Source organism: Coprococcus sp. AM97-35, from assembly GCF_027697525.1.
GTDB lineage: Bacteria > Bacillota > Clostridia > Lachnospirales > Lachnospiraceae > Allocoprococcus > Allocoprococcus comes.
Genome location: NZ_JAQESL010000017.1, coordinates 1 through 51,109 on the forward strand (window position 1 = coordinate 1; position 51,109 = coordinate 51,109).

At 42.9% G+C, this 51,109-nt stretch carries 42 protein-coding genes, 1 tRNA gene and 1 pseudogene; 3 read left to right on the top strand and 41 right to left on the bottom strand.

Annotated elements, in window-relative coordinates; all coding sequences use genetic code 11:
* Window positions 1-281: 281 nt before the first annotated feature.
* Window positions 282-354: transfer RNA gene (locus PG840_RS11610), tRNA-Gly, on the top strand.
* Between the two features lie 191 nt (window positions 355-545).
* Here PG840_RS11610 and PG840_RS11615 read toward each other — a convergent pair.
* From PG840_RS11615 to rfbA, 18 genes are all read right to left on the bottom strand, one after another.
* Window positions 546-1,715 (bottom strand): M20 metallopeptidase family protein, encoded by a 1,170-nt coding sequence (locus tag PG840_RS11615; protein ID WP_270476134.1) that lies wholly within the window; start codon window positions 1,713-1,715, stop codon window positions 546-548.
* A gap of 139 nt (window positions 1,716-1,854) precedes the next feature.
* Window positions 1,855-3,654 carry an aspartate--tRNA ligase gene (gene aspS, locus PG840_RS11620; RefSeq protein ID WP_270613663.1) on the bottom strand — a complete coding sequence of 600 codons (1,800 nt, stop codon included), beginning with the start codon at window positions 3,652-3,654 and terminating at the stop codon, window positions 1,855-1,857.
* A gap of 30 nt (window positions 3,655-3,684) precedes the next feature.
* On the bottom strand, window positions 3,685-4,956 hold the full coding sequence (gene hisS / locus PG840_RS11625; protein WP_195250590.1) for a histidine--tRNA ligase: 1,272 nt from the start codon (window positions 4,954-4,956) through the stop codon (window positions 3,685-3,687).
* The gene (gene hemZ / locus PG840_RS11630) at window positions 4,941-6,440 is read right to left on the bottom strand and encodes a coproporphyrinogen dehydrogenase HemZ (protein WP_270613664.1); all 1,500 of its coding nucleotides are present in this window, start codon (window positions 6,438-6,440) and stop codon (window positions 4,941-4,943) included. Before hemZ ends, hisS begins: the two co-directional genes overlap by 16 nt.
* 12 nt (window positions 6,441-6,452) lie before the next feature.
* The gene (locus PG840_RS11635; protein WP_008369645.1) at window positions 6,453-7,076 is read right to left on the bottom strand and encodes an MBL fold metallo-hydrolase; all 624 of its coding nucleotides are present in this window, start codon (window positions 7,074-7,076) and stop codon (window positions 6,453-6,455) included.
* 6 nt (window positions 7,077-7,082) lie between these two features.
* Window positions 7,083-9,407, bottom strand: coding sequence for a RelA/SpoT family protein (locus tag PG840_RS11640; RefSeq protein WP_181988839.1), 2,325 nt, complete (start codon window positions 9,405-9,407; stop codon window positions 7,083-7,085).
* 19 nt (window positions 9,408-9,426) lie between these two features.
* Complete coding sequence (locus PG840_RS11645; RefSeq protein WP_022221132.1) at window positions 9,427-9,951, bottom strand: adenine phosphoribosyltransferase; 525 nt, start codon at window positions 9,949-9,951, stop codon at window positions 9,427-9,429.
* Window positions 9,952-10,022: 71 nt separating this feature from the next.
* Entirely contained in the window at window positions 10,023-11,783 is a 1,761-nt protein-coding gene (recJ, locus tag PG840_RS11650) for a single-stranded-DNA-specific exonuclease RecJ (RefSeq protein WP_270613665.1), read from the bottom strand.
* 79 nt (window positions 11,784-11,862) lie between these two features.
* Window positions 11,863-14,028: a protein translocase subunit SecD gene (secD, locus tag PG840_RS11655; RefSeq protein WP_117558970.1), complete on the bottom strand. Its 2,166-nt coding sequence runs from the start codon at window positions 14,026-14,028 to the stop codon at window positions 11,863-11,865.
* 15 nt (window positions 14,029-14,043) lie between these two features.
* Window positions 14,044-15,441, bottom strand: coding sequence for a thioether cross-link-forming SCIFF peptide maturase (gene scfB, locus PG840_RS11660; RefSeq protein ID WP_117558972.1), 1,398 nt, complete (start codon window positions 15,439-15,441; stop codon window positions 14,044-14,046).
* A 115-nt stretch (window positions 15,442-15,556) separates the two neighbouring features.
* Complete coding sequence (scfA, locus tag PG840_RS11665) at window positions 15,557-15,700, bottom strand: six-cysteine ranthipeptide SCIFF (RefSeq protein WP_008369659.1); 144 nt, start codon at window positions 15,698-15,700, stop codon at window positions 15,557-15,559.
* A gap of 260 nt (window positions 15,701-15,960) precedes the next feature.
* Window positions 15,961-16,332: a TIGR04086 family membrane protein gene (locus PG840_RS11670; protein ID WP_270205701.1), complete on the bottom strand. Its 372-nt coding sequence runs from the start codon at window positions 16,330-16,332 to the stop codon at window positions 15,961-15,963.
* Between the two features lie 52 nt (window positions 16,333-16,384).
* Window positions 16,385-16,933, bottom strand: coding sequence for a stage V sporulation protein T (spoVT, locus tag PG840_RS11675; RefSeq protein WP_022220492.1), 549 nt, complete (start codon window positions 16,931-16,933; stop codon window positions 16,385-16,387).
* Window positions 16,934-17,037: 104 nt separating this feature from the next.
* A complete protein-coding gene (locus PG840_RS11680) occupies window positions 17,038-18,060 on the bottom strand; it encodes an aminoglycoside phosphotransferase family protein (protein ID WP_022220493.1) in 1,023 nt (340 codons plus the stop codon).
* A gap of 1 nt (window position 18,061) precedes the next feature.
* Complete coding sequence (gene rfbC, locus PG840_RS11685; protein WP_044998736.1) at window positions 18,062-18,607, bottom strand: dTDP-4-dehydrorhamnose 3,5-epimerase; 546 nt, start codon at window positions 18,605-18,607, stop codon at window positions 18,062-18,064.
* A gap of 7 nt (window positions 18,608-18,614) precedes the next feature.
* The gene (rfbD, locus tag PG840_RS11690; RefSeq protein WP_022220495.1) at window positions 18,615-19,538 is read right to left on the bottom strand and encodes a dTDP-4-dehydrorhamnose reductase; all 924 of its coding nucleotides are present in this window, start codon (window positions 19,536-19,538) and stop codon (window positions 18,615-18,617) included.
* A complete protein-coding gene (rfbB, locus tag PG840_RS11695; protein ID WP_008369702.1) occupies window positions 19,532-20,530 on the bottom strand; it encodes a dTDP-glucose 4,6-dehydratase in 999 nt (332 codons plus the stop codon). Before rfbB ends, rfbD begins: the two co-directional genes overlap by 7 nt.
* A gap of 16 nt (window positions 20,531-20,546) precedes the next feature.
* The gene (gene rfbA / locus PG840_RS11700; protein ID WP_022220496.1) at window positions 20,547-21,443 is read right to left on the bottom strand and encodes a glucose-1-phosphate thymidylyltransferase RfbA; all 897 of its coding nucleotides are present in this window, start codon (window positions 21,441-21,443) and stop codon (window positions 20,547-20,549) included.
* Between the two features lie 191 nt (window positions 21,444-21,634).
* Between rfbA and PG840_RS11705 the strand changes: the two genes are divergently transcribed.
* Window positions 21,635-23,959, top strand: a complete 2,325-nt coding sequence (locus PG840_RS11705; RefSeq protein WP_270613666.1) for a rhodanese-like domain-containing protein — start codon at window positions 21,635-21,637, stop codon at window positions 23,957-23,959.
* 115 nt (window positions 23,960-24,074) lie between these two features.
* Here the strand turns inward: PG840_RS11705 and PG840_RS11710 are convergent, their stop codons facing one another.
* The 23 genes and pseudogenes from PG840_RS11710 to PG840_RS11820 form a co-directional block, all read right to left on the bottom strand.
* On the bottom strand, window positions 24,075-24,983 hold the full coding sequence (locus PG840_RS11710) for a rhodanese-like domain-containing protein (RefSeq protein WP_270205703.1): 909 nt from the start codon (window positions 24,981-24,983) through the stop codon (window positions 24,075-24,077).
* Between the two features lie 110 nt (window positions 24,984-25,093).
* Window positions 25,094-26,455, bottom strand: a complete 1,362-nt coding sequence (locus tag PG840_RS11715; RefSeq protein ID WP_330663258.1) for a glycosyltransferase — start codon at window positions 26,453-26,455, stop codon at window positions 25,094-25,096.
* The gene (locus PG840_RS11720; RefSeq protein WP_055156750.1) at window positions 26,428-27,357 is read right to left on the bottom strand and encodes a rhodanese-like domain-containing protein; all 930 of its coding nucleotides are present in this window, start codon (window positions 27,355-27,357) and stop codon (window positions 26,428-26,430) included. The genes PG840_RS11715 and PG840_RS11720 overlap by 28 nt, the downstream gene beginning before the upstream one ends.
* A 14-nt stretch (window positions 27,358-27,371) precedes the next feature.
* The gene (locus PG840_RS11725; RefSeq protein WP_270205705.1) at window positions 27,372-28,661 is read right to left on the bottom strand and encodes an LCP family protein; all 1,290 of its coding nucleotides are present in this window, start codon (window positions 28,659-28,661) and stop codon (window positions 27,372-27,374) included.
* Window positions 28,654-29,589 carry a glycosyltransferase family 2 protein gene (locus tag PG840_RS11730; protein WP_022220925.1) on the bottom strand — a complete coding sequence of 312 codons (936 nt, stop codon included), beginning with the start codon at window positions 29,587-29,589 and terminating at the stop codon, window positions 28,654-28,656. Before PG840_RS11730 ends, PG840_RS11725 begins: the two co-directional genes overlap by 8 nt.
* Entirely contained in the window at window positions 29,586-30,914 is a 1,329-nt protein-coding gene (locus tag PG840_RS11735) for an undecaprenyl-phosphate glucose phosphotransferase (RefSeq protein WP_270205706.1), read from the bottom strand. The genes PG840_RS11730 and PG840_RS11735 overlap by 4 nt, the downstream gene beginning before the upstream one ends.
* A 39-nt stretch (window positions 30,915-30,953) precedes the next feature.
* Window positions 30,954-32,747, bottom strand: coding sequence for a glycosyltransferase family 2 protein (locus PG840_RS11740; protein ID WP_195368008.1), 1,794 nt, complete (start codon window positions 32,745-32,747; stop codon window positions 30,954-30,956).
* Window positions 32,748-32,750: 3 nt separating this feature from the next.
* Entirely contained in the window at window positions 32,751-35,207 is a 2,457-nt protein-coding gene (locus tag PG840_RS11745; RefSeq protein ID WP_055247769.1) for a glycosyltransferase family 2 protein, read from the bottom strand.
* Window positions 35,208-35,231: 24 nt separating this feature from the next.
* Window positions 35,232-35,813, bottom strand: coding sequence for a hypothetical protein (locus PG840_RS11750; RefSeq protein ID WP_270205707.1), 582 nt, complete (start codon window positions 35,811-35,813; stop codon window positions 35,232-35,234).
* A gap of 9 nt (window positions 35,814-35,822) precedes the next feature.
* Complete coding sequence (locus PG840_RS11755) at window positions 35,823-36,560, bottom strand: ABC transporter ATP-binding protein (protein WP_270205708.1); 738 nt, start codon at window positions 36,558-36,560, stop codon at window positions 35,823-35,825.
* Window positions 36,561-36,568: 8 nt separating this feature from the next.
* Window positions 36,569-37,345: an ABC transporter permease gene (locus tag PG840_RS11760; RefSeq protein WP_270205709.1), complete on the bottom strand. Its 777-nt coding sequence runs from the start codon at window positions 37,343-37,345 to the stop codon at window positions 36,569-36,571.
* Window positions 37,346-37,484: 139 nt separating this feature from the next.
* A pseudogene (locus tag PG840_RS11765) lies at window positions 37,485-38,162 on the bottom strand (TIGR04283 family arsenosugar biosynthesis glycosyltransferase); the annotation flags it as partial.
* A gap of 5 nt (window positions 38,163-38,167) precedes the next feature.
* Window positions 38,168-39,055 carry a nucleoside hydrolase gene (locus tag PG840_RS11770; RefSeq protein WP_195501922.1) on the bottom strand — a complete coding sequence of 296 codons (888 nt, stop codon included), beginning with the start codon at window positions 39,053-39,055 and terminating at the stop codon, window positions 38,168-38,170.
* Between the two features lie 15 nt (window positions 39,056-39,070).
* Window positions 39,071-40,096 (bottom strand): ABC transporter ATP-binding protein, encoded by a 1,026-nt coding sequence (locus PG840_RS11775; RefSeq protein ID WP_195488115.1) that lies wholly within the window; start codon window positions 40,094-40,096, stop codon window positions 39,071-39,073.
* Between the two features lie 13 nt (window positions 40,097-40,109).
* Window positions 40,110-40,919, bottom strand: a complete 810-nt coding sequence (locus tag PG840_RS11780) for an ABC transporter permease (RefSeq protein ID WP_177999131.1) — start codon at window positions 40,917-40,919, stop codon at window positions 40,110-40,112.
* 13 nt (window positions 40,920-40,932) lie between these two features.
* The gene (locus PG840_RS11785; RefSeq protein ID WP_117834328.1) at window positions 40,933-41,796 is read right to left on the bottom strand and encodes an ABC transporter permease; all 864 of its coding nucleotides are present in this window, start codon (window positions 41,794-41,796) and stop codon (window positions 40,933-40,935) included.
* 1 nt (window position 41,797) lies between these two features.
* Window positions 41,798-43,057 carry an ABC transporter substrate-binding protein gene (locus PG840_RS11790; protein WP_117555899.1) on the bottom strand — a complete coding sequence of 420 codons (1,260 nt, stop codon included), beginning with the start codon at window positions 43,055-43,057 and terminating at the stop codon, window positions 41,798-41,800.
* A 105-nt stretch (window positions 43,058-43,162) separates the two neighbouring features.
* Window positions 43,163-44,044: a LysR family transcriptional regulator gene (locus tag PG840_RS11795; RefSeq protein ID WP_117555897.1), complete on the bottom strand. Its 882-nt coding sequence runs from the start codon at window positions 44,042-44,044 to the stop codon at window positions 43,163-43,165.
* 18 nt (window positions 44,045-44,062) lie between these two features.
* Window positions 44,063-45,040: a (Fe-S)-binding protein gene (locus tag PG840_RS11800; protein WP_022221076.1), complete on the bottom strand. Its 978-nt coding sequence runs from the start codon at window positions 45,038-45,040 to the stop codon at window positions 44,063-44,065.
* A complete protein-coding gene (locus tag PG840_RS11805; protein ID WP_022221077.1) occupies window positions 45,033-45,716 on the bottom strand; it encodes a TIGR04282 family arsenosugar biosynthesis glycosyltransferase in 684 nt (227 codons plus the stop codon). The genes PG840_RS11800 and PG840_RS11805 overlap by 8 nt, the downstream gene beginning before the upstream one ends.
* Entirely contained in the window at window positions 45,717-46,151 is a 435-nt protein-coding gene (locus PG840_RS11810; RefSeq protein WP_117555895.1) for a C-GCAxxG-C-C family protein, read from the bottom strand.
* A gap of 197 nt (window positions 46,152-46,348) precedes the next feature.
* Window positions 46,349-48,328 (bottom strand): sodium-translocating pyrophosphatase, encoded by a 1,980-nt coding sequence (locus PG840_RS11815; RefSeq protein ID WP_173826252.1) that lies wholly within the window; start codon window positions 48,326-48,328, stop codon window positions 46,349-46,351.
* 167 nt (window positions 48,329-48,495) lie between these two features.
* Window positions 48,496-49,353, bottom strand: coding sequence for an aldo/keto reductase (locus tag PG840_RS11820; protein WP_173826253.1), 858 nt, complete (start codon window positions 49,351-49,353; stop codon window positions 48,496-48,498).
* Between the two features lie 308 nt (window positions 49,354-49,661).
* Between PG840_RS11820 and PG840_RS11825 the strand changes: the two genes are divergently transcribed.
* Window positions 49,662-50,789, top strand: coding sequence for a glycerate kinase family protein (locus PG840_RS11825; protein WP_118198993.1), 1,128 nt, complete (start codon window positions 49,662-49,664; stop codon window positions 50,787-50,789).
* The last annotated feature ends 320 nt before the right edge of the window (window positions 50,790-51,109 follow it).

Below are 51,109 nucleotides of genomic sequence, written 5' to 3' on the forward strand. Positions count from 1 at the left end.
TACCAACTGTACTACTATCGCATTCATTATTTGTTGTTCATCAGAACAATAAATACTATACAATATATCTATCAATTGGTCAAGTATATTTTCAATTTTATATGTCGGACTTTTCTACTTTTCTTCGCCTATTATTCTGTTAAAATCATTTTTTGTCTGATTAACAGAAAACTTATTGAATCTCCGCAAAAAGTAGAACAGAATTTCTTCATTTTTTCGTTGACAATTCCTTCTTTGTACGGTATAGTAGATATTGTTCTGATGAACACAATTTAATAGATGCGATAGTAGTACAGTTGGTAGTACGCCACCTTGCCAAGGTGGAGGTCGCGGGTTCGAGTCCCGTCTGTCGCTCTTTGTGAGACTTATGATTTTCATAAGTCTCTTTTTTCATTCATGTAAATTTCTGATTAAACTTTTAATTAAATCAAAAGGCCCCATTTGTCAGAGTTGTGCCAGATACACGAAAAGGGATCCGCTTTCACTTTTTTTGTAAAAGCCTGATCCCTTCTTTTTATTTATTCTAACCTTATAGATCTACTCTTCTATTTTGCCAGCCAGTCCATTGCAATCTTCGCATACATGGCTGCGCCAAGCGGTAATGCTTTTTCATTAAACAGAATCTTTGGATTATGCTGTCCTTTCCATTTACTCTGATCTTCCACTCCGGCTCCGACTACAAAATAACTTGCCGGTATTTTTGCCGAAATCACGGCAAAGTCTTCGGATCCCATGACATGAAATCCACCGTTAATCGTTGTTCCCGGATTCTCAAGAGACTCAACACTTTTAATATACTCTGCATTCAGTTCTTCATTGCAAGTTACACTCGGAACATTGCTGAGTTCTTCGATTTCACATGTAGTACGATAAGCTGCTGCAACAGCCGGAACAATTTCATTGATTCTCCGAATCAGCATCGTCCTTACTTTTTCATTAAATGTCCTTAGTGTTCCCTGAAGCACGCAACGCTCCGGAATTACATTTGCTGCATTACCAGCTGTAAACTGTCCAATCGTAAGTGCTGCCTCTGCTGATGGTGGACATTCCCTGGCGATCAGTGCCTGAAGAGCATGATAAACTTCTACACCAGCGTTGATCGGGTCAATACAGCCCTCCGGTGCAGAACCATGTCCGCCCCGTCCTGTAAGGGTGATTTTAAAGCCATATACAGATGCCATGGCTTCCACACCATATCCAATCGTTCCACATGGAATTGCCGCAAATACATGCGCTGCAAAGGCAGCATCTACATGCGGATTCTCCAGGACTCCTGCTTCCACTGCTGCTTTCGCTCCGCGGAAGGTCTCCTCACCTGGCTGGAACAATAATTTGACCACGCCCGGCAGTTCTTCTTCATGCGCCTTTAAAATTTTTGCCGCTCCAAGAAGGATCGTAGCGTGCAGATCATGTCCGCATCCATGCATACAGCCATTCTTTGATGCAAATTCAAGTCCCGTTTCCTCTTCTACCGGAAGCGCATCCATATCACTTCTCAGAAGAAAACATTTATCCCCTTTTCCAATCTGAGCGATAATCACTGAAACCTCAGGAAATACCTTGTATTCTACATTCATCTCATCCAGACGTTTACCGATATATTCCACAGTCTTTGGAAGCTCCAGATCCGTCTCAGGAATTTGATGAAGATCTCTTCTCCATTTTATAAGTAGATCATTCATTTCCTGCGCTTCTTCTAAAATTTTATGTGCCATATATCCCATCCTCCTTTTATTTCAACTACCGTTATTATAGAATTTCGCTATAAAAAAAGAAATGAACATTTCTTCACTTTGACAGCCAATTCTGTTTTATGTGAAAAAATGTTCATTTTTAAAAATTGAATTATAAAATTTATTCAGCGTCCGCTGTCTGCTCTTCCAGCTCCAGTCCAAGCTCTTCCAGCTGCTTCGGATCGACTCTCTCCGGTGCTTCTGTCATCAGGTCAGATGCATCTTTTACCTTCGGGAACGCGATCACGTCACGGATGCTGTCCTGTTTTGCCATCAGCATAACCAGACGGTCAAGACCGTAAGCAAGTCCTGCGTGTGGCGGCACACCGTATTTAAATGCATTCAGAAGGAATCCAAACTGCTCCTGTGCCTGTTCCGGTGTGAATCCAAGTACTTCAAACATTTTACTCTGGATCTCCTGGTTGAAGATACGGACACTTCCGCCTCCGATCTCGTTACCATTCAGAACGATGTCATATGCTTTTGCACGGACTCTTCCCGGATCACTGTCGATGTACTGAAGGTCTTCTTCCATCGGCATGGTAAACGGATGATGCATTGCTGTGAAACGGTTCTGTTCATCACTCCACTCAAGAAGCGGGAATTCTGTGATCCACAGGAATTTGTATTCATTCTTATCAAGGAGTTCCATCTGGCGTGCCAGTTCCAGTCTGAGTGCACCAAGAACATCCCATACAACTTTATTCTTATCTGCCGCAAAGAGAAGTAGGTCTCCATTCTCTCCAGCCATCGCTTTAATCAGCGCTGCTGTCTCTTCTTCCGTCATGAATTTTGAGAAAGAAGATTTGACAGTTCCGTCTTCATGAATTGCAATATAAGCAAGTCCCTTTGCTCCATAACCTTTTGCAAAATCAACCAGCTTGTCGATCTTCTTTCTGGCCATGCCACCCTGGCCCTTTGCGTTGATACCACGGACAGTTCCGCCTGCTTCAATCGCATTCTTAAATACAACAAATTCGCTGTCTTTGACAGTCTCTGTCACATTAACCAGCTCCATGCCGAAACGGATATCCGGTTTATCAGAACCGAATCTGTCCATTGCTTCCTGCCAGGTCATTCTCTGAATCGGGAGCTGTACATCGATATCCAGTACCTCTTTGAACAGATGTGCAAGCAATCTCTCATTGATATCAATGACATCATCAACATCTACAAAAGAAAGTTCCATATCCATCTGTGTAAATTCCGGCTGACGGTCTGCACGAAGGTCTTCATCACGGAAACATTTTACGATCTGGAAATATCGGTCATATCCGGAGCACATCAGCAGCTGTTTGAAGATCTGCGGTGACTGCGGAAGTGCATAGAAGCTTCCCGGATGAATACGGCTCGGTACCAGGTAATCTCTTGCACCTTCCGGTGTACTCTTGATCAGGAACGGTGTCTCGATCTCAAGGAATCCTTCTTTTGCCATGAACTGACGTGCGAGGGTAGCCACACGGCTTCTCATCATCAGGTTTCTCTGGATGTCCGGTCTTCTAAGATCGAGGAAACGGTATTTCAGACGTACTTCCTCTTTTGTCTTGGAATTCTCTTCGATCGGGAACGGAGGTGTCTCAGATTCAGATAAAATTCTGAGTTCTTCCGGTTTGATCTCAATCGCACCTGTTGCAAGATTTTCATTAACTGCACCGGAACGTTTTTCAACAGTTCCCACGATTGCTACAACAAACTCACTTCTAAGCTTTGCTGCCTTCTCAAGAAGCGCTTTATCTGTACTTCCCTCTTCAAAAACAACCTGGATCAGTCCGGAACGGTCACGTACATCTACAAAAACCAGTCCACCTTTATTTCTGTTCTTCTGTACCCATCCCATGATGGTTACTTTTTCACCGATGTTTGCCTCTGAAAGCTCTGCACACCGATGTGTTCTTTTCAGTCCTGTCATTGACTCTGCCATTCTAATTTATCCTCCTGCGTTTCTCTTTCCTTATAAATCCATAACGGAATCTTTGTAGCAGTCTGTGATATCTTCATATCCTTCTGCGATCAACTGATCCTTCTGGAATTTCTTGTTCTTCTTCATATTGACCACCAGAACCTGTTTCCCGGCTGCGCGGTCAGCTTTTGCCATCTCAAGTACTTTGAGGATGCCTTCCTTGTGCATATTCTTTTCAAGAAGATATGCTTTTTTCTGGCGCTTGGAAGGAATCTCATATCCATTTTCCAGAAGCAGCATGACAATACGCTCAAATCCGATTGAGAATCCACATGCCGGTGTGTCCTGCCCTGTGAATTTACCGATCATCTTATCGTAACGTCCGCCACCCGCAACTGAGCCACCGAATTCATCCATTGTTACTTCAAAAATGGTTCCTGTATAGTAAGACTGTCCACGTACCAGCGTCGGATCAAATTTCACTTTGAATTCTGCCTCTTTTGCACTTTCTACGCTGGAGATGATCGTTTCCATGCTGTCGGCTGTCTTTTCGTCAAGGAATCCTGCCAGCTTTTCCTTGCAGAAACGGATTCCGTCAACATCCGGGCTGATCTCATCAAAGAGTCCAAGATAAGTATCTACATTTTCTTTTGTATAACCCATCTCAACCAGTTCTTCGCCTACGCCTTCTTTGCCGATCTTATCCATCTTATCAAGGATGATAAATACTTCATCGAAATCTTCTTCCTTAAATCCACTAAATGCAGCCATCGCCTTTAAGATATTACGGTCATTGATACATACCGTAAAATTGTGGAAATCCATCTTTCCAAGCATGGTCGTAGTTGCAAGGATCAGTTCGATCTCTGCAAGATTACCCGGCTCACCTAAAATATCGATATCGCACTGCATGAACTGACGGAAACGTCCTCTCTGCGGGCGGTCTGCTCTCCATACATTGCCAATCTGAAGTGCCTTAAACGGTGACGGCAGTTCATTTGCATGATTTGCATAGTATCTTGCAAGCGGAACTGTCAGGTCATAACGAAGTCCTCCGTCTACCAGATCGATCTCTTCTTTTGCCTCAGCAATTTTCAGTTTTTCCCCTCTCTTCAGAATCTTAAAAATCAGTTTTTCATTGTCGCCACCCTGTTTGCTGCACAGGTTCTCAATGTGTTCTACACACGGTGTCTCTATGGAAGTAAATCCAAATGTCTTATAGGTATCCTTGATCATCTGGATCACATAATCTCTGATTTCCATTTCTTTCGGGAGCATGTCTTTCATGCCGGTAACCGGTTTTTTCTTTAATGCCATAACCATTCTCCTTTTCGCTCTATCATCTCATCGATACGAGAAATATATTCTCCCACATCTCTGACATTTTCTATTCTTATCAGATTCGTCATCCGCCCGTTTTTACTTCCGGGTGCCGGAATCTCATACGGAAGCACCACCTTAGTCGATGCGCCTGCACCGGCAGCAACGATGGACTGCTTTTCCTCCATAATCAGTATATTGTAAATTCCCGCTTTGTCAACCTTTGCGTAACCTACATTTTCAAAATTTCCTGCAATATTCTTCTGTCTGTAGAGATAATACGGATAAAGTCCCATTTCACCGGCCGCCTTACGTGCCATATCGATCATCTCTTCCAGCTCTCTTGCCATCTGTTTATAATTTTGTTTTTCTGTGCTTGCAGCCCGTTCGCGTGTCAGTCTCGAACCATGTTTCATTGCAAGTGCATGGACCGTCAAACTATCCGGTGCAAGCTCTTTGATCTGACGAAGAGTATCTTCCATCTCCTCCGGATGTTCTCCCGGAAGACCTGCGATCAGATCCATATTGATATTGTCGAATCCCAGTTCTCTTGCCAGATGGAAAATGCGGACTACATCTTCCACTGTGTGACGTCTTCCGATCACATCCAGTGTCTTCTGCTGCATGGTCTGTGGATTGATGGAAATTCTGCCAACTCCATGCTTTCGGATCACTCGCAGCTTGTCCTCAGTAATGCTGTCCGGTCTTCCGGCTTCGATCGTATATTCTTTCAGATGTTCAAAGGAAAAATGTTCTTCCAGGAAACTCAAAACCCGGTCCATCTGCTGTGCACTCAGGGTTGTCGGTGTACCGCCTCCCATATAAATCGCATTAAGATGCTTTTCTTTTGAAACCTCTGCAATAAATGCAAGCTCTTTTAAAAGTGCATCTACATATTCATCCATCCGATTCTGCCATTTTGCAACCGGATAAGAAGTAAAGGAGCAGTAACTGCAGGTTGTCGGGCAGAACGGAATTCCGATATAAAGGCTGTATCCATTTTCATAATCCAGCTTGTCAAGCTGGGCTTTTTCCCGCTTTGCAATCTCGATACCAAGCATTGCTTTTTTCTCGCTTACCACATAGGTATCATGCATATACCGGATGATTTCTTCCTCAGAAGAACCTTCTTCCAGTCTTTCCATGATCATCTTTGTGGGGCGGACACCTGTCATATTCCCCCATGCATGTTCTTCTCCGGTCTTTTTGACCAGGGTCTGATATAATTTTTTATTGATATAACGCTTTTGTTCTCTTTTTTCACTGATGTCTGCGATTTCAGCCTCCCTGCAATGAAAAAAGGTCCACCGGACCTTTTTATCACATGCCTGCTCTTCCAGATCTGGTTCCTCTTCTGCGGTCATCTCGATCAGAAGTTCCTGTTCTGGATCTACCTTCTGGCTGATTTCAGCATCAGGAAGAAATGACTTTACGATATGATACATGTCGTAGGTGAAACGTTCATTCTTACAGCTGATCCGAATCATTTCTCTGCTCCTCTATACATACGGGTTGTTCACTTTTTCGTTGCCAATCGTTGTTGCGCCCATATGTCCCGGGAATACCTTTGTTTCATCCGGAAGCAGGAACAGTTTTTCCTTGATCGAACGAATCAGTGCAGAAGTGCTGCTGGTTGCAAAATCACTTCTTCCGACTGAACAACAGAACAATGTATCTCCACTGAAAAGTACTCCCTCTTTTTCTACATAGTAGCATACGCCGCCCTGGGTATGTCCCGGTGTATGGATCACCCGGAAATCTTCTCCGATCAGATGAAGCACATCTCCATCATGGATCACGTCTCCACCCGGGTAGCTGTAGCCATTTGTATATACCGTTGACTCATTCATAGACGGTGTGTGAAGAAGCTCCAGATCAGATTCTTCTACGTAAACCGGCATTTCTCCATACCGGTCGATCACTTTATCGATTCCCATGATATGATCAAAATGCGCATGAGTCAGAAGAATTGCCTTAATTACAAGCTCTTCCTCTTCGATATAACCGATCATCGCTTTTGACAAGTTTGCCGGATCAACGATCACGGTCTCTTTTGTTTCTTCATTGGTAACAATGTAACAATTGGTACTGATAATTCCTGTTACAAATTTTTCGATTTTCATTTCTTTTTACCCCACTGCTCGTTCTATATCCAGCACACCGACGATCTGCCGGAGCTTTCCGATCACTTTTCCAAGCTCCTCTCTTCCCCGGACAATAAATCCGGCTTCGATTGTTGCCGTTCCCTGTTTGCTGGTTCTTACATTCATAGACTTCACATCAATATTCATCTCCGTGAACACCTTGGACATATCCATCAAAAGTCCCTGCCTATCATTTGCATACATCTTGATCTCAGCCAGATAGCTTCCGGTGTCTGTACCTTCCTCCGGTTTTTCCCATTCTGCCGGGATCAGACGCGCTCTTTCCGTTTCTGACAGATGAATGATATTGACACAGTCCGTCCGATGGATCGACATTCCACGTCCACGGGTGATAAAACCAACGATCTCATCTCCCGGCACCGGATTGCAGCATCTGGAAAAGCGCACTGCCATATCGTCGATTCCCTTGACCACGATACCACTCTTGGATCGGGTGATATGCACCTTGTTCTTTGCCGCTTCCGCAACCTTTTCCAGAACACTTTCGTCAGTCAGTTCTTTTCGGTGATCCTTACTGTATTCTTCCGCAAGACGGTTGACGATCTGACCTTCCTTCAATCCGCCATGTCCAAGTGCTGCAAGGATCGAATCCCAGTCCTTAAAGCCGTACTTTTCCTGCACGATCTGCATATATTTCGGTTTCATCAGATCCGAGAGTACAAATCCTTTTGCCTTACAGTATGCGGCGAGCATTTCCTTACCACGTACAATATTTTCTTCTTTGAATTCTTTCTTAAACCACTGGTTGATCTTGTTCTTCGCCTGGGTACTCTTGACGATACTCAGCCAGTCACGGCTCGGTCCTTTGGAGTTCTGCGAAGTCAGGATCTCGATTCGGTCCCCGTTCTGGATCTTATAATCGATATTGACCAGCTTGCCATTGACTCTGGCACCTACCATCTTGTTGCCGACCGCAGTATGGATCGCATAGGCAAAGTCAACCGGCGTAGAACCGTTCGGCAGGTTCTTGACATCTCCGTTCGGTGTAAAGCAGTATACATCCTCTGCAAATAGATCCAGGTCTCCTTTCAGAAGATTCAGAAATTCCCGGTTGTCTGACATGTCTCGCTGCCATTCCAGGATCTGACGAAGCCAGCTCAGTTTCTCTTCTTCCTTCGCTTCAACGCTCTTCTTTCCATCTTCAGACTCTTTATATTTCCAGTGTGCCGCAATACCGTATTCAGCAGTTTTATGCATCTCTTTTGTACGGATCTGGATCTCAAACGGCTGACCGATCGAACTCATCAGAGTCGTATGCAGAGACTGGTACATATTTGCCTTCGGCATTGCGATATAATCTTTAAAACGTCCCGGTACCGGTGTATACATCTCATGGATAACTCCAAGCGCCGCATAACAGTCTTTTACAGAATCTACGATAATACGGACTGCAAACAGATCATAGATCTGATCCACCGTCTTATCCTGGTTCACCATCTTCTTATAAATGCTGAAGAAATGCTTCACACGTCCGTTCACTTCTGCATCAATGTTCGCATTCTTCATATGCGTGGAAACCTCATCCACAATCTGCTGGACAAATTCTTCCCTTTCCGTTTTTCTTGCATTGATCTGCTTTACTAGATCGTTAAAAACCTCCGGCTGGGAATATTTGAGTGCCAGATCATCAAGCTCTGTCTTGATCTTGGAAATACCAAGCCGTTGTGCGATCGGAGCATAGATATCCATGGTTTCTTTTGCTTTTTCCAACTGCTTCTCCGGTCGCATATACTGCAGGGTACGCATATTGTGCAGACGGTCGGCAAGCTTGATGATGATAACACGGATATCTTTTGCCATCGCAAGGAACATCTTACGAAGATTCTCAGCCTGGACCTCCAACTTATCCGCTGAATAGGAAAGCTGTCCCAGCTTTGTGACACCGTCTACCAGAAGCGCCACCTCATCTCCGAATTCCTGACGGATTTCTTCGTCCGTCATCACCGTGTCTTCTACCACATCATGAAGGATGCCGGCAACGATCGTCTCTTTGTCCATCTCCAGTTGTGCCAGAATGATTCCTACCCACAGAGGATGGATAATATACTCTTCTCCGGATTTCCGTGTCTGCCCTTTATGCGCATCTCTTGCAATATGATATGCTTTTTCGATCATAGAGACGTCCGCCGAAGGATGGTACTTTCTGACTCGCTCGATCAGACTTTTATAGAGCAGTTCCGGATTCTGATAATCTTCCACATCCTTTACCGCATGACCATCTACGATCTCCAGTTTTTTATGTGTTGGTTCGATCAGCATCTCCTGCTGGATTCCGATATCGTCTGCCATAGCCTTCCCTTCTTTCTCATTAGTTTCCCGGATACTGGATTACGGAATCTACTTTGTATCCTTTCAGTTTTTCCCGTCCTTTTAATCCCATCAGTTCGATCAGGCAGAGAACTTCTACAACCTCACCGCCAAGTCCTTCGATCAGTTTGATCATTGCTTCTGCCGTACCGCCTGTTGCCATCAGGTCATCTACAATCACAACCTTGTCTCCCGGTTTGATCGAACGCTTGTGGATCTCGATCTCTGCACTTCCATATTCCAGATCATACTTGATCGATGCTGTCTCGCAAGGAAGCTTTCCTTTTTTACGGATCGGCACAAATGCTTTTTGCAGATTATATGCAATCGGCATTCCAAAAATAAATCCTCTGGACTCCGGTCCGATCACGATGTTGAAATCCATGCCTTCAAGCTTATCCTGCAGTTCCCGAATGGAAAGCTGAAGCCCTTCCGGATCTTCAAGAATGCTGGTTACATCTCTGAAAATAATTCCTTTTTCCGGATAATCCGGAATGCTGACAACATATTCTTCAAGTTTTTTCATCTTTCTTCTCCACCTTACCTACAAATATATGCAATATTTATTAGTATAGCATAAAATTGCTGTTTTTCAAATTATTTATAATTTTGGATCACAATCTGTGGCGTACGGACTCCCTGATACTCATTGATATCAGGATAATAGGTAAATGCCATAACAATTCCATGCCCATGTCCGTGCAGTAGACACTCACAGGCAATATCTCCAAATTTTTCACGCACATATTCCACAAAGGTATTCACATCTCCAAAATACATGGCATCCATCCTTGTACCGTGAAGATCCTTCACCTGCAACTTCAGCACATTTTTATTCTTGCCAAGGATTCTCGCACTTTCCACCTGTACCTGTCTTTCTGCAAAGACCGGACGTGCATTTCCTTTGCCAAATGGTTCCAGAACCGCAAGCTCTCCGATAAATTTTTCATTGACACATTCAAACGGGAGCTGCATATCTATGGCAATCTTTTCATTCAGATCCTCTGGTGTGATCCCGGATTTTTCGTTAATCTCCTTACGGAACTGTTCCAGATTCTCCTCCGGCATGGAGAGACCTGCCGCCATCTTATGCCCGCCAAATTTTGACAACAGATGCTTTACCCGGTTCAGTCCTTCATACATGTGCCAGGTCTCGATCGATCTTCCTGAGCCCTTTAAACCTTCCGCGCCCTTCGTCAGCACAAAGACCGGACGGTAATATTTTTCCCGGATCCTTCCTGCCACAATCCCGGTAAGGCTTTCATGACATTCCGGCAGGTAGACCACCAGCACGTCTGCATCCTTAAGTTCACTGTTCTCCACCTGGATAAACGCCTCTTCTACCGCCTGCGCCGTCATATCCTTCCGGCTGTCATTGAGTGCTTTCAGATCACCTGCCAGCAGATCCGCCTCCGCCACTTTCTTTGCCTCCAGAAGCTCCAGGGCACGCTTTGCTGTATCCAGTCTTCCACTGGCATTCATACACGGGCCGATCACAAATCCAATGTGATACGGAGACAGCTTATCTACATTCACACCAGTACATTCCATCAGCGCCTTCAGTCCCAGATTCTCCGTCCGTTTCAGCATATCCAGTCCCTGTTTAACAAAAATACGGTTTTCGTCCACCAGATCCATAACATCACCGATCGTTGCGATTGCCACATTTTCCATCAGATAATCTGCATCTTCCGCATCTTTTCCCATGGCTTCCATCAGAGCCTCCACCAGCTTGTAAGCAACCGCAGCCCCGCACAGCCCTTTGAACGGATAAGTACAGTCCTCCTGCTTCGGATCCACAACCGCATCTGCCTCCGGCAAAATATATCTTCGTTCCCCGCCAATTTCCGTATACGGGACCTCATGATGATCCGTCACCACAACCGTCATTCCCATACTTTTTGCATAGGCGATCTCCTCTGCCGCCGCAATCCCGTTATCACAGGTAATGATCGTATCCACGTCGGCCTCCAGCGCCCGGTCGATCAGGTTCCGGTTTAGACCATACCCGTCCTTCATACGATCCGGAATGTCACTGTCCACATCAGCTCCGAGCATCCGGAATCCCTCCAGAAGAATATAGGTCGACTGGATTCCATCAATATCATAGTCTCCAATGATCCTGATTTTTGCATTTTCTTTTATCTTTTCTCCAAGAACCGCTACTGCCTTGTCCATATCCTTCATCAGCATTCCATCGTACAGATCGGCGATCGTACCGTTTAAATATTTCTCGATCGCATCATCCCCGATCACATCCCGGTTTCTTATCAGGGAAGCCACTCGCGGACTGATATGGAATTTCTCACTGATATGCTGAAAATCCGCTCCTTTTCTCAGAAGTACCCAGTTCTCCATTTTCTCTTTTCCTTTCTTTGGTAGTCAGATAATACAAAGATGCCGGAGGATTCTCCTCCGACACCTCATTTTCTGTCAGTTATTTCTTTTTCGCTGCTTTTTTGCCGCCGATTTTTGTTTTCATTACATACCATAATGCACCGGTGATACATACAGATGAATATCCGCCACCTGCAATACCAACCATAAGAGGTGCTGCAAATTCTTTAATAGAGCTTACACCCATGATATAAAGAACCGCTACCATGACAAATGTAGTAAATGTTGTGTAAATACTTCTTGTCAGTGTATAAGTGATACTTCTGTTTACAAGCGCTTTCAGATCATCGTTTCTCTTCATGACCCGAAGCTCTTCACGGATACGGTCGAAAATAACGATCGTCGCATTGATAGAATATCCAAGGATTGTCAGCATACATGCGATAAATGTATTACCGACAGATGTTCTTGCAAGTGCATAGAATGTAAGCACAAATAACAAATCGTGTAAAAGAGCAAGAACCGCACTTGATGCGAAACGTACATCTTTGAACCGGAACCAGATATAGATCAGCATACAGATCGCTGAAATGATAACTGCAATGATCGCATCCTGTCTCATCTCGGAGCTTACCGTAGAACTGATATTTTCTGCTGTAATTGTCGATGTGTCTACACCAAATTTATCAGCAAGCGCATTGTTAAGTGCTTCTCTTTCGTCAAGATTCAGCGTCTGTGTCTTGATGATGATCTGATTGCTGTCTTTTACCTTCTGTGCCTGTACATTGTGATCTCCGGTCACATCTTCTACAACCGGAACGATCTTTGAATCAATCTCTTTGATCGAGTAATCTTTATCAAATGTTACGGTTGTAGCCGTACCGCCCTTGAATTCCAGGCTGTAGTTCAGCGCACCTTCACCTTTTCCCGACTGGACTCCCATTGTTACAAAACCTGCTGCGATCACAGCAATTGATATTGCAAAGAAAATGGCTTTCTTTCCGAGGAAGTCGATAACTTTTCTTTCTTTTTTGAATTTCTTCGCATAAAATTTCACATCACGAAGACCAATCGCATACAGAGAGAAAATGATGATCCTGGTAATAACAAGTGCCGTAAACATTGACACAACAATACCAAGTGCCAATGTCTGTGCAAATCCTTTTACAGAACCTGAACCCTTGAACCAGAGAATAGCTGCAGCGATCAGAGTTGTTACGTTACCGTCAACGATCGCAGACAGTGCTTTGTGGAAACCATTCTTCAGGGAAGTCTTAACACTGATACCTGTTGTCACTTCTTCACGCACACGGGCGAAAATGATAACGTTGGCATCGACTGCCATACCGATTCCAAGGATGATACCTGCAATTCCCGGAAGGGTAAGCGTGATATTAAATGCATTTAAAAGCACCAGGATCAGTCCTGTGTAGATCAGAAGTGCTAGACCTGCTGCAAGTCCCGGAATCAGATATACGAAGCACATAAATACGAAGATGATGGCAAGTCCGATGGCACCAGCCATTAAGCTTGTGCTGATTGCTTCTTCTCCGAGCTGTGCAGCTACTACATTAGAGCGAAGTTCTTCCAGTTCCAGAGAAAGTCCACCGATTCGGATGGTAGCTGCAAGATTGTCTGCTTCTTCATAGCTTGACATCCCTGTGATAACGGCTTCTCCGCCTTCGATCGCCTGATTAACTCTTGGTGAACTGATTGTCTGTCCATCATAAATAATGGAAATCTGTTTTCCTACATTTGCTGCTGTTGCTTCTGCAAATTTGGTTGTTCCTTCTTTGGTAAGCTGCAGAGCTACGACATATTCTTTGTTCTTAGTCGTAGAGTTCTCCTGTGTCTGAGCCTCTGCATTTTTAACATCTGTTCCTTCAAGAACGGTATTGCCATCTGCATCCTGAAATACCAGTGATCCTGGTTTGCCAAGTTCTTCCAGAACTTTATTGGCATCGGATACACCTGGGATCTCGATGTTGATCCGGTCATCCCCTTCCTGATATACACTTGCTTCTGTACTGTACTGCTCTACACGCTTCTGCAGCTTGTAGATCGTATCCTTCATATCTTCTGCTGAAGGATTCTTGTCTTTTGTCTGATAGGTAATGCTGACACCACCGGCAAGGTCAAGACCAAGATTGATATTTCTTGCGGAACCTGTGTGGGAGGAACCAAATCCCTGCCAGCAGGTAAATCCAAGAAGTCCTAAAAGTGCAGCAATCAGAACAAGGCTTACTATTCCTTTACTCTTCTTCATGTCCAAGTCCCTTTCTTAGTTTTCGTCTGCCATTGCAGCCTTTATCATAATCGCGCATTCCACGCGCTTACGTTCCATCTCACATCCCAGATCATAAGAATCATTTAATCCGTCTGCATACTTGTATGCGTTTGCCATACATCCACCACTGCAGTAGAATCTTGCAAAACATTTCTTACATTTTTCTTTTGTATATACGTTGCAGCAACGGAACTCATCTGCGATCTCCGGTCTTGTAATCCCTTCGTTTACATTTCCCATCAGGAAATCTTCATCACCTACAAACTGGTGACACGGATAGAAATCTCCCCATGGCGTAACAGCAAGGTATTCGGTTCCCGAACCACATCCGGACAGACGTTTGTACAGACACGGTCCTCCTTCCAGGTCGATCATAAAGTGGAAGAAATTGAATCCTTCTCCCTTTTTATCTTTCTCGATGATATATCTTGCAAGCTTGTCATACTCATCAAAGATCTGTGGAAGATCTTCTTCGCGGATTGCATACGGATCAGATTCATCCCCGACAACCGGTTCGATCGACATCTGCTTGAAGCCAAGCTCTGCAAAGTGCTTCACATCCTCTGAAAAATCCAGATTGTTTCTGGTAAATGTTCCGCGGATATAGTAGCGTTCCTGATTACGTGAATCTGCAAGCTTCTGGAACTTCGGAACGATCAAATCATAGCTTCCTTTTCCGTTTCTGAAAGGACGCATTCTGTCATTAACTTCCTTACGTCCGTCAAGACTGATGACTACATTGTCCATTTCTTTATTGATAAACTCCTGGATGTCATCATTCAGAAGTACACCATTCGTAGTTACAGTAAAACGGAAATGCTTGTCATGAAGCTTCTCCTGTTCTCTTCCGTATGCCACCAGGTCTTTTACAACCTGCCAGTTCATCAGCGGCTCCCCGCCAAAGAAATCAACTTCCAGATTCCTTCTTGTTCCGGAATTGGCGATCAGGAAATCCAGGGCTTTCTTACCAACTTCATAAGTCATAAGCGCTCTTCTTCCGTGATACTCTCCTTCTTCTGCAAAACAGTATTTGCAGGCAAGATTGCAGTCGTGTGCGATATGCAAACAAAGTGCTTTCACAACTGTCTTACGCTTGATAACCTCCCCGATAAAAGGTTCATATGTATCAACAACAAAAAGCTGTCCATTCTCAGTCAGCTCTGTCACGTCATCCAATATATCTCTGAGTTCTTCTTCGGAATATTTCCCTTCCAGCTCATCTTTCAGCTGGTTCCATGTACTTTCTTCTTTCAGCGTCTGCACTGTCTGATTCTCGTTCATACGGTTCAGACATGCAATAACTTCGTACCCCGGCTCGTCCACTACATGAACGCATCCGCTGTTGACATCAAGTACAATATTATATCCATTGTTCTGGTACTGATGAATCACAACCGGTACCCCTTTCTATCCTTATTTTTCAAATTTTTCCTCATACGTCAAATGACAGCGGCTTTAAAGCCGCTGCCTGCTTGTCATACTTATTCACTACACTTACAAATATCTCTTATTTGCTGTGTTCGCAAGTCTGATTTCCTACTGTACAAGAAGTCTTGCATGCTGACTGACAGGATGTCTGGCATTCTCCGCATCCGCCCTTCTTTACTGTATTGTTCAGAGTCTGTGTATTCAATGTTTTAATGTGTTTCATTGTAATATCCTCCTTCTTTGCTCATTATGTGATACAGTATAACACATTTTCCAACTTACCGTCAACGCAAAAATCCAATCTGAAACAAATGTGTGAAACAAATGGGCAAAATCCAGTTTTTCTTTACAATCCTTACATTCATGCAAGTGCCCGGAGTCATTACTGCTCCTTCCGAAGCAACTGCTTCCTCCGGATTAAAAAATAAAAGTATCGCCCATATCCCTTGATACCGTCAACGCAAAAATTACATCTCCGCCCCTTCAGGACACCATACCACCGAGCATTCCGCCTGCCCCACAGAGGATCCAGGCGATCATCATCTGTATTCCACCCTGCACGCTCCGGTAGATCCCTGCTGAAATTGCAAGCAGGAGCAGAAAATAGAACATTCCAAGCATAAATCCCCTCAGGAATTTCCTTGTCTTCCCCATTTTTCCCATGGCAAATCCACCGGCAAATGTGGAAATTATGTAAACCGCAAGGATCCCGATCCGGACTGTTTTCTCGCTTAAGTCAAACTTATACAGTCCAAAGGACAGCCCGAGCAGCATCAGCATCGTAAGAAAGTAAGAAAGCATCAGTGCTTTCACAAGTCTTGTAAAACAGATATTTCCAAACAGCTTTTTTTCCATAAGAACCCCTCCTGTCCTTTTATACTATGAGAGATTCTTATGAAATATTCCTTTACTGTTCCATCTGTCGTCCCAGAAATCCTGCTGCGCAGAGTATCATCTTCTGTTCCAACTCACCGGGTTTTTTCCTGCCGTCCTTTGCCAGGATCACGACAGAACCGATCGCATCTCCGGCGCAGATGATCGGACTTACCACCTGCCATTTCAGTTCTGCATTCTGTCCCGACACGATGACCGTGAACTTCCGATCCATAGAGGATGCCAGAAACTGCTCCCTTCTTGCGATCACTTCCGCAAGCTGTCTTGTGATCAGCTGTTCCTGAAATTCTTTCTTCCCCGGTCCTGCTGCTGCAATCACCTGATCTGTATCTGTGATACACACCAGATATCCAAGCGTCTGCGCCAGACTTTCCGCATATTGGTCTGCAAAATTTCCCATTTCCCCAAGCGGTGAGTATTTTTTGAGAATGATTTCTCCTTCCCGGTCGGTGAAAATTTCAAGTGCATCACCCTCACGGATACGTAGCGTGCGCCTGATTTCCTTCGGAACGACAATTCTGCCAAGATCATCGATCCGGCGGACAATTCCTGTAGCTTTCATATTGATTCTATTCCTCCTGTGTTCCACATATTTTCCATAATTTATTCGATATGGGTAGTATGTGGAAAAACGTAGGATTTTATTACTCCGTATCCCTGAAATCTTTATTTATAATATCTTTCTTCGATCATATCCAGAAAATCCCGGTTTAAATAGTCTTCCATCTTTTTAAATGTTTCTTCGTTGCGGATCAGTCTTCCCGGCTCCTGATATTCTACCCACGCCATTGCACACCATGTAATTCCCCTGAGACACGTGATCGGAATAAAAATGTTCAGACGTTCTTCGATTCCACTCACATCAAATCTGCCATTTACCGCCTGGATATATTTTCTTGTAAAATCAGCCATCTCTTCTTCTGTCAGAATCACATCTGTTTTCCAGAAAGTTGTCGTTGGTGCAAGGAAATGCCCCAGATCCTGAACCGGATCACCATAAAGCGGCTTTTCCCAGTCAACCAGATAATTGTCTTTTCCTGCGCCATTCATCAGGAAATTTCCTGAATTCAGCTCTGTGTTAATACAGCATCTGTATCCACTATAATCCCGGATCTCATTGATCTTCTCCTGTCCCAGCTCCAGAAGACGCCGGATCTGTACTTTTTTCTTTTCTTCTCCCAGATCAGACTCGTAGTATGTCTGCACCATCTGATTACATTCATCCAGAATCGCCTGCAGTGGATTCGATGGCGATATCAGTCCATCCGTTTCTTTTACCGGAACACTGTGGATATCCGCAAGACATTCTGCCGCTTCCATCAGATTCTTCCGATAATCCAGTGCACTCCCTTCCAGAAACTCCATAACCATCACACCATACGGCAGTTCCTTCTTACTTCCATCTACAAAAACCGGCACTGGCGTCCGTCCTGAATCTGCCAGAAGCTCCAATGCATGATATTCGTATTCAATCTGATTTTCCAGATGCATCTGGCTTCCTGTATTGACACGAAGCACCAGTTTCTTTCCGGTCAGTGGGTGTACGAACCAGTAGTTGATATTATATTCGCCCTGTGCCAGTGGCTGATAGGTAATCTGAATTTCCTTCTGCTCTTCTTTCCCGATCCCGATTCCTTCCAGATAATGTTCTGTCTGTACATATTCTTTTAATCCCTGAATTCTTTCCATCTTATTCTCCCAGCCTTCCCCACTTTTTATCTTTTTCACTCATTCTGTATGGCACATCAAGCTCTGGCCATGCAACGTTGATCGTCGGATCGTTCCAGGCAATCCCGCCCTCATCATCCGGATGATAAAAATCCGTACATTTGTAGCAGAATTCTGCCTGGTCGCTCAGCACCAGAAATCCATGCGCAAATCCTTCCGGAATGTAAAACTGCTTTTTATTCTCTTCCGACAGTTCAATTCCATACCATTTTCCATAGGTGGCACTTCCTTTCCGGATATCCACCGCCACATCAAATACGGTTCCCCGGATCACCCGGACTAGCTTTCCCTGCGGATATTTCTTCTGAAAATGAAGTCCTCTCAGCACTGCTTTTCCAGAACCGGACTGATTATCCTGTACAAACTTCATCGTAAGTCCGGCTTCCTCCATATCCTTCTGATTATAAGTTTCCATAAAATATCCACGCTGATCACCATGCACCGACGGTTCGATCACGCAGAGTCCTTCGATTCCACCTGCATTTTTTTCTACCTTTATCTGTCCCATTTTCCTTTTATCCTTTTCTCTCTGCAAGAACTTCCTGCAAATATCTCTCCAGCGCATTCTTCCAGACCGGCAGTGGCTGAAATCCTTCTTCACAGATCCTTTTTCTGTCAAGTCTGCTGTTAAACGGTCTTGCTGCTTTTGAAATTCCATATTCTGCTGTCGTAACCGGAATCACTTTTACATCTGCATATTCTTTTTCACCAAGCTTCACAGCCTGTGCGAAGATTTCTTTTGCAAAATCATACCAGCTGACATATTCTCCTTCATTAGTCACATGATAGATTCCATATCGCTTTGTCATCGACAGATTTGCAAGAAATTTTGCAAGATCTGCTGTGTAAGTCGGCGTTCCAATCTGATCACATACCACTCGAAGTTCTTTCCGTCTTTTCCCCTGCTCCAGCATGGTCTTCACGAAATTATTCCCGTTTTTCCCGAATACCCAAGCGATTCGCACAATAAAATACTCTTTCAGTTCTGCTTTCACTGTCTGTTCACCCTGTAATTTCGTTTCACCGTATCGGTTCAGCGGCGAAAACTCCTCACAATCCGGTTCCCACGGTCTGCTCCCCTGTCCACCAAACACATAGTCTGTACTGATATAAACCATTTTAGCATGAATTTTCTGGCAGGCGGATGCAAGATTTGCTGTGCCCTTTCCATTAACTTCCCATACTTTTTCATAGTTTTCCGGCTCTTCTGCCGCATCCACCGCCGTCCACGCCGCACAGTGGATCACAATATCCGGTCTGAGCTTTTTCATTACTGCCTCGACTTCGTTTCTGTCTGTGATATCCATCTTCACATAACGACCTGCTGTTTTTCTCTTTTTGCTGCCGCTTCCCGTCACTTCATATCCCCGGTTTTCCAGTTCACGTACAACATCCTTTCCAAGCTGCCCGGCAGCACCCGTCACCAAAAACTTTAGCATTTTATTTTCATTTCCTTTTCTACGATCGGTCTCCACCACTCCTGATGATTCAGATACCAGTTGATTGTTTTCTTAATTCCTTCTGCAAAAGAAGTTTCCGGAAGCCAGCCAAGCTCTCTGTGGATCTTTGACGGATCGATTGCATATCTTCTGTCATGCCCTTTCCGATCCTCCACATAAGTAATCAGCTCTTCCGGCTTTCCAAGCTCCCTGCAGATCAGCTTCACAATATCAATATTCTTCATCTCGTTATGCCCGCCGACATTGTAAATTTCCCCTTCTTTTCCGTGACGCAGGATCAAATCGATCGCCCGGCAGTGATCCTTTACATAAAGCCAGTCACGGACATTTTTCCCATCACCATAGACCGGAAGCGGCCGGTCATGAAGCGCTTCGACGATCATCAGCGGAATCAGCTTTTCCGGCAGATGATATGGTCCATAGTTGTTGGAACAACGGCTAATTGTAACCGGAAGTCCATACGTTCTGTGATAGGACTGTACCAGAAGATCTGCCGCTGCCTTGGATGCACTGTACGGACTGCTCGTATGGATCGGCGTCTCTTCTGTAAAAAACAGATCCGGCCGTTCAAGCGGAAGATCCCCATACACCTCATCCGTAGAAACCTGATGATAACGCCAGATTCCATATTTCCGGCACGCATCCATCAACACTGCCGTTCCCTTTATATTGGTATCCAGAAAGACTTCCGGATTTTCAATCGACCGGTCCACATGACTTTCCGCTGCAAAGTTAACTACTATATCCGGGTGTTCTTCCTCAAACAGCCGGTATACAGTCACCCGATCCGTCACAGATGCTTTCACAAAACGGAACGCTGGATTTTTCATTGCTACTTCCAGGGTTGACATATGCCCTGCATAAGTCAGTGCATCCAGACAGATGATTTGATCCTCCGAATGCTTTTCCATCATATAATAAATAAAGTTGCTGCCAATAAATCCGGCGCCGCCGGTAACAATGATTTTCATAAACTCTCTCCCCTGTCTAAAATAGATTCTCTCTGAACTTTCCTTCTGCTACGTCATGCAAATATTGTCCATACTGATTCTGTCTGTATTTTTCACAGACTTCCAGCAGTGCGTTTCTGGAAATCCAGCCATTCATATAGGCAATTTCTTCCAGACATCCAATTTTCCGGTGCTGATGAGTCTCTACCGTCTTCACAAAATTGGTCGCATCTGTCAGACTCTCATGGGTGCCCGCATCCAGCCAGGTAAAGCCCTGACCCAGAAGCTCTACCCGAAGTCTTCCCTGTTCCAGATAGATCCGGTTAAGATCCGTGATCTCCAGCTCCCCGCGTCTGCTTGGCTTTAACTGTCCTGCATAATCGCTCACCCGGTTATCATAAAAATACAGACCTGTCACACAGTAATTACTTTTCGGATGTTCGGGTTTTTCCTCAATGGAAACCGCCTTGCCCTTTTCATCAAATTCCACGATACCAAACCGTTCCGGATCATCCACATAATATCCAAATATGGTTGCACCGTCTCCTCTCTCCGCTGCTTTTACCGCTTCTAAAAGACGTTTCTTAAGCCCATGCCCGGCAAACAAATTATCCCCCAGGATCATTGCCGCCGCATCATTGCCAATAAATTCTTTTCCTATTATGAACGCCTGCGCAAGACCTTCCGGTCTTTCCTGCACCGCATAGGTTAATTCGATGCCGAACTGATGCCCGTCCCCGAAAAGTTCTTCAAATCTCGGTGTATCCTGTGGTGTACTGATGATCAGGATTTCCCGAATTCCTGCACTCATAAGAACTGACAACGGATAGTAGATCATCGGCTTGTCATACACAGGTAAAAGCTGCTTGGATGTCACCATCGTAAGTGGATAGAGCCGGGTTCCTGATCCGCCTGCCAAAATAATTCCTTTCATTTTCATATCCCCGTTTTTCATTTTTATCTTTTTATTCTACCACGAAACAGCAGTTAGTTTAATAAAATCTCTCAATTATACCTATAGATTTTATCTATTCCGTTTTTATATATAGATTAAAACAATTATGAAATTTTTGTGAAAACTGTTACAATGTAATCGTAACCTAATTTTGAGAGTAAGGAGGAAAAATGAAAAGAAAATTATTACCAGTATTTCTGTCTTTCGCATTACTTGCGAACGGCTCTCTGACAGCTTTTGCCGCTGATCCGGTTGCTGATGCCGTTACAGAAAGTGATGTGCAGACTACTGTTTCAGAAGATCAGGAAAACCAGGAAGAAGTAACAGTTCCTGAAGGGGAAACTTCTGAAGAAGAAGCTTCTACTGAAGCTGATGATTCTAAAGAAACTTCGGATGTTATTACTGATATCGCTGGTCGCTACACAGAACTTGGCACAGATGGTAATCCTATAGATGGATCAAAAGCCATCGAAAATGCAAAAGCCGGCTCTGGTGTTATCGTAGATGTACGCACACCTAAAAACTACAACAAGGGACATATTGAAGGTTCTATTTCTGCACCAGTATTTACTTCTGATGGTGTTGTTAAGCGTTCCGATGAACCTACTGCTGTAGCTTTCACAGAAACTGTAACCGGAAATTCCGCTCTTGAAGGAAAAGAAATCTATGTTCTCTGCAACAGTGGAAACGCAGGTGCAAAAGCTGCTACTGTTTTATTAAACGCTGCAGGATATTCTCTTGACAACATTCACACTATTACTTACGGAGCAACAGGCCTTGAAGTTCGTTACGCATTCCTTGGAACAAACAACGCTGTAACCGGTGCTGAAGCCGTAGCTGCTGTTGATTCATCTGATGTAGTAATCATCGATGTACGTACAACAGAAAACTATGCAAAGGGACATCTGAAGAATTCTATTTCTCAGCCTGTGTTCTATATTGATGAAAAAGGCGAAGAGACAGTTACTCCAACAAATCAGGACGAATATTCAAAAGCTTTCGCAAAATATGTAACGAACAATCTTTCTACCTTTACAGGCAAAAAAGTATACGTTCTCTGCAACAGTGGTTCAAGAGGTGCAAGAGCCGCTACTGCTTTACTTGCAGACAACGGTGTTGACAAAAACACAATCTATACCATCACCGGTGGTGCGAAAGATGAAACTGTAAAAAGTGCTTTCGTAACTGTAGATGGTTACAAATTTGTATCCGGAAACGATGCTATTACAGCTGCAAAAGAAGGAACTGCATATGTCATTGATGTGCGTTCTACAAAAGCACAGGCTAAAACAGGCACTCTGAAAGGATCCATTTCACAGTCTCTGTTTGACGCCGACAACAAACTTGACACAGCTGAAGCTGAAGCACTTGAAAAAGCTTTCAAAGAAGAAATTACTTCCAAAATAACAGAAGACAAACCAATCTACATCATCTGCAACAGTGGTGCAAGAGGGGCTCAGAAAGCAACCAAACTTCTTGGAGAACTTGGCTATAACACAAGCACTAAGGAAGATGGAAAAGTATACACCATCACAAACGGTGCAAAAGGCCTGGAACTCCTGTACGCAATGTCAGGAACAGATGGAAATGCTGAAGACGGAAAAACAGCTGTTGCTGCTGTTGGAAAAGACGATGTAGCAATCCTTGATGTACGTGCAACAGGCAACTATGGTGCCGGACATTTGAAAGGTTCTATCTCAACACCAGTATTTAATGCTGATGGTGTTGCAAAAACTACAGATGACCAGCTTTCCAAAGATTTCACAAAATATGTAACAGACAACAAAGCCACTCTTGAGAAAAAAGATCTCTATCTTCTCTGTAACAGTGGTGCAAGTGGTGCAAGAGCTGCTACTGCTTTATTAAAAGCTGCCGGATATGATCTTGCAAAAGTGCATACTATCACTGGTGGTGCAAAAGATGCTGATGTAAACGCTGCTGCAATCTATGTTTCTGACACTCATGTAATCAATAAAATGGCAGATACAAAGAACTACCTGATTCTTGATGTACGTTCTACAGCTTCTTACACAAAAGGACACTTAAAGGGATCCCTTTCCCTTCCACTTTTTGACAAAGATAACAAACTTCCGGATGATCTCGCAAAAGCATTTACAGAATATGTAACTGCTCACAAAGCAGATTTTGAAGGAAAAACAATTTACGTTCTTTGCAACAGTGGAGCAAGAGGTGCTGCAAAAGCAACTCAGCTTCTCAAAGAAGCCGGAATCACCAACATCAAGGTATTCACCATCGAAAACGGTGCAAAAAGTGAAGTGATCCAGAAGCATTTTGTAACAGATCCTGTCGCTGATCCTGATACAAAGAAAGACAACAATGGCAAAGATAACAATAAAAACCAGAATAACGGTAAAACCACTACTGCTGCTACAACAAAGACAGGAGATACCGCTCCTATCGCTGCTCTCGCGGTTGCAATGCTCGCTGCTCTTGGCGCAATCATTGCATTCGGTAAGAAAAAAATTGTAAAATAATAATTATTCCCAAAAAGGTTACAAAAGCGGGACGTTGACTAAATTGCCAACGTCCCGCTTTTTCAAATCCATTCATATTCATACGATGTTCAGATCTCGTTGATCTGCTTCTCTTTTATTTCTCCAGATCTCCTTCCACACACCATCTGTAAAAAGATTCGTCATAGTTCTCTGAATTTTCAAAGCCACACATTTCCATTACAAGCTGCATATAAGCTGAACGGATTCCTCCGGTACAGTAAGTAATAATATGATCCTCTTTTGAAAGTCCTGCATCTTCAAACATCTTGGTCAGATCTTCATTACTCTTTAATGTACTGTCACTGTTAAACAAATCCGTATAACGGATCTGGATTGCCCCTGGAAGATGTCCCCCATTTTCCTCCCCATACATTGTCTTTCCATTATATTCTTTATCTGTACGGGTATCCACAATTTTACAGTCGTCATAAATCTCTTTCAGCTCATCCGTATTGATCACATGCGTTTCATCAATCGAATCAATTTCTACCGATACCGGTTTCGGCTCTGCTACTCCTTTGACAGTCTCAACTCCTGCTGCTTTCAGTGCTTTGATCCCGCCATCTACGATTTTCACATCCTCATAGCCTGCCGCGATCAGCTCCCATGCAATCCTGCCATCTTCTCCCCAACCTTTCTCCGCATTTGAAAAAAGCACGATTTCCTTATCTTTTGCCAGCCCAAGCTCTCCTAATCTTTCGCTCAGGCGCTTTGTATCAAGAATACATCCCCAGTTTGCATCCCCCGCTTCCCCGTCTTCGCAGGTTGCCAGATACTGCCATGTCGTTGCCACTGCACCTTTTACAGTACCTTTTTTCGCCTCATCTTCACCTCTTGCATCCACTACGATGATATCGTCCAGATTTTCTTTCACATAGTCGGCGGTTACTACATACTTTCCTTCAAATGGTTCACTGCTGTCTGATTTCGAATTCTTTGCACCACATCCTGAAAGTGATGAAATCGCAAGAATTCCTGCAAGAAATAATGCTGTTCTTTTCATAATCTTTTCTCCTCGTCTAATCTTCTTTCTTCTAACTATAGCATATCTTCAATCTATTCACTAATTGATTGTCCTTATCCCGGATTAAGTATATTCATCTTTTCTATAAATCACTTTTTCAGCAGACGCATGATTTTTCTCATCGGTTCTGTTATTTTCCAGCTGGTTGAATTTGCATATGTCTGGATCATTTCATCCTGCTCCCTGATCTTATCCTCATATTTCTTAAGCTGCCCTGTTTTCTGTTCCATCCGTCTGCCAAGTTCATCCAGCTGTTCTTCATAATGCGCGGCCTGCCTTCGCTGTCCTTCTATATATTCCTGCTGCTGTTCAATCGCTGCATTTTGTTTTTCAAGCTGTTCTTTCTGCTGCCCGATATACTCATCTTTCTGTTTGAGAATATCTTTATAATACGCCAGTTGCTGGCTTCCTTCTTCAATTTCACTTATCAGCCATGGCGTCTTATACATATGTTCTCCATTCCACTGATACAGATCAAAAATATCCAGATGAAAATGCTCTCTTAAAGTCTCCATTGCATTTGCTTCTCTCATAATCTGCCCCAGCATTTCCATCCCCGCTGCTTTCAGTCCCGGTACTTCCTCTATACATTTCATCAACCAGAATGCTTTTTCAAATTCCAGCTGTAAATGTGATACAGAATCCGGATTCCGGAAATCTTCCCGGAAAAACTGACAAAATTTTTCATCCGTCATCGATTCAACACAATTTTTCCGGATCATGACAGATTCATTAAATGCGCGGACTGAATTTTCTCTTGTTGACATACTGATCTGTTTCTTTCCTTTTATATTCCATTGAAAGCGGATCAGTCTCTCTTCCAGAACCGTGATCTCTGCTTCACTTACAATCCGAAGCCACAGATCATAATCTGCCAGCTGGCGATACAAAAGATTGAAATATCCGATCTTATCCAATACAGATTTTCTGACCAGAGCTGAGGGATGACAAAGAAAATTCCCAGATTGCAGAAGCGTATGCAGATATTCTTTCTGTGTCGAACACTTCCTGTCAAAAAGCTCTGCCATATCCCTGCATTCTTCTGACAGATCATTGCCACTTTCATCAACCAGATATACTCTCGTAAAACATGCCCCGAGCATCCGATCCTCTTCCATAACCGTCACTTGCTTTTCCAGCTTGTCCGGCAACCATGCATCATCGCTGTTCATAAATGCCACATAGTCTCCTTGGCAGTGATCAAGCCCCTGATTTGCTGCATAACAGTAAAACGAATTCCGATTCAGTTTAAAATATCTGATCCGTGGATCCTGATAGCTTTTAATCAGTTCTTCTGTTCCGTCGGTCGATCCGTCATCTACGATGACAAATTCAAAATCCGGATACGTCTGACAAAGTACGCTGTCAATCGCCTGTTTCAAACAAAATCTCCGGTTATAAGTACACATCAAAACGCTAACCATTATTCTACATCTCCAACAACAGCCCATCTCCAGAATGACTGATCATAATTGTATGTATGTTCAAATCCACACATTTCCATTACCAGCTGTGTATATGCCGAACGGATTCCTCCTGTACAATAAGTGACGATCTCATCATCTTTAGACAGTCCGGCATCCTCAAACATTTTTGTCAGTTCTTCATTGGATTTCAGATATCCCGCATCATCGAACAGATCCGTGTACCGGATATGAATTGCTCCCGGAAGATGTCCTCCCTTTGCCTCATCATACAGGATTGCTCCTTCATATTCTTCATCGGTACGCACATCCACAATTTTGTACTCGTCATAATTCTTCTGTAATTCTTCGGTTGTCATCACATGGGAATAATCAATTTCATCGATTTTTACTTCTGCCGGTTCCGGTTTGGATGCGAGGAACTGTGTCTTGATTCCACTGTCTTTCAACGCCTTCCATCCGCCATCTACCATCTTCACATCTTCATATCCGGCTGCCCGGAGTTCCCAGAGAAGTCTCGCATCATCTCCCCATCCATCTAGGGTCTCACCGATCAGAATAATTTCTTTATCCTTTGTAATTCCAAGATTGCCAAGAGTCTCTTCCAGCTGTTCCGGCTCCTGGATGCACCCCCATTTCTCATCTCCCTGTTTTCCTTCTGTAATACTCCAGTCCTGCCATACTGTAGCAATTGCACCTTTTACAGTTCCAAGGATTGCCTTTTTTTCTCCCCTTCCATCTACAAACAGCGTATTTTCATCTCCAACCTTGCTGATTGCATACTCCGGCTCAACGATCCACTCTCCCACAAAATGATTTTCATTGGATTTCTCTGCCGTACTTTCCGTCTTCTGTTTCTGTCCACATCCTGTCAGACCAATTGCTGCTACAAGCAATACACTGCATAACCACTTTGTTATTTTTCTCATTCCTTTTTCCTCCTTTAATCATCACCATAATAGTAATCTTCCTCATAATAATCCGGCGGTGTTTCTGTATCCGGCTGCTGTGGTTCTGTCACTGCTGATGAACCAGATCCACTGTCGGCTGATGAATTGCCAGAATCCGTTCCGGCATTTCCATCTTCCGTCACTTCTATATTACTTTCTATATGATTCGTTTCCTCAGATGTCTTGTCTTCCGACTTTTCATTCTCTTTTTCCGTCTCGTCTGTTTCCTCATATTTTCCACTGGAAAGCGCATCTTTTATTTCATCATCAATTCCTTTTACTGTCCCTGATACCTGATAATCTGTATCTCCAAACAGGAACTGATGTACTTCGGCAACATTGGATGCCAGTGTATCTGCGATTTCTGTACTTCCTACACCAGAAAGCATTTTGGAATACCTTGTATTTGGAAATCCAAGTGTTTCACCTACTTTATATTTTTGAAAATCTTTCGCATAATTCAGAATTTCAGTAAAAGAAAAATTGGTTGCAATCTGTGGAAAAACACTGTCAGCAATCTTATTGATCGTCGTCAGATCCATCTGCTGCAGCTTCTGCATGATATTCAGAAGGACGATTCTCTGACGCACTGTACGCTGCGCGTCTCCACCATCTGTATAACGGATTCTCGCATAAGAAACCGCCTGTACTCCATTCAGATGATAGCTACCTCCGACTTCCGGCTCAATCTTCTTATAACTTTTTCCGGTTACTTCAGAAGTCTCCACACAATAATTATTCATGTGGACTACTTCTGCATCAGTCAGCTCCAGATCCATTCCTCCCACCGCATCAATTACATCGACTAAGGCATTAAAGTTCACAGATACATACTTCTCAATGTTCATATCCATGTTCTCATTCAAAAGAGCAACACCCCCATCCGGTCCGAAATAAGAATAAGCTGCATTCGCCTTATTATAACTTCCATCTTTCAGCCGCATAAAAGTATCACGGTACACCGATACCATTTTCACTTCATAAGTTTCCTGATTCAAACTTACGATCATGATCGTATCACTTCGATTTCCTTTATCCAGCGAACCGTCCCTGGAATCCAGCCCGAATACTGCCACATTCAGGTATCCACTCTTATGTTCCACCTCTTCTGTAATCGATTCCTTCAGTGTTTCTTTTTTTACTTCGATTTTCTGGATTTTGTTCACTTTGCTGGCAGCATAACCAAATACGGCACCTGCCATCCCCAGAACAAGAATCAGCATCATGCAAATAATCCCAATAATCTTTTTCTTCCACGACCATCCTGCTATTTTTTTAAGCATCCTCATCATTCCTTCCTCTCCAGTAATTATGATTCATTGTCAGTTTCATGATGAAACTTTCCGGTAATTGTCGGTAATGTTTTCCCATCTGGTAGCCCAGATATTTGCACCCGCTTTCCACAAACAGCTGTATAATCTGCAAATATTTTCTTTCTTTTAAAAGCTTTTTCACAAGTGTGCAAATCAGGTGTATGCCTTCTTTCTCTGACTTTACTTTTTCAAATATTTCTGGATGACATGCCTGCGATACACCCTGGTCAAAATTTCTCCTTATCAGCTCTCTGTAAGTATACTCATGAGAATGAATCACCCGTGCATCTGCTTTATAAATAATCTTCCATCCATTTTGGATTGCTCCTGCTGCAAAGACCAAATCTTCATTGAAGATGACCGGATGCGGAAATCCTCCCAGTTCCAGATAGACTCCTCTCCGATAGGCAGCACACACATTGGAGCAAAAATAAGTTTTTATTCCCAGTTTTGGCAAATCCTTCTGCGATTTAATCTGGCTTTTTGGGGGATAATTGAAAACTCTCGTATATTTTTCCAACAGACCACAGTTCTGATCCGGTATCTGTCTGGCATAAGCTGCCACAGCATCCGGATGCTCATTTAATACTTCTGAAAGCTTTTCCAAAAGAAACGGATCTGCCGGAACTGCATCCTGGGTCATCATGACCACAATATCTGCATCTGACATCCAGATTCCCTGCTCTCTGGTTCTTCCATGATCAAATTCTTTTTCCAAAATCGGAATCTCTGTAACAGAAACCCGGTCTTTACAAACCGAAACATCCAGCTTTATCCCATCCCTGGTGTGTAACAGAATGATTTGCTCCGGAAGGTGCGTCTGTCTGCAGAGCCTATACAATACTTTATGCAGTTTTTCTGTCGGTCTGTAGACCGGTATGATCACATCTATCTTCATCTTCCGTCAAAAAATCCTTTAAAAATTGTCAGAATCAATATTTTCATATCAAATACCATTGTCCAGTTCTCAATATAGTAAAGATCATATTCGATCCGCTTCTCAATGGAAGTGTCTCCACGATATCCATTAATCTGCGCCCAGCCAGTCATTCCCGGATGCACCTGATGTTTTACCATATAACGTGGAATTTCATCCCGGAACTTTTGCACAAACTGTGGCCTTTCCGGTCTTGGTCCTACCAGACTCATCTCTCCTTTCAGCACATTAAAAAGCTGCGGCAGTTCATCAATACTCGTCCTGCGGATCAGCTTTCCAACCGGTGTAATCCTCGGATCATTCCTGGTAGACCATTCTGTTTTTTCCTCTTCTTCATCCTGCATGATCATAGATCGAAATTTGTACATATAAAATACCTGGTTATGCAGTCCAACTCTTTCCTGCCGGTAGATCACACTTCCTTCCTCTGTAAAGGCAACCACTAGCGCAGTAAGCAGCATGACCGGTGAAAAAAGAATGATTGCAACCGTTGCCCCAATCAGATCAACTGCCCTCTTTGCCGCCCTGTTCCGCATGATATTCAGTGGAACTCTGCGGACATGAATCACCGGAATCCCCTGCACATCCTCAATATAAGGCCTGGTAGAAATCACATTTCCAAAATCAGGAATCATTTTCGTGTGTACCCCTGCCTTCTCACAGACATCCACAATCCGCTCCAGTTTTCCATAATCCTCCGCACGAAGCGCAATCACAACCTCATCCAGTTCATTCCCCTCCAGTATTCTTTCCAGTTTTTCTTTATCTTTCAGATGGGCAAACACATGATATCCCCACTTTGGATTCTGTCTCAGTCTGTCCATATACTGTTCTGCTGCCTTACTCTCTCCGACCATCAGAATATGTTTCTGATTCATCCCCTGCTTTCGTATTTTCCACAGCACTGTACGGATCAGATATCTTGAAACAAATTCCAGGAAGATATTTACAAGAAAGAAAATGCACAGCATCTGTCTTGAAAAATGCTCCTGCTTTATAAAATAAAGTACCAGGATAAAAGCCATAAGACCAATCCCATTGGCACGAATGATATCCCACAATTCCTGCCTGTAACTTTTTATCCTTCTTGGCATATAAAGTTGAAAACTGCTATACAAAAGCAGATATCCAGGAATTATAAAAAACAGAGCTGAAAAATATGTTTGCACCGGCAGGACTCCTGCGTCCTGCACAAAAATCCCACTCCTGAATCTCAGATACCACGAGAAAAAATATGCGACAGCAATAATTCCTGCATCTACACATACCTGTGCTTTATTTAGCATCCGTTGATTGTTCTTTATCAAAATACCACCATCTTTTCTCTATCCATCCTCTTTTTCGCGCAAAGAATAATCACACTTCACCAGCGTAAGATTGGGATTGTACATCGGATCTCCTTTTTCCATGATTTCAGACCAGGTCCGGCGTACATAATCAATCTCGCACTGATATCTTCTGATCTTTTCCTCATTATCCTCTGCCCCTCTCGATCTGGATTCATAATGATACAGTTCCACATAAGGGTCATATACTACAAGATATCCGCATCTGCGTACCTTCAGACAGAAATCAATATCATTGAACGCCACTGCAAGTCGCTCCTCAAATCCACCCACTTCTTCATATACGGAACGCTTTACCATCATACATGCTGCTGTCACCGCTGACAGATCCTGCTGGGTACTTGCTTTGTGCAGATACCCGGAATAACCTTTTGGAAGTCCCCGGAACATATTACCAGCAATTCCCCGAATCCCAACAATGACTCCAGCATGCTGCACCTGACCACCCGGATAATAAAGCTTTGCTCCGACAATCCCGACTTCCTTTCTCTGGCAGTTCGCAAGCATTTCTTCCAGCCAGTCCTTTCCGATCACTTCCGTATCATTATTCAGAAGTACCAGATATTCTCCATCAGTCTCGCTTACTGCGTAGTTGTTGATCGCCGAATAATTAAATGGTCCATCCCATCTCAGAATTCGGATATGGTCTGACTCTATTGTTTTATAATAAGCAAATGTTTCCGCTTTTTCGCTGTTATTTTCGATAATTATGATCTCATAATTCTTATAATCCGATCTGGAAATCGATTCTAGACATTTCTCCAAATCTTTTATATGATCTTTATTGGGAATCAGAATGGAAATCTTTGGATTCCCCTGCATCTTATACCGGACACGATAAAACCCTCTGTCCAGTTCCGGTAAAACTTCTGCATGTTCACCACATCTTAGCAGATGTGCTTCTATGGCACGCTGTCCAGCCTCAAATGCATAAGTTTTACTGATTGGATTGTCCGCAGTAGAAACCTGATGTACCCTCCAATGATAAAGAATCCGCGGCACATGCGCCGTTATCGTTTTTTCCACACACCTGAAAACCAGATCGTAATCCTGCGCTCCGTCAAATTCACTTCTTAGTCCACCAACTTCTTCGATCAGACTTTTTCTTATCACACAAAAATGACAGATATAATTATTTGCCCGCAACAGATCCAGATTGAAATCCGGTTTAAAATGCGGCTGAAAATGTTTTTTCAGATCTGCTGTCACTTTGTCCTCATCGGAATAAAGAAGTCCGGTCTCCGGATATTCATTCAGTTTCTTTACCATCTCATACAATGCATCTGGCGCAAGCAGATCATCCTGATCCAGAAAACCAATATATGTTCCGGTAGCTTCCTTTATCGCTGCATTTGTATTTTCAGAAATTCCTCTGTTTTCTGAAATACCGATCAGGTGAATCGCTTTTTCTTTGAACTCATCCTCTTCTAGAATTTCTTCCATTCTGTGTCTCTCTTCATCTGAAACAGTCATACATAATTCCCAATTTTTATACGTCTGACGGCATACAGACAGAATCATCTGTCTCAAAAATTCTTCCGGTGCCTGATATACCGGAACAACAATACTGATCAGGGGTGCATACGAAAACGCTTCCTGTCTTTGTCTTTCCATCTCTTCTTTGGTCCGCCTGTGATTCTGATACCATTTTTCATAATCAATCTTCTGAAAACGGATCCTTTCTTTTAAACGTATCATAAACTCTTTTGGTCCAAAGTACCGAAGATATACAAGCCCTTTTTTTACCCGATACAGAGACATTTTATTGAACATCTCCTATCTCCTCTCCACTTTTGCCAGATGATTCAGTCCAAAGTCATTATGATCCAGTGTCAGATTCGGACTGTAATACGGATCTCCATTTTCCAGAATCTTTTTCCACCTAGTCTGAAACAATTTAATTTCTCTGTTAAAACGTTCAATTTTCTCCTCTGTGTCTTCATATCCTCTTGACTTGGACTCATAATGAATCAGTTCCGCATATGGATCATATACGATCAGATATCCTGCTTTCCGTATTTTCAGACACAGATCTACGTCATTAAATGCCACCGCAAACTTCGGATCAAATCCTCCGACTTCTTCATACACCTGTTTTTTTATCATCATACAGGCTGCTGTCACTGCACTCAGATCATGGATCACCTGCGCCCTCGCAAAATATCCCGGCGAATCTCCGTCCATTCCAAGGAATGCATGTCCTGCCACTCCTCCAAGCCCGATGATCACTCCTCCATGCTGAAGCGTTCCATCTTCATAATACATTCTCGCCCCGACAGCACCTACATCTTCCCGCATACAATAGCTCAACATTTCTTTAATACAGTCATTGCCGATCATTTCTGTATCGTTGTTCAGAAACAGCAGATATTCGCCGGTCGCATGATCAATTCCATACTGATTGATCTCCGGATAATTGAATCCTTCTCCTTTCCAGTACAAAACCTTAACTTTTGGATACTCATGCATGATCCTTCTATAATCTTTAAACGTTTTCTTTTTCTGGCTGTTATTTTCTATAACAAGAATTTCTATATTCTCATAGGTATTTTTTCCCCGGATCGATCGCAGGCATTTGATCAGATCATCTGTGTGATCTTTGTTCGGAATAATAACCGATATCTTAGGTGTTTGTTTTACCGGATATTTCGTCCGGTACATTCCCGGATACTTCGTTGGAATGACTTCTGCTTCAATTCCCATTCTTCTGTAATGCGCTCTTACCGCTTTTGCACCTGCATCCACAATATAGGATTTATTGTCTGCACTGCCTGCTGTAGATCCTTCGCATGCTCGCCAGTGATATAGGATTTTCGGTATATGCCGGATCTTATCGGTCTTCTCAACACACCGGAGTACAAAATCATAGTCCTGTGCACCATCGTATTCGCCGTTCAATTTTCCTGCCGCCTGATATAATTCCTTTTTAACAACCACCAGATGACAGAAATAATTTGTTGTACAAAGCATATCTGGATTAAAATCCGATTTGAAATGAGGGAAGAAATACTCTTCTCCATCCATCGTAATCTTATCTTCATCCGTATAAATAAGCTCTGTATCCGGATATTCATTCAATTCTGCCACACACTCATACAATGCGTCCGGTGTCAGCAGATCATCATGATCCATAAAAGCGATATAATCTCCCGTTGCCATATCCAGTGCCACATTTGTATTATCCGAAATATGCAGTTGTTTTTTATTGTCCTTCACCCGGATTCGGCTATCCTTCTTTGTGTATTCTTCCAGAATCCCTGCAATCGACGAATCTTCCCCGCTTCCATCTGAAAGACAGAGCTCCCAGTTCTGATAGGACTGTCCTCTTACAGAATCCAGCATTTCCCGCAGATATCTTTCCGGTGTCCGGTAAAGAGGAACAACAATCGAAATCTTCGGCATCCGGGTAAATTGCTTTCTCTTCTGCCGGTACAGTCTGATCCTGGACGGCTCATGTCTTCGCAGCCATTCTTCATACTCTGTACCGTTTTTCCCACTCAATTTGTCACCCGCCCTGATAAACGCTGCACGGATTCCAAACTGACGATAATAGATTCTGACTTTGCGAAAATCATCCAGCATTTTCTGACGTCGCAGTTTTCTTTTGAGATTCATGATCTCTTCCGCATTTTTCTCTTCTTCTTCAAAGCATACTTCCAGTTTTCGCGGAATACCTTCCTCATAAAATGCCTTAAACCCGGCAATCTCTTCCTTTTTACATTCCGGATACTCTCGCAGCACATCCAGACGCCGGATTTTTTCTTCTTTCATCTCCAGTTCATTCTGATTCTCATCCAGAAACCGAATCGATGCATTTTTCCTTCTATAATACCATCCCTCGACTGAAAATCCTTTTTCTTCAGTATTCACCTTATCTATGCTGTTTGCCAGCCATTTCTCCAGGTTCTTCAATTCACTGACTGCAAAGGTCTTCATCAATTCTTCTTTTCCACGATACGACTGCAATACTTCCAGTCTGGACGCTTCTCTCCAGTCTTTCGGAAGATGTATCCAAAGAAAAAACTGTTTGGTTATAAGTCTTTTTCTTATCTTACGGAACTTCAACGGATGAAGACGGATTCCATCCGTTGTATAAAATAGTTTCTTTCCATCCAGCCGGATTTCAATCCGGTTTCCATCTGGTCTGTTATCCAGAAAATATCCCGTAATAAGTAATCTGTCTTTTTCTTTTACATGAAACCGACATGTTGCGATATAAAAAGCATTTTCCATTTTTCAAATCCTCTCACTTCCACACTATCTGGAAAATAACCAGTTCAAAAACTGAAAGAAAACACAGATATACAATACTAGCAGCAGAAATACGCAAAATGTTTCTATATCAAACCGATATGTAACCGTCTTTAAAATTAAAGTTCCTTCACTTTCTTCACTATTTATTTTCAAATTTGTTCCTTCCTCTGATGTCTTTTCCGTATAAAGTGCAATAGAATCTTTTTCAAATACTACTTTATACGCCTTCCCCCTGCATCTGGTTACCGTATCAAACGAAAATTCATTGAATTTGCCCGTTTTTATATCTCCCACCTTCTTCACAGATTCCGCAACCGTTTCTCCATTTTCACAATCCTGAAGATAAATTCGGATCTCTGCTTCTGGATCTTCCTGCAAATTCTGGCATTTCACCTGGATTCCATCCAGTGTCTCCTCCTCACAGACAAATTCCTGCGATATCTGATCCTGCGACACATCCATCATGACATACTGGTCATTTTCTATCATCCGGTCATAAATCGCATGCGTCTTATGAACATGTCCATAAACAAATGCAAGCAGAATCAGCACAATAACTGTTGCCAACTTTTCTACTTTTCTCATTTTTCCCTCTTATTCTGCTTCCTGATATTCTCTGCACAACTCATCTGCATCCCCGATACTGCGAACTCTTCCATGTTCCAGCCATACAATCCGGCTGCACAGATTTCTCACCTGCTCCATATTATGCGAAACAAACAAAATCGTAGCTCCATTCTCCTTCATCCGGTTAATTCTTGCTTCACATTTCTGCTGAAAATGGAAATCGCCTACCGATAATACTTCATCCACGATCAGAATATCCGGCTGTCCGATTGTTGCTACCGCAAACGCGAGACGCGAAAACATTCCCGATGAAAAATTTTTCACCGGTACATCCATAAACTGGTCCAGTTCTGAAAACTCTACAATCTCTTCATAGCGCTCCTCCAGATATTCCCTGGTATATCCAAGCAGCGTCCCGTTCAGAAATACGTTCTCCTTCGCAGTCAGGTCAAAATCAAACCCTGCTCCCAGTTCGATCAGCGGCGCGATCACACCGGAAGTCTTAACGCTGCCACAGGTTGGTTTCATGACACCGGCAATGATTTTCAACATCGTACTTTTTCCACTTCCGTTTACACCGATCAGTCCCAGTGTTTCTCCTTTATAGACTTCAAACGACACATCCTGCAGTGCCCAGAAATCCTGATAGGTAATCTTTTTCTTTACTCTCTGTATAAAATATTCCTTAAATCCATCAAATTTCTCTGATGCCAGACTGAATTTGATGGAAACATCTTCTACTTTTACAATTACTTTTTTCTCCATCCTTACTCCTACAAATCAAAGATAAAACCATCCTGATGCTTATAAAAAAACCAGCATCCCACTCCAAGACACAGTACAGCTTCTGCTGCTGTCACCAGAAGCATCACCAGACCTGGAAGTCTGCCATAGATTACAACATTCCGGAACATGATCAGAATACTGGTCAGAGGGTTTATCATTACCAGATGGTATAACCATTCCGGCAGAATCGACATTGGATAGATAACCGGTGTCAGATACATCAGCACTGCCATCAGCACCGAATACAAGTGCAGAACATCCCTGTATTTCACCGCAATCGTCGCCAGAATCAGTCCAATCCCCAGAGCCAGAACCACCAACAAAAAAAGTGGCACAACTGAAAGAAGCATTGTCCAGTGAAGTTCCGCATGCATACCGATCATAATCAGAAATAACGCTGCACAGGATGCCATCAGATTGATCAGACTGGAACACACCCTTGACATCACGAATACATATTTCGGTACATACACCTTCTTTATCAGAGATGCACTCCCGATAATTGCTGACATTGCATTTGTCGTAGCGTCATTGAAAAAGTTAAAAATAACCTGCCCACATAACAAATACAACGGAAAATTCTCTATATCAAATTTAAACAGATTTGAGAAAACGATGGATAAAACCGTCATCATAAGAAGTGGATTCAGCAGTGTCCATAAAACCCCCAGTATGGAACGCCGGTATTTCACCTTCACGTCTCTTGAAACCAGTTCTTTTAAAAACGGCTTAAATTTGACAAAATTTTGAATATAAACTGACATATTTTCTTCCCCTTTAAATTATAATTATATTATTTTTTCAGTCTTTATTCAATCAAATCCCTTACACTTATCATTGATTTTCTCTATTTCTTTTATTGATTTTCCAAATAAGTAAAGGAGTCTGCATAAAGCAGACTCCCTAACGGACATCCTTATATAATTTTGCAATCTCTTCTGCCGGAACACCATCCCGGTACATGGCTCTCAGCCGGTTCATAAGCCACATTACTTTCAGCTTTTCGATTGTATTTCCGCCAAATCTTCTGTCTGAAGTATAAATCCTGTGTCTTGTCATCCCAAGCGGAATCCCTTTTTCTTTGAGGATCAGTGAAAACTGATAATCCTCCAGAATCGGCATCTCTGGAAATTTTCCCACTTCAAAGAACAACTTCCGGTCAATGAAAATCCCCTGGTCTCCAAACATTACTTTTCTGTCTTTAATCCTGTGATTGGAGATCACCCTGCAGGTGAACATAAAAAAGTTATATGAATGAAATGCAATTCCAAAACACCCTGCCCGGTATTTTTTCATTACAGTCTCAATCTCTTCTAATGCTGTAGCTGGAACTTCACTGTCGCAGTGCAGGAAAAAAAGTACATCTCCACTGCTTTCTTCCGCTCCCTTGTTCATCTGCTTTGCTCTTCCTTTCGGGGACTGAATTACCGGATACCGGTCCTTCAAAAGTGCCAGTGTTCCATCCGTGCTTCCCCCGTCTACAAACAGAATCTCACATCTTTCATTCAGCGGCTCCAGTGTCTTCATCAGCCTTTCAATTGTCGATTCTTCATTGTATGTTGGTATAATAATTGATATTTTCATCTCTACTTCACGGTTTCAATTTCTACGTTCATCCAGGTATCATACAGATTTCTCCGGAACTCGTCCGCATCTCTGATCACCGGGATCTTGAGAGTGCAGTTCTTTTTCGTTTCATCCTCTGCCAGAATCAGTCTTCCCTTTGTAAGCTTTTCTGTTGACAGCTGCATGTCCACTCTCTGTATCTCAAAAAGTTCCGGATGCATCATGTAAGCCGCAGCGATCGCATCCCAGTTATAATATCCGGGAATTCCATATTCATCCCAGTTATTGTCAAACCAGTAATCCGTCTCATTCTTGATCAGCCTTACAACTCCCTTACTCAGATCCGAAAGTTCTCTTTCATACTCTTCTCTTGTAAAAAGTACCTTCAGGCAATTATTACCCGTAATAACCGCAACATCCGTTCCACTGGTAAGTGTCGCATAAGTTGCCAGCGGATCACAGGAGAAATTAAGTTCATCCATTTCCCGCTTTGCAAAGATCAGCGGTTCTGTTGTTCCTCCCATCAATACGATACTCTTCACCTGATGAAAAAACTCAAGATTGTGTTTCCAGGCTCCATAAAGATTTGTCACGGAACCCGTCACCAGAATTTCCAGCTCCCCGGCATATTTTTCTGCCATCTCGGCAAGATAATGTGCCGCTTCACTTTCGGTTTCTCCAGGTGTTGCTCCACCTTTGTAAACGCGCAACTCGTCATGCCCGATTTTCTTTACAAACTTCTTTGTATTTTCGTAAACCTTCTCCAGCGTATTGTTCCCATAAGTTGTCGTCACTCCCAGGACCTCTGCTTCCGGATCCCCCAGCAGATACAGCAGTGCCAGTCCATCATCTACATCACACCCATTAATTCCAAACGTACAGTCACAATCATGAATTATTTTTCGCATACCATTCTCCTTTTATCACTTCTGAAACAAAATCCCCTGTCTTTCATCAATTTTGATGCCAACCAGTTCTCCTGTTTTTACCCCCAGTTTCATCCAGTCACGGTGAAGCATCCATACTGTCAGCTTTCCATCTGCATACTTCAACAGGATTTCTGCTGTTTCCCCCTCAAACATAACTTCTTCAATCTGATACATTCTTTCCGTCTCATCTACGGTCAGCGTGATCGCCGATGGTCTGACCATCAGTTCATACTCTCCTTCCGCTTTCTGCGTCTCAAATGAAACTGCCCGGCTTACGAATCTGCCATTCTCCACTTTCCCAAAAATATAATTTGTCTGTCCCATATAATCTGCCACCACTCTGGACTCTGGATGGTAGAACATCCTCTCCGGCTTATCATACTGAAGCACTTCTCCAGCTTTCATCAGAGCGATCCGGTCAGACACCTTCATCGCTTCTTCTTTATCATGCGTGACCATAACGACCGTAAGCCCCATCTCATGATGCAGCTTTCTTACCAGATCTGCCATCTCGCACCGCAGATTCTCATCCAGGCTTGAAAATGGTTCATCAAGAAGAAGAAGTTTCGGATCTGCCGCAAGCGCTCTTGCCAGCGCGACCCTCTGACGCTGTCCACCGGACATTTCCCGGATCTTACGCTTCTCAAATCCTTCCAGCTGGACAGCTTTTAACAGTTCTCCTACCCGCGCCTGCTTATCTTTTTTCGGGATTTTTTTCAGCTCCATCGAAAAGCTAATATTCTGTTCTACCGTCATATGCGGAAACAGTCTGAGATCCTGAAAAACAATCACGGTTCCTCTTTTTTCCGGTGCAAGATTTGTAATCGATGTGTCATCGATCCGGATATCCCCTTCCTGCGTTTCAAGAAGACCTGCAATACTTTTTAACAGTGTTGTTTTTCCGCAGCCTGAGGCGCCAAGAAGCGAAACAAATTCTCCCGTTCTAATCTCCAGATTTATATTCTTCAGTATTCTTATCTTTTGTAAATCTACACAAAGTTCTTTAATTGTAAGACTCATGTGCTCCTCCTGCCTAATAATATTCTACTTCCTGTGCCTTTGTAAAACGTCCCACGATCCATTCCAGTATTCCAAACACCAGAAGCATGATCACCAGGAATATCACACTGTAAATGCTGGCAAAATTACGTTCTCCGCTTCCGAGATATGGAACCATGACGATCGCAAATGTTTTGACATTTCCCCCGCCGATCATCAACGTCAGGAAATACTGACTGAACGAAACAACAAATGCCATCGAAAACGCAGAAAGCATGACCGGAAACAGATTCGGAAGTGTCACTTTAAAAAATGCCTGAAGCGCACCAGCCCCCAGAACTCTTGCCTGTTCCTCCAGCTTTACCCCTATCGCTCTTGTGCCATCCTGCATCAGTGTCACTGCATATGGAAGGGAGCAGATCAGATGGACAATAATAACCCCCAGAACAGTTCCGCTAAGTCCACATTTGATAAAGGTAATCTGAACCCCCATCGCAAACACGGTTCCCGGAACAAGAAACGGAAGCATCGACATAAATGAAAACAGCCGCTTTCCAAAAAAATCATAGCATTCCAGCGCCCTCGCCGTCATTGTTCCAATCACAACCGACAGGAACGCGACCGAAGCCGATATGAAAAGACTGGACATACAAAGTCGCACAAGCTGCTGCCTGTTTCTCAGTATTCCATTCACCGCTCTCATAGAAAATTTCTGTGGTATGAGCGACGGCCACGCCCATCTCTCAGTTCCCACCCAGACAAGGATTGTAAGGATCGGTACGATAACCAGGAAAATAAAATTGCCTATGATCAGGCCTTCCCAGATGTTCTTTTTTCTTTTCATCTTCCTGTTCCTCCTAACCTGCCAGCTTCTTCGTGCTCCGGCGAAGTAATATGTAATATAAAACTGCTGCAATCAGAGCAATCACGATCAGGATTCCATTGATCGCCATCGCATACGGTCGCGCCCGCAGATCCGGCTTGGTATATTCCAGATAAGCCAGAACCGGCAGCGCCTTTGGTGTCGTTGCTCCAAGTATGAACGGCAGCTCATATGCTCCAAGTGCAAATACAAAGATGATCAGGAAACCACTGAGCACTGTATTCATACATAAAGGAAGCGTTACTTTCATGAAGGTCTGAAGTTTATTCGCTCCAAGATTGGTCGCTGCTTCTCCAAGACTGCCATTGATATTCGCCATCAGAGCAATCACAAAATAGATTATGAATGGGATTTCCTTCCACAGATAGGCAAGAATTACACCAAGTCCATATCTGTCATAGATCAGCATCGGAAACTGCTGCTGATCCGTAATCAGTCCTGCATTTGCAAGGATTCTCGCAAGGATTCCATTTTGCGAAAGAATGTTTACAATAAAGAGTGCCACAACAACATGGGGAACAATGATCGGAATCTGAACAATCCGCATAATGATTCCGCGCACTTTTCCGGCACTCACCAGAACTGCACACAGAAATGTTCCTGTTACTGTGGCAAGAAAAGCCGACATAAATGCAATGTACAGACTATATTTTAATGACTGCAAAAGATCCGGCCTTGTCAGTACCTCCTTATAATATTTCAGCGTCGGTTCCGTTAACCCAAAAGCTGGAATCACCCCTAAACTTTGGATGATTCCAGTTCCCAGACCAATAATAAAAACTACGCCTAATATAAGTTGCGGCACCAACAGTATATAAGGTGTCATTTTTTTCTTCATTTTATTTTCCTACTACTTCCTCTGCCCAGATCTCTTCGATGATCGGTACAAGTGCGGAAGGCATTTCCGGAAGACGTTTTGATAAAAGTTCATCCTGAGAGATTGCTCCCTTACCGATTTCAACTTTATCAAATGCTTCTTTCTGTGTATCGTTTAATTTGTTGTAATCTACAACCGGAATGGTACGGATCTCTGTGAAACGATCTGCCTGTACTTCCGGATCCATCATCTCGTTGATTGCTACCTGGGCTCCTGCTACGTTTCCTGAATTTGCTGCAATTGCAATGTAATTTGTATTTCCAATTGTTCCTTTATCGAACTGGAAGGATTGAGATGTTTCTGTGTAAGTACCATTTTCAATATTGGTAGCTGTTGAATATGCACTGTAAGAGATATCCATTACAACTTCTCCGTCAGAGTACATATTGGTCAGTGCCGTAGAATCCTTCGGGAAAGTCTTTCCTTCATTCCACAGGTATGGATTCAGTTCACGCAGATATTCAAGAGCTGGCTCAATTGCTGCTTTTACAGTCTCTTTATCAGCTTCCATATCCATGAACTGTTCATATCCGCAGATATCGTAAATCACATTACGAACAAATGCACTTCCTGTAAAGTCAGGTAATGCAGGATAAGTTACTTTTCCTTTGTTCGCTTTGCAGAACTCCATGAACTCATCTGTGTTTGTCGGAAGATCCGGTGTTACTGCTGTATCTGCGATCATAACAAGCTGTGCTTTTCCGTATGGAGCTTCATATCCCTCAATCGGAAAGCAGAAGTCTGCATTTGTCTCTTCATCATCTGTATCAATATAAGACTGGAAGTTCGGAAGTTCTTCTGCAAACGGTCCGTAAAGCATGTTGTTTTCTTTACAGGTCTTGAAGTTTTCTCCATTAATCCAGATCATATCGATATCGCCATCTTTTTTATCTGTTGAAATTTCACCGGAAAGCTGACTTAAAATCGCATCAATATCCATCGGTACACGTTCCAGTGTGATGTCATATTTTTCTTTCAGACGCGGTGCATAGTAGTTATCAAGCCAGTCATTTAAGCTATCATCTCCGCCCCATCCGTAAAATGTAACGGTTGTACCCTTGGCTGCATCCACCATTTCATCGAAGCTCATATCCTCTACGGCTTCGGTTGTCTGCTTGGTTTCTTTGTTGTCTGCTTTTTCTGTCTTTGCGCTGTTTCCACATGCTGTTAAGGAAAACGCCATCACAGTACTTAAAAGCAGCGCTGCAATTCTCTTTTTCATTAAAATTTTCCTCCTTCATTTTCTCCGTCCTTCATTATAACAAATTATTAACAAAAAGCACGCTGTTTTTCATTCCTGCTTTGTTGTTGCCCCTCAACACTTCGTTTAGCTATTGTATTTTTCTATATACTTATAGAATTTTTCTACCGATGATTCCATTGCTCTGTCCTTCAGCGTAAGAAGACCGATTTCCCAGATCATATCATCTTCTGCGAAAGGAATCATGACCAGCCCCTCTGTATTCATATCTTCATGGACAAAGTCAATCGTCACAGAAATCCCTCTCTTCAGCCGGCACATTTTATAGCAGAGATCAAATCCATTTGTCTCAAATACAATATCCGGTTCAAATCCCCGGTTCCAGCATCTACTCTGAATAAACTCATTGAGTTTAAAACTGCTGTTTTCAAGATAAAGAGGCTCGCCTTCCAGATCCAGAATAGTTGCTTCTCTTTTTTTCGCCAGAGAATGTCCTTCATAGACCAGAAGCCCCAGACTGCATTTTTTTAAACTTTTCATATCAAAACAATCTCCTGCAAATGGTCCGATCGACAATGCCACATTCCCTTCTTTGTCAAGCAGCATTTTCTCTACGATCCGATCCGGATATTCCATATAAGAAAATGTCACATTCGGATATTTCTTCTGAAATTCCAGAATACAGTCTGGCGTCAGGTAACGCAGGATATCATAGGCAACCAGAAGTTCTACTGTCCCTTCCTCACTCGCACGTATCATATCAATTTCTTTTTTCAATTTGTCATATTCGCTAAGAACCGTATTCGCATAATCATACAGCCTCTGTCCACTCTCTGTCAGTTCTATCCCGGAGGCAACCCTGTCAAGCAACGTACATTCCAGTTCATTTTCCAGATTTTTCAGTACACGGCTGAGTCCCTGTGGTGACATAAAAAGCTCTTTTGAAGCCCTCGCAAGACTTCCTCTTTGACAAATCATCCGAAATTCCTCTAATTCTTTAATCGTCATTCTTTTCCCACGACTCCCCTATTTAAATTTACATTTTGCCCGATTCAAAATAGGTGTTTTCCCAAGAGGTACCTTTTCATCGATTCCCATAATAAGCGGTAGCAAATGCTTTGCATCTTCATATCCTCTCCTTCTGAAACTACAGATGCACGAAGCGCAATATGTATAAAGTTCCGGCTCCCTCGATGCTTTTACACGGTCTGTCAGTGCCTGTGCCACATCCGCTTCTTTTCCAGCTGCGCATCCACCAAGCCCGCAACACTGTACATCTCTGAATGCATCTTCTACCTTTCCGACAAGGAATGGCTTCATATCATATTCAAACTTTCTGTCTTTCCGGTCCGGACATGGATAATACATTGGAATCCTTTCTTTTTGATAAATATTTCCAATTTTAAGCTCTGCCATTTTTTCGTAAACACTGATAATCTCCGCATCCAGTCGTCCTTTTAAAAAATAATAGCAGTTCGGACATGCCATGATCACCTGTTCTACTCCTGACTCTTTTAATTTCCAGTTGATTCGCTCAATGATCCCCGCTGCCTCTGAAACAAGTCCCAGTTCTTCAATCGGTTTCCCACAACAGTCATATACAACTCCCACATCATATTTTGCGAATTCTTCCACCAACTTATCTGTCGTTTTCGGAAAAAAAGACGGAAAATTACATCCCGTAAAAAAAACTGCTTTCTTTTTTGAATGGCGGTAATTTGCAAATTTATACGGATTCTTTTCTAAGAGCAGTCCGTCATATGAATTATCAAGAAGCTTCCCACCTCCGTCTTCAACCAATTTTCTCCGACTGTCAAGTGCAATCTCTTTTCCATCAATTCCTTTTGGACAGACACACCCGCAGGTTCCACACAAGAAACAATGATATGCCAGCTCCGGTTTTTCTTTTAATACCGGCAGATCAATTCCGTATTTTTCCAGAAACAGACAACTTCTGGTACATTTTCCACAATGGATACATGCATCCAAATCCCACTTATTCATAATTTTTATCCAGCTTTCCTTTCAGTCCCAGTTCCAGATAATCAATCGTAATTGGACAGTTACAAATTGCTCCCTTTTCAATATCCTCATACAGGTGGTACAAATCTCCCTTATCATCCACATCATAATACATCTGACCTACCGCCGTAGAGAGTTTCTCATTTCTCATGTGCTGTAAGGTATCATAAATAACTGTATTCGTTCCGTATCGTTCAATTTTCCATATAGAATCATATTCTTTTTTCATTCCGATCAGATAGTACCCTCCATCAAATGTAGGATGAATCACAATATCTTTTCCCCCAAGATTATCAAATGCATTTTTCAGTGTTTCCGGATGAATCTGCGGAATATCTGTCCCGATCAGAATTACTTTCTCATACCCCATTCTCAGTACGATTCCAATCGCATTCTTCATCCTTTCACCAAGATCATCACCAAATTGTGGAAGACATACTGTCTCATTATCAAGAACTTGCTGTAGCAGCTTCTTTTCATCCTTTGGTGTAAAAAACACGAAAATATCCGCATCCACCTGCTTTGCTTTTTCATATATATCCTTTACAAAGCAGGCATGTAGACGCGCGCACTCTTCCCCAGTTAGAAAAGGCATCAGCCTGGTCTTTGTCTGTCCTGGTATCGGCACCCTCGTAAATAAAATAAGTGCATCTTTCATCTATAATATTTCCTCCAACATTTCAATCACACTTTCCACTACTTTAGGACAAAAATCCAGCATTCTGCCACTCGAAAGTGCTTCTTCAAGCTGTTCCGGAAGCGATACATCATAGCCTAATAACTCTTTGCAACTGTTTGTTGCAAACTTTTCCAGAAACAATGCTCTAAATTCTGCATATTTGTTCATCATTTCTTCTTTTTGCCGAAGCAGAGTATTCACATCCCAGTGTCCATATTTTAATCCAACAGCCATGATTGCTCCGGTAAATGCACCGCATGTATCCCCATGCATCATTCCACCTCCAAAACAAGCCGAGACTTTATTCGCCATCTCTTCCGTAATCCCAAGTCTCTCTGCGAAATAAGACAGAACGACCTGAGAGCAATCATATCCTTTTATAAATTTTTCCCGAATCATACTTTCTTCTATCATTTTTCTCTCTCCTTTGTCATCTTACATCACTTTTTCATTCTAACATCAAACCAGTCCTATTTCTATAGATTGTCTTATCGTATTTAACTATAATTTGCTTGTCTTATTTATAAATCAAATAATTCGTGCCTTTTACAAAAAAATCCCTCATCTGCGGTTTCCCGCAAATGAAGGATTTCTTTTACTTTATTCAATTCTTACAGTAATCCACCGATTGATAAGAATAACGGTGCAAATACAAGTGAAACAATTGTCATAAGTTTGATCAGGATGTTGATAGACGGTCCTGATGTATCCTTGAACGGATCACCTACTGTATCACCAACAACTGCTGCTTTGTGAGCTTCGCTTCCTTTTCCGCCATGATGTCCTGTTTCGATGTATTTCTTAGCATTATCCCATGCTCCACCAGCGTTGGACATGAAGATTGCCATAAGTACACCTGTAACAAGTGCTCCGGAAAGTAATCCACCGAGGGATTCCACACCAAGAACGATACCAACGATCAGCGGTACTACGACTGCCATCACACCCGGAAGCAGCATTTCGTGAAGAGCTGCTGTGGTAGAGATTGCAACGCATGATGTATAATCCGGTTTTTCTTCACCTTTCATAATGCCCGGTTTTTCACGGAACTGGCGTCTTACTTCTTCGATCATCTTGTATGCAGCCTTTGATACAGACTCCATAGTAAATGCGGAGAAGAGGAATGTAAGCATACCACCGATAAAGATACCGATGATTACTCTGTAGTCAAGAAGGTTGATCGCTTCAAGACCAACTGCCTGTGCATAAGATACGAAAAGTGCAAGTGCTGTAAGGGCTGCTGATCCGATTGCGAATCCCTTACCCATAGCTGCAGTTGTATTTCCTACTGAGTCAAGCTTATCTGTGATTTCACGAACAGATTCATCCAGTCCTGACATTTCTGCGATACCACCTGCATTATCTGCGATCGGTCCGTATGCATCAACGGCAACTGTGATACCTGTTGTAGAAAGCATACCTACTGCTGCAAGTGCGATTCCGTAAAGTCCTGCAACTGAGTAAGATACAAAGATACCTACACAGATCAGGAGAAGCGGGATTGCTGTAGATTTCATTCCTACTGCAAGACCACTGATGATTGTAGTAGCTGCACCAGTCTCTGACTGTTCTCCGATTCCCTGAACCGGTTTGTAGTCTGCTGATGTGTAGTACTCTGTGATGTTACCGATGATCACACCAACAACCAGACCTGCGATAACAGCAATAGCTGCACTCATCTTTCCGAAGAGTACATTACTCAGTACAAGTGCTACAACAATAACTACGATAGAAGCTGCATAGCTTCCCTTTGTAAGAGCTTTCTGCGGATTCGAATTCTCATCACCTTTTACAAAGAAGGTTCCGATGATAGAAGCGATCAGACCACATCCTGCGATCGCAAGCGGATAAAGTACTCCGGATACAGCTCCTGCTGCTACTCCAAGAGTCAGTGCTGATACAAGTGAACCAACATAAGATTCAAAAAGGTCAGCTCCCATACCTGCAACGTCACCTACGTTATCACCTACATTGTCAGCGATAACAGCCGGGTTACGCGGATCATCTTCCGGGATACCTGCTTCTACTTTACCGACAAGATCTGCACCAACGTCTGCTGCTTTGGTGTAGATACCACCACCAACGCGGGCGAAAAGTGCGATTGAAGATGCACCAAGACTGAATCCTGAAAGCACATCTACGTTCTTTGTAACGATGTACACAAGGCTTACGCCAAGTGCTCCAAGACCTGCTACGCACATTCCCATAACGGCCCCGCCAGAAAAAGCAATTGATAATGCTTTATTCATTCCGCTTTCTTTTGCTGCGTTAGCAGTTCTTACGTTCGCTTTTGTAGCGACTGTCATACCACAGTATCCTGCAACTGTTGAGAAAAGTGCTCCAATTACAAAGCATACTGCTGTTACCCAGCTGATACCAAATCCGATCAGTACAAAAAGCACTACTACAAAAATGACCAGAATCTTGTATTCAGCCATGAGGAAAGCTCTTGCGCCCTCCGCGATTGCGCCTGCAATCTCTTTCATGCGGTCCGTACCTGCATCCTGTTTTCCTACTTTACCAGCAAGATATGCTGCAAATAATAAAGCAATAACAGCTGCAATCGGGACCAGATACATGTAATTATTCATTTCTTGTTCCTCCCTGAATTATTGTACCTCTAAAGACAATATCATAAAAAGAACAAGAATGCAAAACAATTTTTTGAATTTTCAATAAGTTTTATTTTGTTTATCTATAAATGTGGTCTTTCTCTATTTTTTTAATTTGTATCTCACCGTCCACATTCCACTGGGATTTACACAATATCAAGATATGTTTTTTCCCGAGGTGCCGGAAAAGCAGCATCTAATCTGGCATATTCCTCCACTGTCAGATGAACCTTTCCCGCCTCCAAGTTCTGCAGTACATGTTCTGCCTTTCCACTTCTTGGAATGGCAATCACATTTTCCTTATACAGAACAAATGCCAGAAGCACCTGCATTGGTGTAATTCCATGAATCCGCGCTACTTCCTTCACTGCACTGCTTTGCAGAAGATCTTTCTGCAGATCCCCTGCCTGCGCCAGCGGACAGTATGCCATAAGTGGCACATTGTGTTCTTTTAGCCACGGAAGAAGATCGAATTCTACTCCTCTGGAGCCCAGATGATACAGCACCTGATTCACCACGCAATGATTTCCATTCGGCACTGAAAACAATTCTTTCATATCGTCTGTATCAAAATTCGATACTCCCCAGCTACGGATCTTTCCTTCTTTCACAAGCTGTTCCATGCATTCTACCGTTTCCTCAAGTGGAATCCCTCCTCTCCAGTGTAAAAGATACAAATCCAGATAATCTGTCTGTAGATTTTTCAGTGTCTGCTGCAGACTTTTGAAAATTTTTCTTCTTCCGGCATTATGCGGATATACCTTCGATACAAGAAATAACCTGCTGCGGTCATACCCTTGGATTGCTCGTCCGATCAACTGCTCTGATCTTCCATCTCCATACATTTCCGCTGTATCGATCAATCGTATTCCCGCATCAATTCCTGCTCTGAGTGCCGCTGTCTCTTCCGCGTCTTTGCTCCTATTTTCTCCAAGAAACCAGGTTCCCATTCCAAGTCTTGGCATTTCCATTCCATTACTCAGTTTTATCTCTTTTTTATTCATGATTTCCACTCCTTGCATTTTGTTTTTCTGTTCCTTACTGTCTGTTTTTACTATCTTATGATATGAGTGTCAAAAATAAATTTTGCCACTCACTGATGTAACTGGATTGCTCCATTGCTATGCAATTCCCGCAATCCTCGAACACCTCATATTATAGGAAATATCCCACTTTTTGCAAATGTTATAAGGGACATATTTTTATGTTTATTTATTCTTTTTATTATTTCTTATAACATTCTTTTTTTCTTCAATCCATGATACACTGGATTTATCATAAAATAAATTCAGTGATAAGGAGATTAGAAATTATGAAAGTTGTAGTTGCAATTGATTCATTTAAAGGAAGTCTCACTTCGATTGAAGCCGGAATGGCTGCAAAGGAAGGGATCTTAAAAGCACACCCGGATGCGAATGTTGTCGTAAAACCACTTGCAGATGGTGGTGAAGGCACCACAGATGCCCTGATTGCAGGACTTGGTGGTGAGCGTATTGATCTTACAGTGACTGGTCCTCTTGGTACTCCGGTAAATGCACATTACGGATATCTGGCAGAAAAAAATACTGCCATCCTCGAAATGGCTGCCGCTGCCGGAATTATCCTGGTAAGAGAATCTGAAAAAAATCCACTTACTGTAACCACTTACGGTGTCGGTGAAATGATCGCAGATGCCATGGAACGCGGTATCCGCAATTTCATTATTGGAATTGGAGGAAGCGCAACAAATGATGGTGGAATTGGAATGCTTAAGGCACTTGGCTATCAATTTTCTGATGAAAATGGACAGGATGTCGGCGAAGGCGGACAGGCGCTTGAACGGGTATCTTCTATTATAATAGAAAAAGCTAACCCAATTCTCAAAGAATGCAGTTTTCATATTGCCTGTGATGTAACTAATCCACTTTGCGGAAAGAACGGAGCTACCTATATTTATGGTCCACAAAAAGGTGTCACACCGGAAATAGCAGAAGAACTGGATCAGGCAATGAATCATTATGCTTCTGTTACCTCCAAATTTCTTCATAATGATTATGCATCTGCAGAAGGTGCCGGTGCTGCAGGTGGTCTTGGCTTTGCATTTCTCAGTTATTTAAATGCTACGCTGACTCCTGGAATCGATCTGATTCTTAACGCTGTCGAACTGGAAAAAGAATTAGAAGACACAGATATCACTGTTACCGGCGAGGGACGCCTCGATCACCAGACCGCTATGGGAAAAGCTCCTGTCGGTGTGGCAAGACTTGCCAAAAAATACGGCTCCAAAGTCGTTGCTTTTGCCGGAAGCGTCACCCCGGAAGCAACAGCCTGCAATGCGGCCGGAATCGATGCATTCTTCCCGATCGTCCGTGGAATCACAACACTAGCCGAAGCAATGGATCCCAAAAATGCAAAATCAAATATGGCAGCAGCTGTGGAACAGGTATTCCGTCTGTTATAGTTTTAATATTATTTACAAATTTCAGAGAGTGTTTTTGTATAGTTTTTACAGAAATACTCTCTTTTCTTTATGATTTTCTTCTTTTCCTACACTGACCATCAACAACACAACGATCTACGACCTGACAGATCTTCATTTCATCTGTAACAATGATTCTTCATCAAATGAAGAGCTTTCACTTGTGAAGGCAGGTTCTTCTGTTACCATTTCTCTGGATGACTCTGCAAACCTCTCAGTGATCGCAAATATTGCAGATTAAGTTTTGCCGTAAACAATCCACCTATGTAGTTTTAAGCAATCAAGTAGGAGGCGGTGACTAA

Bases quoted from the DNA above. Each gene is read 5' to 3' on its own strand.
- scfA (WP_008369659.1), bottom strand. From the start codon at position 15,700: ATGAAACACATTAAAACATTGAATACACAGACTCTGAACAATACAGTA.
- PG840_RS11725 (WP_270205705.1), bottom strand. From the start codon at position 28,661: ATGCTTAAAAAAATAGCAGGATGGTCGTGGAAGAAAAAGATTATTGGG.
- aspS (WP_270613663.1), bottom strand. From the start codon at position 3,654: ATGGCAGAGTCAATGACAGGACTGAAAAGAACACATCGGTGTGCAGAG.
- PG840_RS11790 (WP_117555899.1), bottom strand. From the start codon at position 43,057: ATGAAAAAGAGAATTGCAGCGCTGCTTTTAAGTACTGTGATGGCGTTT.
- PG840_RS11825 (WP_118198993.1), top strand. From the start codon at position 49,662: ATGAAAGTTGTAGTTGCAATTGATTCATTTAAAGGAAGTCTCACTTCG.
- rfbC (WP_044998736.1), bottom strand. From the start codon at position 18,607: ATGGGACAGATAAAGGTAGAAAAAAATGCAGGTGGAATCGAAGGACTC.
- PG840_RS11670 (WP_270205701.1), bottom strand. From the start codon at position 16,332: ATGGAAAAAAAGCTGTTTGGAAATATCTGTTTTACAAGACTTGTGAAA.
- PG840_RS11720 (WP_055156750.1), bottom strand. From the start codon at position 27,357: ATGAGAAAAATAACAAAGTGGTTATGCAGTGTATTGCTTGTAGCAGCA.
- PG840_RS11755 (WP_270205708.1), bottom strand. From the start codon at position 36,560: ATGGAGAAAAAAGTAATTGTAAAAGTAGAAGATGTTTCCATCAAATTC.
- PG840_RS11760 (WP_270205709.1), bottom strand. From the start codon at position 37,345: ATGTCAGTTTATATTCAAAATTTTGTCAAATTTAAGCCGTTTTTAAAA.
- PG840_RS11645 (WP_022221132.1), bottom strand. From the start codon at position 9,951: ATGAAAAAACTTGAAGAATATGTTGTCAGCATTCCGGATTATCCGGAA.
- PG840_RS11795 (WP_117555897.1), bottom strand. From the start codon at position 44,044: ATGACGATTAAAGAATTAGAGGAATTTCGGATGATTTGTCAAAGAGGA.
- hemZ (WP_270613664.1), bottom strand. From the start codon at position 6,440: ATGATTCGGATCAGCTGTAAGAATGAACGTTTCACCTACGACATGTAT.
- PG840_RS11735 (WP_270205706.1), bottom strand. From the start codon at position 30,914: ATGCTAAATAAAGCACAGGTATGTGTAGATGCAGGAATTATTGCTGTC.
- PG840_RS11615 (WP_270476134.1), bottom strand. From the start codon at position 1,715: ATGGCACATAAAATTTTAGAAGAAGCGCAGGAAATGAATGATCTACTT.
- PG840_RS11810 (WP_117555895.1), bottom strand. From the start codon at position 46,151: ATGATAGAAGAAAGTATGATTCGGGAAAAATTTATAAAAGGATATGAT.
- PG840_RS11800 (WP_022221076.1), bottom strand. From the start codon at position 45,040: ATGAATAAGTGGGATTTGGATGCATGTATCCATTGTGGAAAATGTACC.
- rfbD (WP_022220495.1), bottom strand. From the start codon at position 19,538: ATGCTAAAGTTTTTGGTGACGGGTGCTGCCGGGCAGCTTGGAAAGGAT.
- rfbB (WP_008369702.1), bottom strand. From the start codon at position 20,530: ATGAAAATCATTGTTACCGGCGGCGCCGGATTTATTGGCAGCAACTTT.
- PG840_RS11815 (WP_173826252.1), bottom strand. From the start codon at position 48,328: ATGAATAATTACATGTATCTGGTCCCGATTGCAGCTGTTATTGCTTTA.
- PG840_RS11770 (WP_195501922.1), bottom strand. From the start codon at position 39,055: ATGCGAAAAATAATTCATGATTGTGACTGTACGTTTGGAATTAATGGG.
- rfbA (WP_022220496.1), bottom strand. From the start codon at position 21,443: ATGAAAGGAATTATTTTGGCAGGCGGATCAGGAACCCGGCTCTATCCA.
- spoVT (WP_022220492.1), bottom strand. From the start codon at position 16,933: ATGAAAGCTACAGGAATTGTCCGCCGGATCGATGATCTTGGCAGAATT.
- PG840_RS11680 (WP_022220493.1), bottom strand. From the start codon at position 18,060: ATGGAAAGAATTCAGGGATTAAAAGAATATGTACAGACAGAACATTAT.
- PG840_RS11750 (WP_270205707.1), bottom strand. From the start codon at position 35,813: ATGAGAAAAGTAGAAAAGTTGGCAACAGTTATTGTGCTGATTCTGCTT.
- secD (WP_117558970.1), bottom strand. From the start codon at position 14,028: ATGAAGAAGAGTAAAGGAATAGTAAGCCTTGTTCTGATTGCTGCACTT.
- PG840_RS11780 (WP_177999131.1), bottom strand. From the start codon at position 40,919: ATGAAAAGAAAAAAGAACATCTGGGAAGGCCTGATCATAGGCAATTTT.
- PG840_RS11805 (WP_022221077.1), bottom strand. From the start codon at position 45,716: ATGAAAGATGCACTTATTTTATTTACGAGGGTGCCGATACCAGGACAG.
- PG840_RS11785 (WP_117834328.1), bottom strand. From the start codon at position 41,796: ATGAAGAAAAAAATGACACCTTATATACTGTTGGTGCCGCAACTTATA.
- PG840_RS11710 (WP_270205703.1), bottom strand. From the start codon at position 24,983: ATGAAAAGAACAGCATTATTTCTTGCAGGAATTCTTGCGATTTCATCA.
- recJ (WP_270613665.1), bottom strand. From the start codon at position 11,783: ATGGAGAACTGGGTACTTCTGAGAAAAGGAGCGGATTTTCAGCATATC.
- PG840_RS11635 (WP_008369645.1), bottom strand. From the start codon at position 7,076: ATGAAAATCGAAAAATTTGTAACAGGAATTATCAGTACCAATTGTTAC.
- PG840_RS11705 (WP_270613666.1), top strand. From the start codon at position 21,635: ATGAAAAGAAAATTATTACCAGTATTTCTGTCTTTCGCATTACTTGCG.
- hisS (WP_195250590.1), bottom strand. From the start codon at position 4,956: ATGGTTATGGCATTAAAGAAAAAACCGGTTACCGGCATGAAAGACATG.
- PG840_RS11820 (WP_173826253.1), bottom strand. From the start codon at position 49,353: ATGAATAAAAAAGAGATAAAACTGAGTAATGGAATGGAAATGCCAAGA.
- PG840_RS11775 (WP_195488115.1), bottom strand. From the start codon at position 40,096: ATGAGTCTTACAATTAAAGAACTTTGTGTAGATTTACAAAAGATAAGA.
- PG840_RS11730 (WP_022220925.1), bottom strand. From the start codon at position 29,589: ATGAAGATAGATGTGATCATACCGGTCTACAGACCGACAGAAAAACTG.
- PG840_RS11745 (WP_055247769.1), bottom strand. From the start codon at position 35,207: ATGGAAAATGCTTTTTATATCGCAACATGTCGGTTTCATGTAAAAGAA.
- PG840_RS11715 (WP_330663258.1), bottom strand. From the start codon at position 26,455: ATGGGCTGTTGTTGGAGATGTAGAATAATGGTTAGCGTTTTGATGTGT.
- PG840_RS11640 (WP_181988839.1), bottom strand. From the start codon at position 9,407: ATGGCAGACGATATCGGAATCCAGCAGGAGATGCTGATCGAACCAACA.
- PG840_RS11740 (WP_195368008.1), bottom strand. From the start codon at position 32,747: ATGTTCAATAAAATGTCTCTGTATCGGGTAAAAAAAGGGCTTGTATAT.